The organism is Tamlana sp. 2_MG-2023 (assembly GCF_030548465.1).
Lineage (GTDB): Bacteria > Bacteroidota > Bacteroidia > Flavobacteriales > Flavobacteriaceae > Pseudotamlana.
Window position 1 is genome coordinate 230,686 of sequence record NZ_JAUOSF010000002.1, and the last position, 57,671, is coordinate 288,356.

At 32.2% G+C, this 57,671-nt stretch carries 55 protein-coding genes (2 of these 55 only partly in view); 28 read left to right on the forward strand and 27 right to left on the reverse strand.

From position 1 onward, the window contains the following. On the forward strand, positions 1-876 hold the 3' portion of the coding sequence (gene ettA / locus Q4566_RS04070) for an energy-dependent translational throttle protein EttA (protein WP_303418558.1). It extends 816 nt beyond the left edge of the window; only the last 876 of its 1,692 coding nucleotides appear in the window; the start codon falls outside the window, past its left edge; it ends in the stop codon at positions 874-876. 179 nt (positions 877-1,055) lie between these two features. Here ettA and Q4566_RS04075 read toward each other — a convergent pair whose 3' ends face one another. Continuing rightward, positions 1,056-1,331 (reverse strand): hypothetical protein, encoded by a 276-nt coding sequence (locus Q4566_RS04075; RefSeq protein WP_303418561.1) that lies wholly within the window; start codon positions 1,329-1,331, stop codon positions 1,056-1,058. 208 nt (positions 1,332-1,539) lie between these two features. Between Q4566_RS04075 and Q4566_RS04080 the strand changes: the two genes are divergently transcribed. Both Q4566_RS04080 and Q4566_RS04085 read left to right on the forward strand, forming a co-directional pair. Continuing rightward, complete coding sequence (locus Q4566_RS04080; RefSeq protein WP_303418563.1) at positions 1,540-2,124, forward strand: NUDIX domain-containing protein; 585 nt, start codon at positions 1,540-1,542, stop codon at positions 2,122-2,124. Positions 2,125-2,145: 21 nt separating this feature from the next. Continuing rightward, a complete protein-coding gene (locus tag Q4566_RS04085) occupies positions 2,146-2,700 on the forward strand; it encodes a GNAT family N-acetyltransferase (RefSeq protein ID WP_303418566.1) in 555 nt (184 codons plus the stop codon). Positions 2,701-2,711: 11 nt separating this feature from the next. Here Q4566_RS04085 and Q4566_RS04090 read toward each other — a convergent pair whose 3' ends face one another. Continuing rightward, on the reverse strand, positions 2,712-3,731 hold the full coding sequence (locus Q4566_RS04090) for a formimidoylglutamase (protein WP_303418568.1): 1,020 nt from the start codon (positions 3,729-3,731) through the stop codon (positions 2,712-2,714). A 107-nt stretch (positions 3,732-3,838) separates the two neighbouring features. Between Q4566_RS04090 and Q4566_RS04095 the strand changes: the two genes are divergently transcribed. Continuing rightward, positions 3,839-4,723, forward strand: a complete 885-nt coding sequence (locus Q4566_RS04095) for a chromosome partitioning protein ParA (protein ID WP_303418571.1) — start codon at positions 3,839-3,841, stop codon at positions 4,721-4,723. A gap of 196 nt (positions 4,724-4,919) precedes the next feature. After that, positions 4,920-5,501, forward strand: a complete 582-nt coding sequence (locus tag Q4566_RS04100) for a Crp/Fnr family transcriptional regulator (protein WP_303418573.1) — start codon at positions 4,920-4,922, stop codon at positions 5,499-5,501. 226 nt (positions 5,502-5,727) lie between these two features. Here Q4566_RS04100 and fumC read toward each other — a convergent pair whose 3' ends face one another. Beyond that, on the reverse strand, positions 5,728-7,125 hold the full coding sequence (gene fumC, locus Q4566_RS04105; protein WP_303418574.1) for a class II fumarate hydratase: 1,398 nt from the start codon (positions 7,123-7,125) through the stop codon (positions 5,728-5,730). Positions 7,126-7,325: 200 nt separating this feature from the next. Between fumC and Q4566_RS04110 the strand changes: the two genes are divergently transcribed. Both Q4566_RS04110 and Q4566_RS04115 read left to right on the forward strand, forming a co-directional pair. Then, positions 7,326-7,967, forward strand: a complete 642-nt coding sequence (locus Q4566_RS04110) for a peroxiredoxin (RefSeq protein ID WP_303418577.1) — start codon at positions 7,326-7,328, stop codon at positions 7,965-7,967. 94 nt (positions 7,968-8,061) lie between these two features. After that, positions 8,062-8,235 (forward strand): hypothetical protein, encoded by a 174-nt coding sequence (locus Q4566_RS04115; protein ID WP_303418579.1) that lies wholly within the window; start codon positions 8,062-8,064, stop codon positions 8,233-8,235. A gap of 73 nt (positions 8,236-8,308) precedes the next feature. Here the strand turns inward: Q4566_RS04115 and Q4566_RS04120 are convergent, their stop codons facing one another. From Q4566_RS04120 to prfB, 4 genes are all read right to left on the reverse strand, one after another. Continuing rightward, positions 8,309-10,846, reverse strand: a complete 2,538-nt coding sequence (locus tag Q4566_RS04120; RefSeq protein WP_303418582.1) for an outer membrane beta-barrel protein — start codon at positions 10,844-10,846, stop codon at positions 8,309-8,311. Positions 10,847-10,933: 87 nt separating this feature from the next. After that, positions 10,934-11,275: an arsenate reductase (glutaredoxin) gene (arsC, locus tag Q4566_RS04125; protein ID WP_303418585.1), complete on the reverse strand. Its 342-nt coding sequence runs from the start codon at positions 11,273-11,275 to the stop codon at positions 10,934-10,936. Further along, positions 11,272-11,892, reverse strand: coding sequence for an HAD family phosphatase (locus Q4566_RS04130; protein ID WP_303418587.1), 621 nt, complete (start codon positions 11,890-11,892; stop codon positions 11,272-11,274). The genes arsC and Q4566_RS04130 overlap by 4 nt, the downstream gene beginning before the upstream one ends. Next, positions 11,889-12,999, reverse strand: a protein-coding gene (prfB, locus tag Q4566_RS04135; protein WP_303418590.1) for a peptide chain release factor 2 whose coding sequence is annotated in 2 segments (ribosomal slippage) — positions 11,889-12,935 and positions 12,937-12,999 — 1,110 coding nt in all. Because the reading frame shifts where the segments join, the coding sequence is not laid out codon by codon here. The genes Q4566_RS04130 and prfB overlap by 4 nt, the downstream gene beginning before the upstream one ends. Positions 13,000-13,133: 134 nt before the next feature. On the opposite strand from prfB, the gene Q4566_RS04140 reads away from it, so the two are divergent. Together Q4566_RS04140 and Q4566_RS04145 are read left to right on the forward strand one after the other, a co-directional pair. Continuing rightward, complete coding sequence (locus tag Q4566_RS04140; protein WP_303418593.1) at positions 13,134-14,168, forward strand: glycosyltransferase; 1,035 nt, start codon at positions 13,134-13,136, stop codon at positions 14,166-14,168. A gap of 73 nt (positions 14,169-14,241) precedes the next feature. Continuing rightward, positions 14,242-15,264 carry a low specificity L-threonine aldolase gene (locus Q4566_RS04145; protein WP_303418594.1) on the forward strand — a complete coding sequence of 341 codons (1,023 nt, stop codon included), beginning with the start codon at positions 14,242-14,244 and terminating at the stop codon, positions 15,262-15,264. An 18-nt stretch (positions 15,265-15,282) separates the two neighbouring features. Here the strand turns inward: Q4566_RS04145 and Q4566_RS04150 are convergent, their stop codons facing one another. Together Q4566_RS04150 and Q4566_RS04155 are read right to left on the reverse strand one after the other, a co-directional pair. Continuing rightward, positions 15,283-15,612 (reverse strand): YegP family protein, encoded by a 330-nt coding sequence (locus Q4566_RS04150; RefSeq protein ID WP_303418597.1) that lies wholly within the window; start codon positions 15,610-15,612, stop codon positions 15,283-15,285. A 97-nt stretch (positions 15,613-15,709) separates the two neighbouring features. Then, complete coding sequence (locus tag Q4566_RS04155) at positions 15,710-16,033, reverse strand: YbaB/EbfC family nucleoid-associated protein (RefSeq protein ID WP_303418600.1); 324 nt, start codon at positions 16,031-16,033, stop codon at positions 15,710-15,712. Between the two features lie 71 nt (positions 16,034-16,104). Between Q4566_RS04155 and Q4566_RS04160 the strand changes: the two genes are divergently transcribed. The 3 genes from Q4566_RS04160 (at position 16,105) to Q4566_RS04170 (ending at position 20,896) form a co-directional block, all read left to right on the forward strand. Next, entirely contained in the window at positions 16,105-18,246 is a 2,142-nt protein-coding gene (locus tag Q4566_RS04160) for a S9 family peptidase (RefSeq protein WP_303418602.1), read from the forward strand. Positions 18,247-18,320: 74 nt separating this feature from the next. Beyond that, positions 18,321-19,361 carry a PLP-dependent cysteine synthase family protein gene (locus Q4566_RS04165; protein ID WP_303418605.1) on the forward strand — a complete coding sequence of 347 codons (1,041 nt, stop codon included), beginning with the start codon at positions 18,321-18,323 and terminating at the stop codon, positions 19,359-19,361. Positions 19,362-19,636: 275 nt separating this feature from the next. Continuing rightward, positions 19,637-20,896, forward strand: a complete 1,260-nt coding sequence (locus Q4566_RS04170; RefSeq protein ID WP_303418607.1) for an aminotransferase class I/II-fold pyridoxal phosphate-dependent enzyme — start codon at positions 19,637-19,639, stop codon at positions 20,894-20,896. Between the two features lie 112 nt (positions 20,897-21,008). Here Q4566_RS04170 and Q4566_RS04175 read toward each other — a convergent pair whose 3' ends face one another. Further along, positions 21,009-22,130 carry a GTP cyclohydrolase gene (locus Q4566_RS04175; protein ID WP_303418610.1) on the reverse strand — a complete coding sequence of 374 codons (1,122 nt, stop codon included), beginning with the start codon at positions 22,128-22,130 and terminating at the stop codon, positions 21,009-21,011. 31 nt (positions 22,131-22,161) lie between these two features. Beyond that, positions 22,162-23,172, reverse strand: a complete 1,011-nt coding sequence (locus Q4566_RS04180; RefSeq protein ID WP_303418613.1) for a transporter — start codon at positions 23,170-23,172, stop codon at positions 22,162-22,164. 145 nt (positions 23,173-23,317) lie between these two features. Between Q4566_RS04180 and Q4566_RS04185 the strand changes: the two genes are divergently transcribed. From Q4566_RS04185 to Q4566_RS04200, 4 genes are read left to right on the forward strand one after another with little or no spacing between them, the layout of a single operon-like run. Beyond that, on the forward strand, positions 23,318-23,581 hold the full coding sequence (locus Q4566_RS04185; RefSeq protein ID WP_303418616.1) for a DUF4834 family protein: 264 nt from the start codon (positions 23,318-23,320) through the stop codon (positions 23,579-23,581). A gap of 31 nt (positions 23,582-23,612) precedes the next feature. Further along, positions 23,613-26,057, forward strand: a complete 2,445-nt coding sequence (locus Q4566_RS04190; RefSeq protein ID WP_303418619.1) for a YfhO family protein — start codon at positions 23,613-23,615, stop codon at positions 26,055-26,057. A gap of 39 nt (positions 26,058-26,096) precedes the next feature. Further along, complete coding sequence (locus Q4566_RS04195) at positions 26,097-27,377, forward strand: glycosyltransferase (RefSeq protein WP_303418621.1); 1,281 nt, start codon at positions 26,097-26,099, stop codon at positions 27,375-27,377. Further along, positions 27,378-28,835, forward strand: coding sequence for a lipopolysaccharide biosynthesis protein (locus Q4566_RS04200; RefSeq protein ID WP_303418624.1), 1,458 nt, complete (start codon positions 27,378-27,380; stop codon positions 28,833-28,835). Positions 28,836-28,918: 83 nt separating this feature from the next. On the opposite strand, the gene Q4566_RS04205 is transcribed toward Q4566_RS04200, so the two are convergent. Next, on the reverse strand, positions 28,919-30,037 hold the full coding sequence (locus Q4566_RS04205; protein ID WP_303418631.1) for a hypothetical protein: 1,119 nt from the start codon (positions 30,035-30,037) through the stop codon (positions 28,919-28,921). Positions 30,038-30,236: 199 nt separating this feature from the next. Here Q4566_RS04205 and Q4566_RS04210 point away from each other — a divergent pair, with 199 nt between their 5' ends. Beyond that, entirely contained in the window at positions 30,237-31,337 is a 1,101-nt protein-coding gene (locus Q4566_RS04210) for a DUF3667 domain-containing protein (protein ID WP_303418634.1), read from the forward strand. A gap of 293 nt (positions 31,338-31,630) precedes the next feature. Continuing rightward, a complete protein-coding gene (locus tag Q4566_RS04215; protein WP_303418637.1) occupies positions 31,631-32,362 on the forward strand; it encodes a T9SS type A sorting domain-containing protein in 732 nt (243 codons plus the stop codon). 92 nt (positions 32,363-32,454) lie between these two features. Here the strand turns inward: Q4566_RS04215 and uvrA are convergent, their stop codons facing one another. Beyond that, on the reverse strand, positions 32,455-35,238 hold the full coding sequence (gene uvrA, locus Q4566_RS04220) for an excinuclease ABC subunit UvrA (RefSeq protein WP_303418640.1): 2,784 nt from the start codon (positions 35,236-35,238) through the stop codon (positions 32,455-32,457). A gap of 242 nt (positions 35,239-35,480) precedes the next feature. Here uvrA and Q4566_RS04225 point away from each other — a divergent pair, with 242 nt between their 5' ends. Beyond that, positions 35,481-36,065, forward strand: coding sequence for an RNA polymerase sigma factor (locus tag Q4566_RS04225; protein ID WP_303418643.1), 585 nt, complete (start codon positions 35,481-35,483; stop codon positions 36,063-36,065). A gap of 53 nt (positions 36,066-36,118) precedes the next feature. Further along, positions 36,119-36,265: a hypothetical protein gene (locus Q4566_RS04230; protein WP_303418645.1), complete on the forward strand. Its 147-nt coding sequence runs from the start codon at positions 36,119-36,121 to the stop codon at positions 36,263-36,265. A 27-nt stretch (positions 36,266-36,292) separates the two neighbouring features. On the opposite strand, the gene nth is transcribed toward Q4566_RS04230, so the two are convergent. Next, entirely contained in the window at positions 36,293-36,952 is a 660-nt protein-coding gene (gene nth, locus Q4566_RS04235) for an endonuclease III (protein ID WP_303418647.1), read from the reverse strand. Positions 36,953-36,987: 35 nt separating this feature from the next. Here nth and bcp point away from each other — a divergent pair, with 35 nt between their 5' ends. Next, entirely contained in the window at positions 36,988-37,440 is a 453-nt protein-coding gene (gene bcp, locus Q4566_RS04240; RefSeq protein ID WP_303418650.1) for a thioredoxin-dependent thiol peroxidase, read from the forward strand. A 60-nt stretch (positions 37,441-37,500) separates the two neighbouring features. Here bcp and Q4566_RS04245 read toward each other — a convergent pair whose 3' ends face one another. Beyond that, the gene (locus Q4566_RS04245; RefSeq protein WP_303418652.1) at positions 37,501-38,964 is read right to left on the reverse strand and encodes a TonB-dependent receptor; all 1,464 of its coding nucleotides are present in this window, start codon (positions 38,962-38,964) and stop codon (positions 37,501-37,503) included. Between the two features lie 92 nt (positions 38,965-39,056). Here Q4566_RS04245 and Q4566_RS04250 point away from each other — a divergent pair, with 92 nt between their 5' ends. Both Q4566_RS04250 and Q4566_RS04255 read left to right on the forward strand, forming a co-directional pair. Next, complete coding sequence (locus Q4566_RS04250) at positions 39,057-39,818, forward strand: MBL fold metallo-hydrolase (RefSeq protein WP_303418655.1); 762 nt, start codon at positions 39,057-39,059, stop codon at positions 39,816-39,818. A gap of 10 nt (positions 39,819-39,828) precedes the next feature. Continuing rightward, positions 39,829-40,329 (forward strand): hydrolase, encoded by a 501-nt coding sequence (locus Q4566_RS04255; RefSeq protein ID WP_303418657.1) that lies wholly within the window; start codon positions 39,829-39,831, stop codon positions 40,327-40,329. Positions 40,330-40,331: 2 nt separating this feature from the next. Here the strand turns inward: Q4566_RS04255 and Q4566_RS04260 are convergent, their stop codons facing one another. Both Q4566_RS04260 and Q4566_RS04265 read right to left on the reverse strand, forming a co-directional pair. Continuing rightward, on the reverse strand, positions 40,332-40,700 hold the full coding sequence (locus Q4566_RS04260) for a DNA topoisomerase IV (RefSeq protein WP_303418659.1): 369 nt from the start codon (positions 40,698-40,700) through the stop codon (positions 40,332-40,334). A gap of 35 nt (positions 40,701-40,735) precedes the next feature. Next, positions 40,736-41,134 (reverse strand): helix-turn-helix domain-containing protein, encoded by a 399-nt coding sequence (locus tag Q4566_RS04265; RefSeq protein WP_303418661.1) that lies wholly within the window; start codon positions 41,132-41,134, stop codon positions 40,736-40,738. A gap of 290 nt (positions 41,135-41,424) precedes the next feature. Between Q4566_RS04265 and Q4566_RS04270 the strand changes: the two genes are divergently transcribed. The 4 genes from Q4566_RS04270 to Q4566_RS04285 all read left to right on the forward strand — a co-directional run bounded on the left by Q4566_RS04270 (position 41,425) and on the right by Q4566_RS04285 (position 44,913). Next, complete coding sequence (locus Q4566_RS04270; protein WP_303418664.1) at positions 41,425-42,570, forward strand: M14 family zinc carboxypeptidase; 1,146 nt, start codon at positions 41,425-41,427, stop codon at positions 42,568-42,570. Between the two features lie 70 nt (positions 42,571-42,640). Next, positions 42,641-43,120, forward strand: a complete 480-nt coding sequence (locus Q4566_RS04275) for an Lrp/AsnC family transcriptional regulator (RefSeq protein WP_067148328.1) — start codon at positions 42,641-42,643, stop codon at positions 43,118-43,120. A gap of 154 nt (positions 43,121-43,274) precedes the next feature. Further along, positions 43,275-44,240 carry an ATP-grasp domain-containing protein gene (locus Q4566_RS04280; RefSeq protein ID WP_303418689.1) on the forward strand — a complete coding sequence of 322 codons (966 nt, stop codon included), beginning with the start codon at positions 43,275-43,277 and terminating at the stop codon, positions 44,238-44,240. Next, a complete protein-coding gene (locus tag Q4566_RS04285; protein ID WP_303418692.1) occupies positions 44,233-44,913 on the forward strand; it encodes an HAD family hydrolase in 681 nt (226 codons plus the stop codon). The genes Q4566_RS04280 and Q4566_RS04285 overlap by 8 nt, the downstream gene beginning before the upstream one ends. On the opposite strand, the gene Q4566_RS04290 is transcribed toward Q4566_RS04285, so the two are convergent. Both Q4566_RS04290 and Q4566_RS04295 read right to left on the reverse strand, forming a co-directional pair. Continuing rightward, positions 44,910-45,527, reverse strand: coding sequence for a sugar transferase (locus Q4566_RS04290; RefSeq protein WP_303418694.1), 618 nt, complete (start codon positions 45,525-45,527; stop codon positions 44,910-44,912). The genes Q4566_RS04285 and Q4566_RS04290 overlap by 4 nt on opposite strands. Positions 45,528-45,568: 41 nt before the next feature. After that, positions 45,569-46,714 carry a glycosyltransferase family 4 protein gene (locus tag Q4566_RS04295; protein ID WP_303418697.1) on the reverse strand — a complete coding sequence of 382 codons (1,146 nt, stop codon included), beginning with the start codon at positions 46,712-46,714 and terminating at the stop codon, positions 45,569-45,571. Between the two features lie 506 nt (positions 46,715-47,220). Between Q4566_RS04295 and Q4566_RS04300 the strand changes: the two genes are divergently transcribed. Further along, complete coding sequence (locus Q4566_RS04300) at positions 47,221-49,014, forward strand: hypothetical protein (protein ID WP_303418701.1); 1,794 nt, start codon at positions 47,221-47,223, stop codon at positions 49,012-49,014. Positions 49,015-49,129: 115 nt separating this feature from the next. Here the strand turns inward: Q4566_RS04300 and Q4566_RS04305 are convergent, their stop codons facing one another. The 8 genes from Q4566_RS04305 to Q4566_RS04340 all read right to left on the reverse strand — a co-directional run. Continuing rightward, a complete protein-coding gene (locus tag Q4566_RS04305; RefSeq protein ID WP_303418703.1) occupies positions 49,130-50,122 on the reverse strand; it encodes a glycosyltransferase family 2 protein in 993 nt (330 codons plus the stop codon). Positions 50,123-50,131: 9 nt separating this feature from the next. Beyond that, a complete protein-coding gene (locus Q4566_RS04310) occupies positions 50,132-51,217 on the reverse strand; it encodes an EpsG family protein (RefSeq protein ID WP_303418706.1) in 1,086 nt (361 codons plus the stop codon). 19 nt (positions 51,218-51,236) lie between these two features. Beyond that, a complete protein-coding gene (locus tag Q4566_RS04315) occupies positions 51,237-52,361 on the reverse strand; it encodes a glycosyltransferase family 4 protein (RefSeq protein WP_303418709.1) in 1,125 nt (374 codons plus the stop codon). 44 nt (positions 52,362-52,405) lie between these two features. Beyond that, on the reverse strand, positions 52,406-53,515 hold the full coding sequence (locus Q4566_RS04320; protein ID WP_303418713.1) for a glycosyltransferase family 4 protein: 1,110 nt from the start codon (positions 53,513-53,515) through the stop codon (positions 52,406-52,408). A gap of 116 nt (positions 53,516-53,631) precedes the next feature. Further along, positions 53,632-54,756 (reverse strand): polysaccharide pyruvyl transferase family protein, encoded by a 1,125-nt coding sequence (locus Q4566_RS04325; protein WP_303418715.1) that lies wholly within the window; start codon positions 54,754-54,756, stop codon positions 53,632-53,634. Positions 54,757-54,759: 3 nt separating this feature from the next. Continuing rightward, positions 54,760-55,905, reverse strand: coding sequence for a glycosyltransferase (locus tag Q4566_RS04330; protein WP_303418718.1), 1,146 nt, complete (start codon positions 55,903-55,905; stop codon positions 54,760-54,762). A 12-nt stretch (positions 55,906-55,917) separates the two neighbouring features. Further along, positions 55,918-56,556, reverse strand: a complete 639-nt coding sequence (locus tag Q4566_RS04335; protein ID WP_303418721.1) for a CatB-related O-acetyltransferase — start codon at positions 56,554-56,556, stop codon at positions 55,918-55,920. 235 nt (positions 56,557-56,791) lie between these two features. Next, positions 56,792-57,671 carry the 3' portion of a lipopolysaccharide biosynthesis protein gene (locus tag Q4566_RS04340; protein ID WP_303418724.1) on the reverse strand. 647 nt of this gene lie beyond the right edge of the window, so 880 of the gene's 1,527 nt are visible here — the last part of the coding sequence; its start codon lies beyond the right edge, outside the window — the gene reads right to left on this strand; it ends in the stop codon at positions 56,792-56,794.

The window sequence follows — 57,671 nt, forward strand, 5'->3', positions numbered from 1 at the left end:
AAACGTCAGAAAACTTTAGAGCGTGAGTTGGAATGGGTTAAACAAGGTGCTAAAGGCCGTCAAACCAAACAGAAGGCTCGTTTAAAGAATTATGATAAGTTGATGAGTCAAGATCAAAAACAGCTTGATGAAAAACTTGAAATATACATTCCTAACGGACCACGTTTAGGAACAAATGTAATTGAAGCTAAGGGCGTTGCGAAAGGTTATGATGACAAACTGTTATATGATAATTTAAACTTCAACTTACCACAGGCAGGAATCGTTGGTATTATTGGTCCTAATGGTGCTGGTAAAACAACTATTTTTAGAATGATTATGGGGGAGGAAACTCCAGATAAAGGTGAATTTACTGTTGGAGAAACAGCTAAAATCGCTTATGTAGATCAAAGTCATTCCAATATAAATCCAGATAAAACCATTTGGCAAAATTTTAGCGACGAGCAAGAACTTATTTTAATGGGTGGTAAAGAAGTAAATTCTAGAGCCTATTTAAGTCGTTTTAATTTCTCAGGTGGTGAACAAAATAAAAAAGTGAGTTTGTTGTCGGGTGGTGAACGTAACCGTTTACATTTAGCCATGACCTTAAAGGAAGAAGGAAACGTGTTGCTTTTAGATGAGCCTACCAATGATTTGGATGTAAATACACTAAGAGCCTTAGAAGAAGGTTTAGAGAATTTTGCTGGATGTGCCGTAGTTATTTCTCACGACAGATGGTTCTTAGATAGAATTTGTACGCACATTCTAGCTTTTGAAGGCGATTCTCAAGTTTATTTCTTTGAAGGTTCTTTCTCTGAGTATGAAGAGAATAAGAAAAGTAGACTTGGTGGCGATTTAATGCCAAAACGTATAAAATATAGAAAGTTAGTAAGATAACATATTTAAAACGCTCACTGAAAAGTGGGCGTTTTTTATTGATACAACTTCTTGTTTAAAATTACTGCAAAAGAAAATGATGATTTTCTGGTTTATAGGAAGCAGAAAAATATTGTATAGCCCATGGTACGATTTCCTTTTATGTTGAACTAGAAAGCAAAAAAGGCTATTTATTACGGTTATTTTATATGAGAAGAAGAATTGCTATCACCGTAGATATGGCCTTCAGTAAAATCTTGATATGGTTTTTTATCATCATCCTCATTTTCTTTATTCATCTTATCATTTAAGGCTTCTAAACGTTCGTTTTCTTTTTTAAGCTGAAAGGATTTCCGAAGGCCTATAAATAATAATATTCCAAAGAAAATAAATATAATAATTAATATATTTATGATATCTAACTGTTTAGCAAAGAAAAGTGATACGGTTTTGGTAGATAGTTGAATAAGTAGCATCAAATATGCAAATTAGGATGATTATCACGTCAAATATAGAGTAATTTATTAAGTCAAAGCTTAGTAGTTAACGTAGTTTTAAGACTAAGAGAATGAGATATCAGTTTTTTAATTTTTATAGTTTTAATATAATTATCATGAAAAATATAGATGCTTTTTTAAGAATTGTATTTGAGAGGAGTTAATCAACATATAAAAATTGACATAAGTGGCAAACAAGAATATAAGTAACATAAAAAGTACATTACTTTCAGACAATTATTACATACTCAAAAAATTTAGTTTTGATTATTTAATGTCGAATGGTGAGTGGGTCACTCAAATGCGAGAGGTTTACGATCGTGGTGATGGCGCAGGTATTCTTTTGTATAATAAAATCAAGAAAACGGTGATTTTAACCAAGCAATTTAGAATGCCAACTTATTTGAATGATAATAAAGATGGGTTGTTGGTTGAAATTTGTGCAGGTATGTTAGATAAAGACAATCCTGAAAAGTGTGTAATAAGAGAAACTGAAGAAGAAGTTGGTTACCGTTTAAAAGAAGTTAAAAAAGTTTTTGAGGCCTATTCTTCTCCTGGAGTTATGACCGAAAAAATGCACTTTTTTATTGGTGAATATACCGATGATATGAAAGTAAGTGAAGGTGGTGGAGTAGAAGATGAACATGAAGATATTGAAGTGTTAGAAATGCTTTTTACTGATGCCGTGAACATGTTGAACAGTGGAGAAATTAATGATACCAGAACAATTGTACTTTTACAATATGCGCAGATTCATAAGTTATTAGAGTAGTAAATAAAACCTTGGAGAGCATTGAAATCCAATAATAAATATATTTTTAAATCTGTGAGACTTGGTTTTCGTAATTGGGATAAAAGTGATTTGGAAGCGTTTTCAAAATTAAATGCAGATCCAGAGGTTATGGCATATTTTCCAAAAACTTTAACTAGTAAAGAAACTGCTGATTTCATTGAACGACTTCAAAATCATTATATAAAAAACGGTTATAATTATTTTGCCACTGAAATTTTAGAAACAGGAGAGTTTATAGGCTTCATAGGATTGGCTCATCAGAATTATGAAAGCGATTTCACACCAGCAACAGACATTGGGTGGCGATTAAAACAGAGTGCATGGAGACAAGGTTATGCCACTGAAGGCGCAAAAAAATGTCTTGAGTTTGCTTTTGAAACTTTGAAACTAAATAAGATCATAGCCACTTGTACGGTCCAGAATTTTAAATCGGAGTTGGTTATGAAAAAGTTAGGCATGAAGAAATTAACCGTTTTTAATCACCCAAACTTAAAGGAATACCCCGAATTTCAAAAATGCATTTGTTATGAAATTTCCAAAACCGACTATATATAAAGTGTTAAAAATTAGGCTTTTACAGCCTTAATAAAATCTGTTATTAAATAAGTAAGGAGTTTTCCAACTTGATTGGCTTTCTTTTTTGTTGGGAGGGCTTCACATAAATGTAAATAGGTCACTTTTTTTTGTTTCGAAAAGTGGTTTAAAAATTGTCTAGTTTGTTTAACACTAAATCCGCTAGGGGTCATGGCGCTACTTTGGATACCTTCAATAGCATCACAGTCAATTTCAATTCCAAAAGGGGCTTCGCAAATAAATTCGCTAGCACGGTTAAGTTCTTTTTTAAACTTTAACTCATTTCTTACCTCTAAAGCTTCAAATGTGTTGTATTTCGTTTGTTTTGAAGTTTCCAATATTTTAAAAATACCATCTGAGGTATAATTTTCATGTAAACCAAAAACAAAGTAATGATCGAGAAAACCTTCCGCGAAAGCGTAGCTAAATCCATTTCCGCTATGACGCCCTTCTTCAGTTCTAAAATCGGAATGGGCATCAAAATTAATAACATTCATAGTGTGACCTAAAGCTAAACTAGCACCTTTTATGTTTCCGTAAGCATTATTGTGTCCGCCGCCAATAACAATCGGTTTCTTACCAGCCAAAATAATTTGATAAATAACATGTGAGACGTAACTATCTATTTTGTCAACGAGGTTCCTTGCTTTTAGAATATCTTTCTTTTTAGAGGAGTTGAGTTTTTCTAAGGTTTTAAGTTCTGAAGAAAAATCTAAGTGTCCTAGAATTAAAACTTGATCTGCATGCGTAAAATCGTTACTCTGAATGTTTAATAGTGTTTTTAAAGTCGTTTCCCAAGTTTTTGAAGTTCCAGTATTTCCATGATTTGCAAAAACACCTACGTCTTCAGGCAGTCCTATGATTACAAATTCGACATCCAGATTTAAAAGTTGCTCGTATATATTATTGATGTTGGACAGCATTTTTACGTGTTGGCCAAACTTGGATTCTCCCAAGCGTTTGTTTAATAAGTTGTTACGTGTAGCATTGTTAAATAAAACTAGTTTATCCATGAAATTAGAGTTTATGTATTAAAAATACATGTTAATTATTTTATAACCTTAATAAACCAAATATTAAAAATTACGTTTAACTTTATCGAAATTAAAACAACAAAATTATGGAAAATAACAAAACAAGTTCTGGATTAAAAATTGCTTTAGGTATAGCAATTGTTTTATTTTTAGGAACAGCATTTTATACTATGAACCTTTATAAGCAGTCTAACGACGACAAAAAAGAGTTGGTAGAACAAAAGCAATTAGTAATGAATGATTTAAACGCTATGGCTAAGCAGTATGATGATGCGATTAACGAAAGCGAAATTACTAACAACAATTTAATTGAAGCCAGAGGACGTATTCAAGGTTTAATAGATTCTTTAAAAATTTCTGAAACGAACGTAAAAAGTTTATGGAGATATAAGCAAAAGTATGTTTCATTACAGAAAGAAATGGACGCTATCCTGGCTCAGAATGATTCTTTAAGAATTGAAAATTCATACTTAGCGACTTCATTAGATAGTACGCGAGTTCGTTTAGAGGAGCGTACCGTGTTTACTGATTCTTTATTAGTTCAAAACAATGCGCTAGCTGAAGTTGTAGAAAATGCTTCAATATTAAATACTTTAGATTTAAAAGGATCTGGAGTTATTGAAAGAACTTCCGGTAAAGTTATCCCTACTGAACGTGCTAGAAGAGCAGATAAAATTCGTGTTTGCTTTACAGTAGCTAAAAACGCTTTAGTTCAAGCAGGAGATCAAGAATTATATGTTCAAGTTATTGATCCAAAAAATAATACTTTAGGTCTTAACGAACAAGTAGAATTTGAAGATAAAATTTTAAACTATAGTATTATTAGTAAATTCAATTATGAAAATGCAAATTTAAATATTTGTGAATTCGTAGCTTTAAAAGGCGATGCTGATTTTGAAAAAGGACGTTACATTGTTAATGTTTTTAATCAAAAAGATTTAGTTTCAACTTCAGAGTTTACATTAAAATAGTATTACGCAATACACTTAAAGCCAAAACCTCAAATGTTAGTTTGAGGTTTTTTTTTGTCTTTTTTTATTTATGTCTTAGATTGCTAAATGTTACTAATTGTGATATTTTGTATATATTTAGATGAAATTTACACTTTATTATTTTGGTATGATCTCCCTCCCAATACCATATAAATAATTTTCAACTGATTACATTATGGATTCCAATTTTGTTTTTTTAAACACTTTTTTAGATGTCTCTGAAAAGACTTATAAACAGTTATTGAGTATATCTACTTTAAAGGAGCTTAAAGCGGGAACTCAAGTCTCTAAAACGGGAGAGGTGCCTACAAAAATTTACATGCTCGTTTCAGGAATGATGCGTGCTTATTTAAGTTCTGAAGAAGGGAAGGAGTACACTAAAAGCTTTTTTACACCATTTAGTTTTGTGGGGGCTTTTACAGGTTTAATTCAAAAAACACCGTCTAAATTAGTTTATGAAACTTTAACAGACAGTAAAGTGTATGAATTAAATTTTATAGATTTTATGACGCTGTGTAAAAATGATATTAATGTGAGTATATTATATAACAGGGTCTTAGAACATATTTTTATAAAGTATGAAGAGCGCCAATTGGAATTGATTTCACTGGATGCCACTGAGCGCTATTTAAAATTATGTAAAGAAATGCCTGATTTGGAAAGGCTAATACCGCAGTATCAGATCGCAACTTATTTAAGCATCACACCCGTGCAATTAAGTAGAATCCGAAAAAAGTTAAAAAACATTAAAAAGTAGGTTTTTAACTACTTTGTTATGTAGGTGTGCGTAGGGAAATGTTAAAATTTAAGGTTTTCTTAACATTATTAACAAATGTTAACACAAAGTTAACTTGTTAATTCTATATTTGAATAGTTCATTAAAAGGAAAACTTTTGATGGAATACCAACTAACTAATTAACCAACCATAAAAAAAGCAGGTAATTTTAATTACCTGCTTTTTTATTTATAAATTCTGAAATTATTATTTCAAACTTCCAACCATATCTTCTGGTTTTACCCAGGCATCATAATCTTCTGCAGAAACGTATCCTAATCTAACCGCTTCTTCTTTCAGCGTTGTTCCATTAGCATGAGCTGTATTAGCAATTTCAGCAGCCTTATAATAACCAATTTTAGGATTTAAAGCTGTTACAAGCATTAAAGAATTGTTCAATAAAGTATTAATAACCTCTTGATTTGGTTCAATACCTACGGCACAGTTTTCTTCAAAACTAACACAAACATCTCCAATCAATTGTGCTGACTGTAATACGTTAGCTGCCATAACAGGTTTAAACACGTTTAATTCATAATGACCTTGCAATCCACCAACAGACACAGCAACATCGTTGCCCATAACTTGTGCGCAAACCATTGTCATGGCTTCACATTGTGTAGGATTTACTTTTCCTGGCATAATAGAACTCCCTGGTTCGTTAGCAGGAATAATGATTTCTCCAATTCCTGAACGTGGGCCAGAGGCCATCATTCTAATATCGTTAGCAATTTTATTTAAAGAAACCGCTAGTTGTTTTAATGCTCCATGTGTTTCAACAAGGGCGTCGTGAGCGGCTAAAGCTTCAAATTTATTCGGAGCTGTTATAAATGGTAAACCTGTAAAGTCAGCAATAAAATCAGCAACCATTTCACTATAACCTGCAGGCGTATTTAATCCTGTTCCTACAGCTGTTCCACCTAAAGCTAATTCACTTAAATGTGGTAATGTGTTTTCTAAAGCACGTAGACCATGGTCTAACTGTGCCACATATCCAGAAATTTCCTGACCTAGGGTAATAGGTGTCGCATCCATTAAATGGGTTCTGCCAATTTTAACAACATTACTAAACGCTTTAGATTTATCGTTTAAAGTGTTTCTTAACTGTTTTACTCCAGGAATCGTTGTTTCTACGATTTTCTTGTAAGCAGCGATGTGCATACCTGTAGGAAAGGTGTCGTTTGATGATTGTGATTTATTAACATCATCATTAGGCTGAATTGTTTTTTCGCCTTCACCAATAACTTTTCCTGCTAATTGATGCGCTCTATTAGCAATCACTTCGTTTAAGTTCATGTTACTTTGAGTACCAGAACCTGTTTGCCAAATCACCAATGGAAACTGATCATCATGCTTACCTTCTAAAATTTCATCACATACTTGAGAAATTAAATCACGCTTCTCAGCATCCATAACACCTAATTTGCAGTTTGTGTGAGCAGCTGCTTTTTTCAAGTAAGCAAACCCGTATACAACCTCTAAGGGCATAGAAGCCGCAGGCCCAATTTTAAAGTTGTTTCTAGAGCGTTCTGTTTGTGCACCCCAAAGTTTATCGGCAGGTACTCGTACCTCGCCCATAGTGTCTTTTTCTATTCTATAACTCATTTTGAAAGTATTAAATTCTGTGTTGTAAAGTTACGGTTTTTACCAGTTTTTAAGAACAGTATTCATGTAAATTTTGGATTACTTTTTTAACATTTATATAACGATTTTGAACCCATTAAAAAATATAAAATAAGTAACTTAGCTTACATGAGTCACTTAGGTGGTTCGAGTGAATTAAAATAAACTAAATAGATAATATTATGGCAACAATTAGATTAGGAGATGAAGCTCCAAATTTTACGGCTGAATCTACAGAAGGCACTATTAATTTTCATGAATGGCTAGGGGATAGATGGGGTGTCTTATTTTCGCACCCAGCTGATTATACACCTGTTTGTACAACGGAATTGGGTACCGTAGCTAAATACAAAGCTGCATTTGATAAAAGGAATGTGAAAGTGGTTGCATTAAGCGTAGATGGTGTAGGTTCACATCATGGTTGGATTAAAGATATTAATGAAACACAGGAAACAACAGTTAATTTTCCAATTATAGCTGATGAAGATCGAAAGGTTTCAGAATTATATGATATGATTCATCCTAACGCAGATAGTAATCTTACAGTACGTTCAGTATTTGTTATCGGTGCCGATAAAAAAGTAAAATTGATGATTACATATCCGGCATCTACAGGAAGAAATTTCGAAGAACTTTTACGAGTTATAGATTCCCTGCAATTAACGGCTTATCACAAAGTAGCAACTCCAGCGAATTGGAGAAATGGTGAAGATTGTGTTATTGTTCCTTCTGTTGCTACGGCAGATATACCGAGTATATTCCCTAAAGGGTTTGAAGAAATTAAGCCTTACCTGAGAACAACACCGCAACCCAACTTAAATTAGTTGAAAACTCTGTTAATAAATTTTATATTGATTTTGTATAACAAAGGTCTTTACATTATATTTGCGACAGATTTTATAACCGACACTTTACATTATGTTTGATTTTGATCAATATTTAGGCTTTTTAGCATTTCTAACCATTTTAACTTTAGGTTTTTGGTTACTGATTTTTTTATTAACTTTTGTAGTACCTTACTGGATTGGAGGGTCTTTAATTGAAAAATTTAAAGAAATGAAAGAGGAAAAGAAAGCTAAGCGCAACGCTTAATAACATAATTTGATATAAAAAAAGAGCTTAATTTTAAATTAAGCTCTTTTTTTATGCGTTGGTTTTTCTGGAATTAACCTTCGAAATCATCATCGCCACCACCATGATCCATGTTATTTCTTCTTTTTTCGTGACTTTGTTTTTTCTGGTTGAACCTATAAATGATAGAAAGATTGACTTGACGTTGCCTCCATTGCAATTCGCTCTCACTTTCAAAAAAATCAGTTTCTGTTAGTGAGATATATTTTCTTGAGTTAAAAACGTCACGAACGTTTAGGGACGCTGTAACATGATCACCAATCTCCTTACTAAATGCCAAATCCATAGAGAAAACACCTTCTGTTGTGCTTTGTGCATTTGAATTCGGACCTCTATAATTCATATTTGTTTGCCAATCTATTTCCCCTGGTAATGTAACTTTACTGCTAAATCTAGCAAACCAACTATTGTCACTGTTGCCATAATCAACGCCATTAAACTCACCATCTTTTTTAAACTGAAAGTAATTAAAGCTAGTGTTTAACCTAAGCCATTTATAGGGGTTATAGAGTACACCTACTTCGGCACCTGTTCTATCATTAGATGATAAATTAATAGGAATAGTTCTAATGATATCAATTCCGTCAGACGTTTGTTGTCCAGTTTCTTCTTGTACACGTTCAAAAGATCCGGTTTCATGTTGATAATATATCGAAGTTGTTAGAGTCAAGTTATCCCATCGTTTTAAGTAACCAATATCGAAAGCACTGGAAAAAGCTGGTGCAAGATTTGGGTTCCCCTGAAACACATTCGTTCTACTAGATCGTGACGGGAAAGGGTTGATGTAATATCCTCTCGGCCTGTTTATTCTTCTATTATAACCAAATGTGATGCTTTCTTCTTTATTATCATCTTTTTTAGCCAGGTTATAAATAAGGTTTACGGTAGGGAATAGACCAAGATAATTATTGTTAAAATCTAGATCTATAGGAAAACCAAAAGCATCTTCCAATTCTTGATCTGTTAAGTGAGAATCAATAACACCTTTTAATTGCGTATTTTCTAGTCGAAGTCCTAAAAGAAATGAAAAATCGCCAAATTTTGTACCATACTGGGTATAAACTGCAGCAATATTTTCGGAGTAATCAAAAATGTTAGAAATGGTATCATTTATAAAAAAATCACCTGTACTAAGATCTTCTTGTCTTAGCGTATAATCTGTGATTTCATTTTGGAAGTTTCCTCTAAAACCAGCTTCAAACCTAGAGTCTTCACCAATGGGTAATACATAATCAGCTTGAATTAAATATTCTTTTTCTTTTTCAGTTTGGTTAATTTTTTCTTCTTGAAAAGGTTCAGGGTTCGTTTGATTTGTGACTATATAATTTTCATTAATATCAGAAAATTGTTCTTCATCTTTATTTTCAAATTGAAAATCGGCTGTCAATTCATGCCCTTCATCATTGAATTTAGTGACATAGTTTAATGCAAATTGTAAATTATTACCCGCTTCACTTTCTTTTTCTTTTCTAAGCGTTTCCTCTTCGAGAATATTCGAATTATATCTTTCACTATAGTTTAGAGACTCATCGTTATCTTCACCGTTTCTATAAAAAACACTTCCGGTAACTGTAGTTTTATCGGTAAGGAAATATTCCATACCCAAACTCGCGTTGTAATTACGATTTAAACGTGTAACTTTTTGATCTTCACTAATGTCCTCAAATTCTGGTGCAACTGTTTGTCCGTTCTCAATTTTATCAAAATAATGTGTGTTACTATTACTGTTTCTAGGTGCATCATAATAGCGAAATCCTAAGTTTGAGAATAGGTTGAATTTTTCAGTTCTATAGTTCAAATTACTAGATATTCCTGCGTAATCAGGATTTCCCCCAGAAAGTGTTACCGAGCCATTAAAACCAAGGGTTTCCTTTTGTCTTAGAATAATATTTAGAATTCCAGCGGTTCCTTCAGCATCATATCTAGCAGAAGGAGAGGTAATAACCTCAACACGTTCAATAGCTTCAGCTGGTAATTGGGCAAGTATATTAGAATCTCCAAAACCAGCCATTGTTGAAGGTTTACCGTTAATTAAAATTCTAACGTTTTCATTTCCTCTTAAACTGATAGCGCCTTCAACATCAACAGAAACAGAAGGGACGTTGTTTAAGGCATCGCTAACGGTTCCGCCTGCAGCGGTTAAATCTTTACCAATATTATATATTTTTTTGTCTAATTTAATTTGAACTGTGGTCGTTTCGGCAATAACTTCAACCGCATCTAAAGCCTCCATGTTGATAGCTAAGCTAATAGATCCTAAATCTAAATCGGTAGATAATTCTTTATTTGTTAGAGTAATTGTTGTGTATGAAATATATTCAATAGAAACGTCGTAAATACCCTTAGAAATAGGAATACTGAATTCACCATTTTCATTGGTGATGCCGCCTTCAACGATTTTATTTTCAGCAGTGCTAAAAAACGAAACCGTAGCATATTCCAGAGGTTGCTTGGTTTCTTCATCGATAACTATTCCTGTGATGGTTAACTCTTTCCCTTTAATAGATTTTTGAGAATAGCTAAAATTTGAAAAAAGTAAAAATGTAAAAAGTAATGGTATAAATTTATGCATTAATCGTGGTTTGTTTAGTAAGACCACAAATTTATACCATGGTTTAAAGAAGGATGGTTAATGTTATGTTAATAAAACGACCTGAGATTAGATGATTTTGCTAATGTTTTCAGGTGGTCTACCTATAACAGCCTTATCGCCATTAATGACTATCGGACGCTCAATTAACTTAGGGTTTTCAGCCATGGCTGTGATTATTTGAGCATCACTCAAATCTTTATTTTTGAATTCACTTTTCCAAATGGCTTCATTTTTTCTAACCAATTGAATAGGTTTAATGTCTAAGAGCTTGATAATGTTTTTTAACTCTTCTTCAGTAGGTATATTTTCTAAATATTTAACAACTTCAAAATCTTTTCCTGAATCTTCAAGAATTTGTAATCCGCAACGAGATTTGCTGCATCGGTTATTGTGATATATTTTAATCATTCGAGTATAATATTATAGTTTTCTAGTTGTGTTAAAAGTTTTTCGGAGGACGTAAAATGAATTCCGTGTATATCTAATTTATTAGCGGCTTCAATGTTTCTTAAATTGTCATCAATAAAAATGGCGTTTTCAGCTTTAATGTTGAATCGGTTTAAGGTAAGCTCGTAAATTTCCTTAAAAGGTTTTCGAGTATTTTCTTCTCCTGAAACCAAAATAGCTTCAAACCATTTTAAAAATTCAAATTTTTCTTGAGCAATAGGGAAGGTTTCAGCGCTCCAATTGGTTAAAGCAACCACTCTATACTTCTTAGAATCTATGAGTTTTTTAAGAATGTCAACTGTACCCTGGATCGCACCACCTAGCATCTTTTCCCAATGGCCATAAAACAAACGAATTTCTTTTTCGTATTCAGGAAAAAGTACTACACGATCTTCTGTGGCTTGATCTAAGGGATAGCCTGCATCTTGGTTTTCATTCCAATCGCTTGTGCAAATATTATCTAAAAACCAACGTGTTTTTTCTTGATCTCCATTGAAAAGGTCTAAGAAAACATATTCTGGATTCCAGTCGATAAGCACGCCTCCAAGGTCGAATATAATAGTGTCTATTTTACTCATAATTGATTATCATCTTCAACTTTTTGTCCCATAGTCATAAGATAAGATTTTAGAAACTCTTGAATATTCCCATCCATTACAGCATCTACATTCCCTGTTTCATGACCGGTTCGAACATCTTTAACTAATTTATAAGGATGCATGACATAGTTTCTAATTTGACTTCCCCATTCAATTTTCATTTTACCAGCTTCAATATCTTCACGTTGTGCTAGCTGTTTTTGAAGCTCAATTTCATACAATTGTGACTTTAACATCTGCATAGCTCTCGATCTATTATCGTGCTGAGAACGTGTTTCAGAACATTGTATTTGAATGCCCGTAGGTTTGTGTAAAAGTTGTACTTTGGTTTCTACTTTATTTACATTTTGCCCACCAGCTCCACTAGAACGTGCCGTAGTAATTTCAATATCAGCAGGGTTGATCTCTATTTCAATAGTGTCATCAACAAGCGGATAAACATAAACGGAAGCAAAACTTGTATGACGCTTAGCGTTACTATCAAATGGAGAAATACGAACCAAGCGGTGTACGCCATTTTCACCTTTAAGCCAGCCAAAAGCAAAATCGCCTTCAAGTTCTAATGTAACTGTTTTTATACCAGCAACATCGCCTTCTTGAAAGTTAAGCTCCTTTATTTTAAAACCACTTTTTTCAGCATACATTAAATACATGCGCATGAGCATACTGGCCCAATCACAACTTTCTGTACCACCAGCTCCAGCGGTAATTTGAAGCACAGCACTTAAACTATCACCTTCTTCTGAAAGCATGTTTTTGAATTCAATATCTTCTAAAAGAACGGCTGTTTTATCGTAGTGTTCCTGAACTTCTTCAGCGGTGTATTCACCTTCTTTATGAAACTCATAAAGTAAATCAAGTTCTTCTATAAGAGATTTAGCGGTATTATAATCTTCAACCCATTTTTTCTTGACGCGAAGGGTTTTCATAATGACTTCAGCGGCTTTTGGGTCGTTCCAGAAGTTTGGATCGAAGGTTTGTTCTTCCTCGTTTTGTATTTCTATAAGTTTGGCATCTATGTCAAAGATAGTGCCTAAGTTTGTCGAGGCGGGTATTAAGATCTTTTATTTGATCGGATGTTATCATGTAAATTTACTTTTGAACAAAAATAGGATTTATACTTTTAGTTGAAAGTAAAACAGGTGTTATTTGAGTAGTTTATCGAATTAATTAATACTGATATTCTTTTTTTAATTACTTTTTTCGAAAAATTAATATTTATGAAGTTAAGTATTTTGATTCCTATGTATAATGCAATGGAGTTTATAGGTAATACTTTAGAAAGTTTGTTGCATCAGGATTTAGATGCGTCTGATTATGAAATCGTAATAATGGACGATGGTTCGACAGATGATTGCACTGCAATTGTAAAGGAGTATATGAAAACACATAAAAACATAGTGTTACATACACAAAAGAATGCAGGAGTAGTACCAACTAGAAAACGGTTACATAAACTAGCAAAAGGGGATTTTATATATAATATTGATGCCGATGACTACCTAATTTATGATGCGCTAGGTAAAATATTACATATTGCAATAGAAAAGGATTTAGATATAATTGGTTTTGATATTTTAACAACGGAAGAAAAAAAACTGTTTACTTCCGATAAAACATTTCCAACCTCATATAATGTTACTACAGGAGTTGAACATTTTGCTACACATAACAATGTTCTTCAAGGAACTGGTTGGTATTTGATTAGTAGACGTTTTATGCTTGAAAATAAGTTAGATTTTGGAGATGGTGTGTATGTAATGGATATTTTATTTACTTATAGTTCTTTACTTAAGGCAAAGCGAGTGGTGTATTTAGATATAGATATACAACGCTATTTACAGTCTCCACAATCTATGCAACGTAACCCAAATCATGAACATACTAGAAAATTAGCTACAGAATATTGTAGTGTAATTGGAAAGTTAAATGTGTTAATTGAAAAAACCAAAAGTAATCCAGAGATTTTATACCAAAAGGCCGCAATAACCTTAAAGTCTATGACAAGCCATATGATATTTTTAATGTTTGCGTTAATTATCAAATCTGATATGAAAGTAAAGGAAATAGATACTTTATTATCAAGCTTAAAGCGAATAAATATTTATCCAATGAAAGGTTTGACGGAAGGAACCAATTATAGTTTAAAGTTTAAATCGGCCGTCTTTTTATACAACCGAAGGTATTTATTTTATCCTTTATTGTTTCCATTGCGAAAAGCGTATAAGAAGAGTTTGGTTAAACTGCCGATTTAGATTAAAATGTTAAAAGTGGAATAAACTATCAAAAGTTTAGCAATATTTGTTGAAATTTTTATTTTAAATTATTGTGATAATAGACTTAAGAAGCGATACGGTAACAAAACCTACAAAAGAAATGTTAGAAGCCATGATGCAGGCTTCTGTTGGTGACGATGTGTTTAGAGAAGATCCTACTGTTAATCTTTTGGAGGAAAAAATAGCCGGTTTATTTGGTAAAGAATCTGCGTTGTTCTTTCCTAGTGGTACGATGGCAAATCAAACAGCTATTAAACTGCATACCAACCCAGGAGAACAGGTTATTTGTGATAAATATGCACACATTTATAATTATGAATCGGGAGGAGCATCCTTTAATAGTGGTGTGTCGTGTAAGTTGATAGATGGAAATAGGGGAATGTTTACCGCCGAGCAAGTTTTAGAAGCTATTAATCCAGAAGATTATTATTATAGTAAAACCAGCTTAGTTGAAGTTGAAAACACCACAAACAAAGGAGGAGGGGCTTGTTGGGATTTTAATGAAATTTTAAAAATAAGACAAGTTTGTGCTGAAAATGGATTAGGTTTTCATTTAGATGGCGCACGATTATGGAATGCCATTGTTGAAACAAACGATTCGCTCTTGCAGTATGGTAAAGTTTTCGATACGATTTCGGTGTGTTTAAGCAAAGGTTTAGGCTGTCCAATAGGATCTGTTTTGGTGGGAAATGCCGAAATTATGAAAGATGCTTTGCGTATTCGTAAAATATTTGGTGGTAACATGAGGCAAGCTGGCTATTTAGCCGCTGCTGGAAATTACGCTTTGGATTATAACATTGAAAGACTAAAAGAAGATCATAAAAAAGCTAAAGAAATAGGTGAGGCGCTTACACAATTATCTAAAGTAAAGAGTGTTGAAGCCGTTGAAACGAATATTGTGATTTTTGAACTACATGATGACGCAGACGATAAAGCATTTGTTCAAAAATTAGCAGAACAAAATATTTTTATAATAGGAATGGGTAATAAAAAATTACGCATGGTAACACATTTAAATTATAGTGATACCATGCATAATAAGTTTTTAGAAATTTTGAAATCTAACAGTTTTTAAGAGACTGCTCAATAAAAATTAAGCTTCTTTTTCTACAACTTCCGCAGATGGAGCGTTGGTTTTAATAGATGCGATACCGTTTTCCATACCATCAGTCCCTGCGTACATTTGGCTTGTACCTATAATTTGTCCGTTAGCAGCTTTTATATTAAAATGAAACTTTCCGTTAGCAGCAGTTTTACGTTCAAATTTCGAGTCGTCTGCACAGTTTGTTTTTACAGATTCAATACCGTTTTTAGCACCAGATTTATCAGCATAACCCTGACTTGCTAAGATAATTTGACCATTTTTTGCTTTCAGATGAAAATAAAATTTTTCGTTGTTTTCACTTTGAAATAATTCGAACATAATTTTTGAAATTTAAGATTAGAAACTAAAAATAAGAGATTTATATTTATTTTACTATTCTCAGGAGTCAAAAAAATGTTAATAACACTGTTTTTAATTATTTAAACATATCCATTCCTGGGATATTCGGCATACCTTCCTTCGCAACAGCAGCTAATTCAGCCTCGTTTACACTAGTTGCTTTTTCAATGGCTTTGTTTAAAGTAAGAATTAGATAATCTTCTAATTGTTCTTTGTCTTCTAACAATTCGTCATCTATTTCAATAGATTTTATCGTTCTATTGGCTGTTAATGTGATTTTTAACTTGCCATCATTGCTAGATTCATCAACTAAAACGGTGTCTAAACGTTTTTTAGTTTCTTCTACTTTTTGTTGGGTTTCTTTAAGTTTTCCCATCATACCCATCATATCTCCAAACATATTTTTTTCTTTTTTTTTGATTGATACAAAATTATTAAAAATAGACTAAATTTAGTGTTAATTAATATAAAATGAAAAATCAACTCTTTATTCTATCCTTAAGCGTTATTTTTGCCCACTCTTGTAAAGAAAATGATAAGATGATAGAACAAAAAACTCAGGTACAGCCACCAGTTGCTAAGAAAATAGCTCACAAACTAAGCATTCATAATGATGATAGAACCGATAATTATTATTGGTTGAATAATAGAGAAAACCCTGAAGTTATTGATTATCTCAATAAAGAAAACGAATATACCAAAGCGATGATGGCGCATACTGAAGATTTTCAGAAAACGCTGTTTGAGGAAATGAAGGCCAGAATTAAGGAGGATGATACTACCGTGCCTTATAAATTGAATGGTTATTGGTACATCACAAAATATGAAACAGGAAAAGATTACCCGGTTTACGTTAGAAAAAAAGGAACTTTAGACGCGGAAGAAGAAATTTTATTCGATTGTAACGAAATGGCTAAAGATCAGGCCTATTTTAGTTTAGGTGGTTTGTCTATTAGCCCAGATAATACTATGGCTGCTTTTTCTACCGATTTGGTAAGTAGAAGACAGTATACCATCCAGATAAAAAACTTGGTTACAGGTGAAATTTATTCAGATGAAATAAAAAATACCACAGGAAGTGCCACGTGGGCGAATGATAATAAGACGCTTTTTTATACGATGAAGGATGAAGTAACCCTGCGTTCAGAAAAAGTATTTAAGCATAAATTACATACCGAAAGTTCAGAAGATACGGTGGTTTTTCACGAAGAAGATGAAACATTCAACACCTTTGTTTATAAGACAAAATCGAAGAAATATATTGTTATTGGTTCTTCAAGTACTTTGTCTGCTGAATACCGTTTTTTAAACGCCGATACGCCTGATGGTGAATTCAAAATTTTTCAAGAACGTACGGAAGATTTAGAATATAGTATTGCGCATTACGAAGATTATTTCTATATCATTTCTAATACTGATGGCGCTACAAATTTTAAAATCTCTAAGACTCATGAAAATAGTACGCCTTTAGAGAATTGGAAAGATGTTATTCCACATAGAGATGATGTACTTATAGAGGATCTTGAGATCTTTAAAGATTATTTAGTTGTTAATGAACGTGAAAACGGACTCAATAATTTAAGAATTATGAGCTGGAATGGCAAGGAAGATTATTATTTACCATTCAATAGTGAAACATATACAGCATACCTAGGTAATAATCCAGATTTTGATAGTGAAACGATGCGTTATGGTTATAATGCTTTAACATCGCCAAGTTCAGTGATAGATTACAACTTTAAAACCAAGCAAAGTGATATTAAGAAGGAGCAAGAGGTTTTAGGCGGAAACTTCAAAAAAGAGAATTACGAATCGAAACGAATTTGGGCTACAGCAAGAGATGGTGTGAAAATACCAATGTCTATGGTGTACAAGAAAGGCGTGAAGTTTGATGGTTCTGCACCTTTATTGCAGTATGCCTATGGTTCGTATGGGTCAACTATAGACCCTTCATTTTCAACAGTGCGTTTAAGTTTACTAGACAGAGGGTTTATATATGTTATAGCGCATATTAGAGGTGGTGAATATTTAGGTCGCGAATGGTATGAAAAAGGGAAGTTATTAACTAAAAGAAACACCTTTACAGATTATATAGATTGTTCGAAATATTTAATTGAAGAAAAATATACATCGAATAAACATTTGTATGCCTACGGTGGTTCTGCAGGAGGCTTATTAATGGGAGCTATAATCAATATGAAACCAGAATTATATCATGGTATTTTAGCAGCTGTTCCTTTTGTGGATGTGGTTACCACGATGTTGGATGATACGATTCCTTTAACAACAGGAGAGTACGACGAATGGGGAAATCCTAATGAAGCAGAGTATTATCAATATATGAAGACGTATTCACCATATGATAATGTAGAAGCTAAAGCGTACCCAAACATGTTAGTAACCACAGGATTACATGATTCTCAAGTGCAATATTGGGAGCCAGCGAAATGGGTTGCAAAATTAAGAGAATTAAAAACAGACTCAAATAGATTATTACTTTACACAGACATGGATTCAGGTCATGGTGGGGCTTCAGGACGTTTTGAAAGCTTAAAAGAAGTGGCTTTAGAGTATGCCTTTTTATTAGATTTAGAAGGAATGCATGGTCAGTAGAAAAAAATGTTTTATTTTTGTACGGTTTTAAGCTGTTTTGCTTTCAAATGGTAAGCAGTTACTAAAAAGGATTTATGGAACAAAGAAATCACGTTTATAACAACGTATTAGATTTGGTAGGTAATACACCACTTGTCAAACTTAATCGAATTACTTCTAAGTTTAATGGTGACTTTTACGCAAAAGTAGAAGCTTTTAATCCAGGACAATCTTCAAAAGACAGAATTGCGCTTTATATAATCGAGGAAGCCGAAAGAAAAGGCATTCTTTCTCCAGGCGATACCATTATTGAAACAACCTCTGGTAATACGGGTTTTAGTATTGCTATGGTAAGTATCATTAAAGGTTACGATTGTGTTTTAGCTGTAAGTTCTAAATCTTCACCAGATAAGATTGATATGCTGAAGACGATGGGAGCGAAGGTATATGTGTGTCCAGCACATGTTAGCGCCGACGACCCACGTTCTTATTATGAAGTTGCAAAGCGTTTACATAATGAAATGAAAGGTTCTGTGTATATAAATCAGTATTTCAACCAATTGAATATTGATGCACATTACCACTCTACAGGGCCAGAAATTTGGAAACAAACTGAAGGCAAGATCACCCACTTAGTGGCTTGTAGTGGTACCGGAGGAACTATTTCTGGAACCGCTAAATATTTAAAAGAACAAAATCCGAATATTAAAGTTATTGGTGTTGATGCCTTTGGTTCTGTGATTAAAAAATATCACGAAACAAGAGAATTCGACGAAAAAGAAATTTATCCATACAGAATAGAAGGTCTAGGAAAGAATTTAATTCCTGGAGCTACAGATTTTGATGTTATTGATAAATTTGTGAAAGTAACTGATGAGGAAAGTGCACATACAGCAAGAGAATTAGCAAGAACCGAAGGGATTTTTGCTGGTTACACCTCTGGAGCAGCAATGCAAGCCATTAAGCAATTAGGTGAAGATGGTACCTTTGGAAAAGATGATAAAGTCGTTATTATATTTCCAGATCATGGAGCAAGATACATGAGTAAGGTTTATAGTGATAAGTGGATGAGCGATCAAGGCTTCTTTGATAGTGTTAATGAAGCTGCCGCAGAAAGCATTCAATACATAAAATAACTTCAATTGGAAGTTTATGAAAGAGATGGTCTTTTGCTTTTTAAGTAGAAAACGATCTCTTTTTTTATTTTATAATAATTGAACGTATTTTATTTTATAATAATTGAACGTAAAAAATTATGTTCAAAGCTAATAAATAATTAATTTTGCATCAATTAACTTCAGACTAAAACTTACTTCTTTTTCTACTATAAATAGCTTTAATATGCTGTTGGTGAAAAGTGCTAGAGTTTAAAGTTATGTCTTAATTTTAATCGCAACAAGATTTATAATAAATGAGAGATTTATTTGATAAAATTTACAAGGATAAAGGACCATTAGGAAAATGGGCGTCTCAAGCTGAAGGATACTTTGTGTTTCCTAAACTAGAAGGAGAAATTTCTAACCGTATGAAATTTCAAGGGAAAGACGTTATCACTTGGAGTATTAATGATTATTTAGGTTTAGCAAATCACCCAGAAGTAAGAAAAGTAGATGCTGAAGCAGCTGCCGAGTATGGTTCTGCTTACCCAATGGGAGCAAGAATGATGTCTGGTCACACAGATTTACACGAAAAACTTCAAAATGAATTGGCATCTTTTGTTAAAAAAGAAGCCGCTTATCTTTTAAATTTTGGTTACCAAGGTATGGTTTCTACCATTGATGCTTTGGTTTCAAAGGATGATATTATCGTTTACGATGTAGATGCTCACGCTTGTATTATTGATGGTGTGCGTTTACACATGGGAAAACGTTTTACTTATAAGCACAATGATGTTGAGAGTTTAGAGAAAAACTTAGAGCGTGCTACTAAAATGGCAGAACAAACAGGCGGAGGGATTTTAGTAATTTCTGAAGGTGTTTTTGGTATGCGAGGAGAGCAAGGACGTTTAAAAGAGATTGTTGAACTTAAGAAAAAATTTAATTTCAGATTATTTGTTGATGATGCGCATGGTTTTGGAACTTTAGGAGCAACTGGAGCAGGAGCAGGTGAGGAGCAAGGTGTGCAAGCTGATATTGATGTGTATTTTGCAACATTCGCAAAATCTTTAGCTAGTACAGGAGCGTTTATCGCAGGTGATCAGGAAATTATTGATTACTTAAAATATAATTTACGTTCTCAAATGTTTGCGAAATCTTTGCAAATGCAATTAGTTGTTGGAGCACTTAAGCGTTTAGAAATGCTTAAAACAATGCCAGAGCTAAAAAATAAATTATGGGAGAATGTTAATGCATTACAGTCAGGTTTAAAAGAACGTGGTTTTGATATTGGAACAACACAAAGTTGTGTAACACCAGTATACTTAAAAGGTAGTATTCCAGAAGCCATGGCTTTAGTTCGTGATTTACGTGAAAACTACGGAATATTCTGTTCTATAGTGGTTTACCCTGTGATACCTAAAGGTTTAATTTTACTAAGATTAATCCCTACAGCAACACATACTTTACAAGATGTATCAGAAACTTTAGATGCTTTTGATGCGATTCGTGAGCGTTTAGAAAACGGAACTTACAAGCGTTTATCTGCAGCTGTAATGGCAGCAATGGGTGAGTAGTTTTATAGAAAAAACATATAAAGCATAAAAAATCCGATTCAATTTTGAATCGGATTTTTTTATGAATTTATTTAACTGTTTTCATTATATAAAAAATAAGGTACACTTCAAATTAAGAAAGTTCTTTTCTGAAGGTTTTTCTGCGTTTTAAAACTTTAGGGTCAAAATGCTTCCATATTTTCTTTATAGCTTCATTATCTTCTAATTCTGGTGTGCGATAACAGGTTTCAATACCACGTTTTTTAAAAGTTTCATAGTATTCATTAAAAATAACGGCATGAACCCCTTTATTTTGATACTCCGGATGAACCCCAATTAAATAGAAATCAGCTGTTTTACTATTTTTCTTTGCATCTAATATGTATTTAAAACCGAAGGGAAATAAGCGTCCTTTCGCTTTTTGTAAAGCTTCCGAAAAAGAAGGCATAACGATAGCAAAGGCGACTAATTCATCTTGTTCATCAACGACAAACTTGATGAATTCTGGGTTTATAAAACTAATAAATTTCTTCTTGAAATAAGCCTTTTGAATATCGTTAATAGCAACAAAGGAAGATAACGATGCGTATGTTTTATTGAATAAATCAAACATCTGATCCACATAAGGCATGACATCATCCGTTTTTGTAAAATTAAGCGCTCTTAAATTATAACGTCTCTTAATTATTTCTTGTGCTTTATAGAAGAATTCTGGCTTCACGTTTTCAAAAGGAAAAATACTTTCTATATATGTTTTTTCAACTTTAAAACCAGCGGCTTCGTAGTGTTTAATATAGTAGGGATGGTTGTACCATGTTACCATACATGAAATAGAGTCGAAACCTTCTGTTAAAACGCCAACCTTATCAAGGTTTGAGAAGCCTACAGGGCCTTCAGTGTATTCTAACTGATGTTCATTTCCTATTTCTGTTACTTTTTCTAAAAGAATTTTCGAAACTTCTAAATCATCAATAAAATCGAACCAGCCAAAACGCATTTTCTTTTGATTCTGACCATTAATTTCAAGCCAGTTAACGATGGCTGCTACTCTTCCAACTATTTCGTTGTCCTTGTAGGCTAGAAATAGACGCGCTTCAGCATCATTAAAAACAGGGTTTTCCTTTTTGTTAAATGATTTAATTTCCTGACTTATAATTGGAGGTGTCCAATATTTAGAGCCTTTATATAGTTTAAATGGAAACTTGACAAATGCCTTGAGTTCCTTTTTTGTTTTAACTTCCTTAAGTTTTATCATACTTTAATAACGCGTTTTACAGCGTGTTGAATCAATCAAAATCGATATCTTCTTTTTTTCTTTTTTCAATAGGTTCTGGCTCAGTGTCTTTTTTCTTTTTACCCGTATTGCCTAAATTATTAGGAGTGCCATTTTCTAAATCTTCAACATCATTACTCACGTTAGGTCTTTTGTCCTTATGGAAGTCCAATCTGTAAGATGCTCCGAAATTAACACTAAATACCGCAGGTGTATCTTTAGTATTGAAGGTTATGGCGCTATCAAGCTGAAGGTTTTTGTTCCATAAATAAGCCGCACCAAGCCTAAATAGATTGTCCGCGTAAAAATCACTCTTAATCCCTTGAGTCTCTCCAAAGATAACCCATTTGGTAGTTACGGCATGCGTTAAGGTTAAAATGTATTGAAAATCTGATTGATCAGTACCAATTCTATCTTTAATAAAGTTCATTACAAATACCCAACCACTAGCAAAGTTGTTTTGAGTGGCAATCATAACTTTCGGACTAAAACCTTCAATCCCTGTTGCTGTAAACGGATTGTCTGCCGAATCAATATTCCCTCCAACATAAACAGAAACTGCTGGAATTAATGACTTCCATTTAAAGGCTCGGTTTGCTTTCCAGCTGTATAAGTTGGGTTTTTCTTCCGGTTTATTTTTAAGAGGATCGAAAACTAAATATTTGGCACCAATGGTAAAATATTTAAAGTTAGATCTTTTGTAGTCGCTGTCGTAATCTGATACAAATTTCTGAGTGTCATTTTGGTAGGTGCCTTCTAAGCTAATTTCTAAAGGTTCCCAAAGTAAACCATATCGCGCAGCGAAATCTACACCAAAGCCAGTGGCTTCATAGGCAGCTGCAGGAGTTCGCTCTTCTTTATTAAAATAAGGGCCAACTTCAAATTGAACGACGTTGGTTCCTACAGAAAAAGCACTTCTAGACACTCCAGGTCTATTAGAATTAATCACTTCTGTGTATTGGCAAAAACCTTGGGTTGAGGCTAAACAAAATAAGATAATCAGCGTAGATTTTAGTAGGTTCATAGGCAGTGGTTCAAAAATTGTTTAATTGTCAAGTTATTAAACGCTGCCCAAATATAGATATTTTATACTTTTTTTATCATTTTTCGGCTTTTTTTCAGAAGATAGAATTGTATTTTTGCTATCAATTACAAATAATAGTTAAAAAATGGGGTTATTAAGAACCATACTTATAATTGCGTTAGTTTATTACGGTCTGAAAATACTTTCAAGAATTTTCGCGCCTTTTTTAATGAAATATGTTTCTAAAAAAGCTGAAGAACGTTTTGGAGGGCAATTTGGTCAGTTTCAAAGAGAACCCAAAAAAGAAGCTTCTAAAAAAGAAGGTGAAGTAACTATAGATAAAATTCCACAAACAAAAACTTCAAATAAAAAGGTAGGCGATTATGTTGATTTCGAAGAAATAGATTAATTTTCGCAATCATTAGAATTAAAACCAATTTATGCCATTTTCAATAAAAAAGTTTTTACCACACATATTAATACTTCTAGGTTTTGTTATTATTTCGCTAGCTTATTTTAGCCCTGTTTTAAAAGGAAAGGCGATTTATCAGAATGATATCGTTCAATTTATCGGGATGAGTAAGCAACAAACCGATTTTAAAGCTGAAACCGGCGAAGAAACGTATTGGACAAATAGTGCTTTTGGTGGTATGCCTACCTATCAGTTAGGTGCAAAATACCCACACAATTACATAAAAAAGTTAGATTTAGCACTTCGTTTCTTGCCTAGACCTGCTGATTATCTTTTTCTTTATTTACTTAGCTTTTATATCTTTCTGCTTAGCTTAAAGGTAGATTTTAAATTAGCTGCACTTGGTGCATTGGCCTTTGGTTTTTCTACGTATTTAATTATAATACTTGGTGTTGGGCACAATAGTAAGGCTCATGCCATAGCTTATATGCCATTAGTTCTAAGCGGAATTGTTCTAGTTTTTAGGAAGAAATACATTTGGGGGTTTTTGTTAACTGTTGTAGCGATGGGTTTAGAATTGGTGTCTAACCATTTTCAAATGACCTATTATTTAATGTTCTTGGTTATTGTGTTGGGGATCGCCTATTTGGTTGATGCTTATAAAAAGAATACACTGCCACATTATTTTAAATCTGTTGGTATTTTGGTTGGAGCAGTAGTGCTTTCAATTGCTTTGAACGCCACAAATATTCTAGCAACTCAAGAATATGTTAAGGAAAGTAAACGTAGTAAAAGTGAATTAACGATTAATCCAGATGGTTCACCAAAAATGGTGACTAATGGTTTAGATAGAGATTATATTACTCAGTTTAGTTACGGGATTGTTGAGAGTTTAAATTTATTCATTCCAAGATTTGTTGGTGGCGGTAATTATGAGGATGTAGGGAAAGATTCTGCTACATATGAAGCTTATCGTAAACTAGGGGCATCTACAACCCAAGCCTTACAAGAATCGAAACGCGCCCCTTTATATTGGGGAGATCAGCCAATTGTTGAAGCGCCAGCTTATATTGGAGCTGTTGTATTGTTCTTATTTGTTTTCGCCTTGTTTATAGTGCGTGGACGTTTAAAATGGTGGCTTGTAGGCGGAACGGTATTATCTCTGTTACTTTCTTATGGAAAGAATTTAGGGTTTTTAACCGATTTCTTTATTGATTTTGTGCCTCTTTACAATAAATTTAGAGCCGTTAGTTCTATCCAAGTTATTTTAGAATTGTGTGTACCAGCCTTAGCTATTTTTGGTTTGGTAAAGCTGTTTAATAATTCAATAGAAAAAGAAGAAAAATTAAATGCTTTAAAATATACAACGATAATCACTGGTGGACTGACTTTAGTTTTTCTATTGTTTAAATCGTCGCTATTTGATTTTGTAGGTATTAATGACGGACTCTATCGTCAGAATTACGGTCAAGAATTTATTGATGCTATAAAATCTGATAGAAGATCTGTGTTCACAAAGGATAGTTTAAGGACTTTGTTGTTTGTATTGCTTTCCGCTGGTGCTATTTTTATGTTTTTAAAAGATAAACTGAAAGAAAAATGGGTGATAACTGCTTTTTGTGTCCTTATTTTATTCGATTTAGTTGGTGTGGATAGGCGTTATGTGAATAATGATGATTTTGTTTCAGGTGTAAAAATGAGCAAACCGTTCCAAGCTTCAGAAGTTGATAAATACATCTTACAGGACACCACCAATTATCGTGTTTACGATTTGGTTTCTGGGCCTTCAAAACCTTCGTATTTCCATAATTCATTAAACGGTTATAATGCTGCCGAATTAAGACGCTATCGTGAGGTTTTCGATTTCTACATCGCTAAAAACAACATCAATGTGCTTAGTATGCTGAATACAAAGTATATTGTAGCTCCAGATGAAGAAGATAATGCGTATCCTTACGAAAATAACGATGCTAATGGAAATGCATGGTTTATTGATAATTTAAAAGCTGTTGATTCTGCTAATGAAGAAATTTTAGAATTAGATAGTTTAAACACGAAAACTACAGCTGTTTATTCGCCACACCAGGCTAGTCAGCACATCGAAATAAATAAGAAAAGTTTTAAAAATGATTCTACTTCAATTATTGATTTAGTGGATTTTAAACCTAATTATTTAAAGTATAAGTCTGATAGTAGAAATGATGGCTTTGTGGTCTTTTCGGAAATTTATTACGGCAATGGATGGAAGGTTTTTGTTGACGGAGAACCGGCTAATTTTATGCGCGTAAACTATATTCTAAGAGGTATGCCTTTGTCTGCCGGTAGTCATGTTATAGAGTTTAAGTTTGATCCAGATGTTGTTAAAACCGGTAGTAAAATTACACTTGCAAGTTCGGTTTTACTGGCTATTTTATTATTGGGTGCGCTGTTTTATGAATTCAGACGTAAGCCTGAGAATTCATTCAAAGCGTAAATCTGTGTTTTTTTACTTTTATTCAACCTGCATATTTAAATGAAGCAAAAAAAAGTGCTTATTATAACCTATTATTGGCCACCTGCGGGAGGTCCAGGAGTGCAGCGTTGGTTGAAATTCGTAAAATATTTACCTGAGTTTGACGTAGAGCCTATTGTTTACGTTCCCGAAAACGCTAACTATCCTTTAACTGACGAGAGTTTAAATTCGGAAGTTTCTAGCGCGTTAACAGTTATAAAACAACCTATTAAAGAGCCCTATAAATTAGCAGGTATTTTATCTAAAAAATCTTCTAAAACAATTAGTAAAGGAATTATTTCTGAAGAAAAAAAACAATCAGTATTAGAAAAACTTATGCTTTTTGTGCGAGGTAACTTCTTTATACCAGACGCGCGAGTAGGTTGGGTGAGGCCTTCTGTAGCTTACCTTTCTGATTATATTAAAAAGGAAGCGATTACAACTGTGATTACGACAGGGCCGCCCCATAGCATACATCTGATAGGTTTACAGCTTAAGGAGAAACTAAGAGTAAACTGGTTAGCCGATTTTAGAGATCCTTGGACCACCATTGGATATCATAAGCAGTTAAAATTAACTGCGACTTCAGAAAAAAAGCATAAATCCTTTGAAAAGCAGGTGTTAAACACAGCTGATCAAATAATAGTTACAAGCTTTACAACAAAGGCGGAATTTCAAAATATCACAAACAAACCTATAGAAGTTATCACGAATGGGTATGATGATGAAGGTTCAGTGTCTTTTGAGATGGATTCAAAGTTCACTTTGGCGCATATTGGCTCCTTATTATCAAAGAGGAATCCTGAAATCTTATGGCGTGCTTTAAGTGAATTGATTAATGAAAACATAGATTTTTCTGAAGATTTTCAACTAAATTTTATTGGAGAGGTAAGCGAAAATGTGGCTAATTCTATTAAAGATCATAATTTAAGTAATTATGTAAATGATGTAGGTTATGTTTCACATAAAGAATCTATTACATTTCAAAAAAAATCACAAATATTACTGTTAATTGAAATTGATTCCGAAGAAACCAAATGTATTATTCCGGGGAAGTTATTTGAATACATGGTTTCTAATAGACCTATAGTTGCTATTGGCCCGAAGGGTTGGGATGTTGAGAAAATCATAAAAGAAACCAATACCGGAAATTGTTTTAATTATAATGATTTTGACCATTTAAAAAACACTATTTTAGAGCATTATTATGCTTTCAAAAAAGGGAAGTTGCAAACACATCCGATAGGATTGCAAAAATATCACAGAAAAGCATTAACTAAATCTTTGTCAAAAATGCTTTAAATGGGAGTCGTTGCTATACAGTCTTTTAAAAATATCATTTCTACCTACCTGGGGTTCTTTGTTGGAGCTATAAATACATTATTTCTATACACCGAATTTTTAAGTGATGAGTATTATGGCATGGTTAGTTATATGTTATCACTAGCTTATGTAATAATGCCTGTTATGGCCTTAGGGATGCATAATACTTTGGTGAAATTTTATTCCTCATTCAAAACAAGGGTTTCGTTGAATAGTTTTTTAACATTGATGCTATTTTTACCTATGTCAGTTATTATTCCTGTGGTTATAATAACTTATTTCGGTTACGATGCTATTGCAGCCTTACTTTCCAAAAAGAACACAATTATTGAAGGTTATTTATGGCATACGGTATTTATAGCGATTGCTTTAGCTTATTTTGAGGTGTTTTTTGCTTGGGCTAAAGTGCAAATGCAAACTGTTGTTGGTAACTTTATGAAAGAGGTTTTTCATCGCGTAGGCACAATGGTATTGCTGTTTTTGCTCTATTTTAAAGTGGTTGATTTGGAGCAGTTTATGATTGGAATTGTTGTAGTTTATATGTTAAGGATGTTGGTTATGAAGATTTACGCTTTTAGTGTTAAATTCCCTGTAGTCACGTTTAAGCGATTAAAGAACATCGAAAGTATTTTAAAATATTCTTTTCTAATCATCATAGCGGGATCAATTGCTACCATTTTATTAGATGTTGATAAGGTTATGTTGGGGTCTTATGTTGACATAAAAGAAATTGCCTATTATAGCGTAGCAATTTTTATAGCGGCTGTTATTGCGGTACCACAGCGTTCGATGCATCAAATATTGATGCCGTTATCAGCTAAGTATCTTAACGATAGAGATTTTGAGTCGTTAGAGGATTTGTATAAGCGCAGTTCTTTAAACCTACTTGTGGTAGGTGGTTTTATCTTTTTGCTAATAGTTTTAAACATTAATGAGTTATACTATATTATACCAGAAGAGTTTAGTGGTGGTCTGTTTGTGGTGTTTATAATAAGTATTTCGAAGCTTTACGACACAGCTTTAGGAAGCAATAATGCTATTTTGTTTAATAGTGATTATTACAGGGTTGTATTAGTCTTAGGGGTTGTGTTAGTGATACTTATGATTGTATTAAATATGCTTTTAATTCCTGTATTAGGTATCAATGGTGCTGGTTTAGCAACATTTATAGCTATTTTTTTATATAATTCAGTTAAGTTATATTTTGTTTATAGGAAGTTTAAGATGTTTCCTTTTACAATTGATTCATTAAAGATAAGCGGTTTGATTTTAGTAAGTGTGTTGCTGTTTTATTTTTGGGAATTCCCTTTTCATCCTGTAGTAAATATTGCGTTGAAATCAACTTTAGTTGCTATTCTTTACGGGGGAGTGGTGTATCGTTATAATTTTTCAGAAGATATATCATCACTTATTAATCGTTTCTTGAAATTAAAATAAGATAACTTTTATGGAAAAAGAAAACCCCACAATGTTAAAGAAACATCTGCGGGGATTTCAATACTAACCAACCAAAAAAATCTTTAAGATCGTACTCTTGATGTTGTCGATCTTGTATTGTTGTTAGAACTACTGGTTCTATTTTGAGCAGTTCTTTGTGTTTTATTTTCTCTAGATTTAGTAACACTAGGTGTTTTCACCTTTCTCTGACTACTTTTAGCCAGCTGACTATTTCTAGTATTATTTACTGTTCTATTAGATATACGCGCATTTGTGTTATTTGGATTTTTTACTGTGTTTTTATTTTTGTTAATCTTAGTTTTTGAGTCTCGACTATTGATGGTTTTAGGTTTATGACTTCTCTGAGCTACTGTATTATTACGGCTCTTGTAGTTTTTATTAAGAGTACTCTTCCTGTTTTTTTCGACTCTATTCGTTGTTGTAATATTTCTGGAGCTTCTGTAAGCGGTCGCGTAACCTCGGTTCTTGTTTATGGTGTGTCCTCGTCTTGTTGCAATAGCAGTTCTAGGTCTGCTGTTGTTAATAAAAGGTCTAACATAACGATATCTAACAGGACGATAATGTGTTCTGTATGGTTTATTGTAAACAACACAGTAGTTTGGTCTAGGCGCTCGGTAGTACCTGTGCCATGGTCTGTAAATATATCCTCTGTTATAGATGTTTATGTATCCGACAGTGTATGAAAAATAATTATTAGCATTATAATAGACGTTTAAATTCCCTACTCGAGAAATGTTTCCAAAATTGTTATAAAAAATATTAATATTTCCTGCTTGTATAACACGTCCGTAGGCATCATAAAAGATTGGGGTATTCTCAACTTGTATAATGGCCCCATACTCATCGTATTGCACATAACTATTGTAATTGTATCCAGAATTAAAACTAATACTTGTGTTGCCTGCATTTATGGATACATTAACCGTGTTATTGTTTCTAAGAATATTGAAGTCAAACTGCCCATCAGGGAAAATTGAAAATTCAATATTGTTTTCTACAAAAATGAAAGATTTCCCATAGCCTCTGTTGTAATTGTTTATGGCTTCCGAATTGTCCTCATAAGCATGTGCTGCGTTATTTGTAAATAATGAAAGACATAAGCAAAGAAGTAAAAAAGACATGTTGCTTTTTAAACCGTTTAGTTTTGATTTTCTACTTTGGGGTTTTTGTAAGTTTTTCATAGTTGTAAATTTTAAGGTTAACAGTTAGAGTTAAACAAACAGCGTGCCATAAAATAGCTTGATGCTGTATTGTGTTGTTTTTTAGGATCTTACGTGTTTTGCGTTGTTGGTTTTAGAGAGGTTCGATAATCGAATTAGGGTGGTTTTAAATATTTATTTTGTGAAAAAAGCGTATTTTTAAACTTTCCAATGCTGTTAAATGAAAAACAAAGAAGTTTGTAAAAATTGCGAAAAGAAGTTCAAGGAATCTTATAGGTTTTGTCCGTATTGTGGACAACAAGCTAAGGATGAGTTAACTGTAAAAGTGTTGTTTTATAACACTATAAATAATTACTTTGCCTTTGATGCACGTTTTTACAAGAGTTTTTTTCCTTTGTTGTTTAAACCAGGTTATTTAGCAACCAAATTTATAGAAGGTAAGCGTTTAATGTATTTACATCCTGCGCAGATGTATTTATTTGTTTCTATTATTTTTTACTTTTTGTTTTCCTTTGTTCAAAGTGAGCAGGTTAGGAATTTAGATGTCGAGCTTAAAAGGAGCAGCCCGCTTAAAGTTTCTACTGATTATAACAAATCTGAAAAAATCATCGACTCATTAGAAGCTCAGTTTATTGATAATACGTTTGTAGCGGATTCCACTGAAGAAAGTTCTAGCCGTAATGATGTGATTAAAAACCATAATGTTATTGCTAATTTTTCTGAAAAACGGTTATCTACAATGTTGGATTCTGAAAGGGGTGAGCATCATGGGGTTTTGAGTTTTGATTTTAATATAAAACTTCTAGATTCTTTAATTGTGTCTAGAGCTCCTAAAGAAGATATCTTAACGCATATGGGGATGAGTGACAACCCTGGTTATTTTGAAAAACGCTTTTATACGCAAGCCTTAAGGTTTTATGAAACGAGAAGAGGAGGGAGTGTATTGCAAACTTTTTATGATGCGATTCCTATTGCCATGTTTTTTTTACTACCCGTTTTCGCGTTCATTTTGAAGTCATTTTATTTTAAACGTGGCTTATATGCGGAATATTTGGTTTTTAGTTTCTATTATTTCTCGTTTATCTTTACAGTGTTAGGCTTAATGTTATTGATTTACTTCATGTTTGATGTACCTAGTTGGGTGGATCAATTTTGTTATTTAACACTATTTGTTTACTTATTAATTGCTATAAAAAACTTCTATAAACAACGGTGGTTAACGACACTCTTGAAGACGTTTGCGGTAACCTTTATTTTTCTTTCAATCGTAATCCCTATAACAGTGGTTATTCTAAGTGTTTTTGCTTTTTTGTTTTATTAATCTTTAAATTCTTAATGTTTTGAAGGATTATGCATAAAATAAGGTTTTGAATACTTGTGTTTTTTTTAGTTTGCTAGTTTACTTGGTAAAACTCTGTTTTTTAATACTTTGAGTGTCTGTCTATAGTTTCAAAGTCTATGAATTATAAGGGTTGTAGGCGATTTGTCTAGTTTAAATCTAGTTTTAATTCTATTAATAATATTGTTGATGAGTTTGTATCTAGTTGTGAATTTGATAAGATATCACAACGAAAATTATATTTGGTAACACAATTTAACTAAATATTTAAGATTATGAAAAAAATTACTTTATTATTGATGGTGTTAGGTGTAATGGTCTATACCACAAATTTGACTGCTCAAACGAGCTATTCGGTGAGTATGAATGGTGGTACAACTTACGCTTCTAATCCTGGGGTTTTTGCAGATTATGATTGGAGTGGTGTTGGGAATTTTGTATTTGATAATACAAATAGTAGTGCCATAACTTTTAAAATTACTGATTATGATGCTTCTAACCCTGAAGTTGGGCCAGAGTTGTATATTAAACTATTGAGAAGTGGCATGGGGAACGGTCAGCTTGCTTGGGGTTCTGACAACACAACTAATTTGATGACTATTCCTTCTGCAGATTTCACAAATGGTGAAGCTACAGTTACGGTAAGTTTGCCTAATGGTACACTTCCTATAGAACAGACGGCTGACTATGAAAGCGGTTATCAGTGGCTTTTACAAGTATCGGGAGCTAATGGTGGCGGTGCTACATATATAAACTATGTATCTAAAATAGAAGAAGAAATTTTGAGTTCAAAAGATTTCAACAAAAACAAATTAGGAGCATTTTATAATGCTAAGCTTGATGCTGTTGTTGTTGATGATGCTCTAAGTGGAGACTATGCTATTTATGATTTAACAGGAAGACAAGTTGTAAAAGGTGCTATTTCTTCTGAAATTAGTACGTCTTCTTTAAAAAGAGGTATTTATATCTTATCAACGAAAAATGGTGCGTTGAAGTTTGCAAAATAAAACGTTGCGATTATGTGTCGAAAAGGAGCTCAAATTTGAGCTCCTTTTTTTTGCTTAATATTTTTTTTAGCTTAGGTGTCAGGGGTTGTAAACTATAGTTTGTCTAATAAGTATTTGGCGATTTTAGATTTTTTGTTTTTAACAATATCTTCTGGAGTGCCAGAGGTCACAAGGTTTCCGCCTTTTTCTCCGCCACTAGGGCCTAAGTCAATAATAAAATCGGCACATTTTATTAAATCAATATTATGTTCTACAACAATAATGGAATGTCCTTTTTCAATTAATGCATTGAAAGATTTTAAAAGCTTCTGTATATCATGAAAATGGAGTCCTGTGGTAGGTTCGTCGAAAATAAATAAGGCTTTCTCTTTGTTGTTTCCTTTTCCTAGAAATGAGGCTAGTTTTATACGTTGTGCTTCACCGCCAGAGAGGGTTGAAGAGCTTTGTCCTAAAGTCACATAACCTAAACCAACGTCTTGTAGCGGCTGTAATTTGTTTTTAATTTTAGATTGTTCATTTGCATCGAAGAACGCGATGGCATCATCGATGGTTAAATTTAAAATATCATCAATATTTTTTCCTCCGAAAGTAACTTCTAAAACTTCTTTTTTGAAGCGTTTGCCTTTACATGTTTCACATTCTAAATGCACATCGGCCATAAACTGCATTTCAATGGTTACTTCACCTTCACCTTTGCAAGTTTCACAGCGTCCGCCATCTACATTAAATGAAAAATGTTTTGCTTGATAGTTTCGAATGTTACTTAATTTCTGCTTTGAATATAATGCACGAATATCGTCGTAAGCCTTAATATAGGTTACAGGGTTAGATCTGGAGGATCTTCCTATTGGGTTTTGATCGACAAATTCAATGTGATTTATATTACTAAAATTACCTTCAAGCGATGAAAACTGTCCAGCTTTATCGCTAAAATCTGTTAGTTTTTTTTGTAACGCAGGGAATAGTATCTTTTTAACTAATGTGCTTTTTCCACTTCCTGAGACCCCTGTAATAACTGTAAGCATTCCAAGTGGAAAACGTACATCGATATTCTTTAAATTGTTCTCTCGAGCTCCAAGAATATCTACGTAATATTTAGAAGTTCTTCTTGTTTTTGGAATTTCAATATTTAAATCACCATTTAAGTATTTAGCAGTGAGAGACTGCGATTTTAAAATAGCTTTAAAATCGCCTTCAGCAACAACTTCACCTCCTAAAGTTCCAGCTTCGGGGCCTATATCAATAATGGTGTCTGAGGCTTTCATAATATCCTCATCGTGCTCAACTACAATTACAGTGTTCCCTAGGTCTCTTAATGCTTTTAGTACCACTATAAGCTTTTCGGTGTCTTTAGGGTGTAAACCAATACTTGGTTCGTCTAAGATATACATGGAGCCAACTAAGCTGCTTCCTAGGGATGTGGCAAGGTTTATTCGCTGACTTTCTCCTCCTGATAATGTGTTCGATTTTCTGTTCAAGGTTAAATAATCGAGTCCAACATTCGAAAGAAAAGCTAATCTGTTGTTTATTTCTTTTAGAAGTCTATTCGCTATTTTTAAATCGTATGCGTTTAATTCCAATTGATTAAAGAAAGCAGCTAGTTTGTCTAGCGGCATTTCAACTAAATCTGAAATCGTTGCGCCTGAAATTTTCACATAATTAGCTTCAGGTCGTAATCGCTTCCCGTCACAGGCTTTACATTTTGTTTTTCCGCGGTAACGCGAAAGCATGACACGGTTTTGAATTTTATAAGCCTTAGATTCTAACTCAGCAAAAAAAGAATTTAAACCTTCGAAATACTGATTTCCTGTCCAAATAAGTTGTTTTTGGGCTGCTGATAGCTCAAAATAGGGTTTGTGAATCGGGAAGTCAAATTTATGTGAATGGTTTACTAACTGGTCTTTATACCAGCTCATACTATCTCCTCGCCATGGAAAAATTGCGCTTTCGTAAACAGAAAGTCCAGTGTTAGGAATTACTAAATCTTCGTCTATACCAATTATATCACCGTAGCCTTCACATTTTGGACAGGCGCCATAAGGGTTATTGAAACTGAATAAATGGACGTTAGGTTCTAAAAAAGAAATACCGTCTAATTCAAATTTATTACTAAACGACCTTTGTTTATTATCGCTTAATGTTTCTACGAAGCAGGATCCCTTTCCTTCGAAAAAAGCAGTTTGAATCGCGTCTGCTAAACGGTTATAGAAATCTTCTTCGTCTTTTTTAATAACACGATCTACGACTAAAAGGATGTTGTCTTTTTTCGAGATTTTTTCAACTTCATCAATTCTTAAAACCGAATCATTAACCTTAATACGAGCATAACCTTGCTGATTTAGCGTTTTTAGTTTGTCTTCTATCGTTCTACCTTCTTCTAAGGTGATAGGAGCGAGCAGGAGTAGTTTTTCGCCTTCAGAGAATGCTTTTATGTAATTTATAACATCTGTAACGGTGTCTTTCTTTACTTCTAAACCAGAGACGGGTGAGTAGGTTTTTCCAATTCGAGCAAATAAAAGTTTTAAATAATCAAAAATTTCTGTGGTTGTACCTACTGTAGACCTTGGATTAGTTGAATTTACTTTTTGCTCGATTGCTATAGCGGGTGCGATTCCTTTTATATATTCTACCTTTGGTTTATTTAAACGCCCTAAAAACTGACGTGCGTAACTGGATAAGCTTTCTACATAGCGTCTTTGTCCTTCAGCATAAAGCGTATCGAAAGCCAAACTGGATTTTCCAGACCCAGACAAACCTGTGATAACAACTAATTTATTTCGAGGGATGACAACATCGATATTCTTTAAGTTATGCAATTGTGCACCTTTAATTATAATATTTTCTTTAGGGTTTACGTTGTCGATAGTAGATTTCATATGCTTTTTAAGGAGATAATCGTGCAAAGATACTATAAGTAATTGTACCTGAAAAGTGTATTGCATTTCCATGAATTAATAAAAAAAGCTATAAAATATTTTTATATTCGAGTTGAATGTTGTTATATTTGGTGATATTAATCATCATTTTAACAAGTTAAGCCTATAGCATAAAATTACTTACTAAACATTTTAACCTGAAACAACGAAGTTTACTTCGGTGTGTGAAAAAAGTAATTGATATGCAAAACGAACTTGTTACCGACGCTACCTTGGTGAGCAGTTATATAAAAGGAGATGAAAAAGCCTTAGAAACTCTTATAGTAAGGCACAAACAAAAAATCTATAGTTTTATTTATTCTAAAGTTTACGACAGAGATGTTGCTGAAGATATTTTTCAGGACACTTTTATCAAAGTTATTCGTACACTTAAGCGCGGGGCTTATAACGAAGAAGGTAAGTTTTTACCGTGGGTTATGCGTATTTCCCATAATTTAGTCATTGACTTTTTTAGAAAAAGTAACCGAATGCCAAAATTTGATAATTCTGGCGAGTTTAGTATTTTTTCTGTTTTAAGCGATACGAGTTTAAATGCGGAGAAAACTATTATAAAGGAACAAGTTGAAAATGACGTAAGACGTTTGGTTGATAAGTTGCCTGAAGATCAAAGAGAAGTACTGCTTCTGCGTATTTATAATGATATGAGTTTTAAGGAGATATCGGATAAAACTGGCGTAAGTATTAATACAGCTTTAGGTAGAATGCGTTATGCGTTAATTAATTTACGTAAAATAATAGATAAGCATAATATTGTTTTGACGAACTAGACAATAATTTAGTTTTTAAGCCGTTATCTTATAAAATCCCTTAAACATAAGACATGGCGAAAATTTACTCTGAAAATTCTATTAACAAGATGAATAATCTTGAACCGAAAGAAGAAACGGTTAATTTTCTTCTAAGTTACTCCAAGGCTTTAAGTGTTATTGATTGTAATAAAATGAAGTTTGAAGCGCTTCTAAATTAAGTTTTCGAAAGTCCTGAAATTTTAATTTCAGGACTTTTTTTGTTTATAGTAGTCACTTAAAACGGTTTGTCTACCTATTGTTTTGGTGATGATGTCTTTTTCTAAATCCCAGCCTCTTGCGGGTGAATATTCTCTACCGTACCATATAATTTGAAGATGTAAATCGTTCCAAATTTCTCTAGGAAATAGCCTTTTGGCGTCTTTCTCTGTTTGCACAACGTTTTTTCCGTTGGTTAAATTCCAGCGATACATGAGTCTATGTATGTGAGTATCTACAGGGAAGGCAGGTACTCCAAAGGCTTGTGAAATTACTACGCTCGCTGTTTTGTGTCCTACTGCAGGTAATTCTTCAAGCGCCTCTAAATCATTCGGAACTTCTCCGTTATGTTTATCGATTAGGATTTGTGACAGGCCGTGTATCCCTTTGCTTTTCATTGGAGACAAACCTACCGGTTTAATAATCTCTCTAATTTCTTCAACTGAAAGCTTAACCATGTCGTAAGGATTATCAGCTTCTTTAAATAAAAGTGGTGTAATTTGATTAACACGAACATCTGTACTTTGTGCAGACATTAATACTGCGATTAACAGCGTGTAAGGGTCTTTATGATCTAAAGGAATGGGAATTTCGGGGTAAAGATCGTTTAAGGTTTTTATAACAAATTCAACCTTTTCTTGTTTAGTCATAAATCGTATTTTTGTTAAAAATCAAAGTTAAGATTATGAAAACATTAAAACAAGGTGAAACCGTTCCAGATTTCACATCAAAAGACGAACAAGGGAATACGATTTCACTAAGTGATTATAAAGGAAAAAAGCTTATCGTTTTTTTCTATCCTAAGGCGAGCACACCAGGGTGCACAAATGAAGCTTGTAATTTAAGAGATAATTACGAAGCATTACAAGCCCAAGGCTATGAATTGCTAGGGGTTAGTGCTGATTCTGAAAAGAGACAAACAAATTTTAAGACCAAATATAAATTTCCGTTTCCTTTGTTAGCAGATGAAGATAAAACGGTAATCAATGCTTTTGGAGTTTGGGGCCCAAAAAAGTTTATGGGAAGAGAATACGATGGTATTCACAGAAAAACTTTTTTAATTGATGCAAATGGCGTTGTGGAACGCGTCATTGATAAGGTGAAAACAAAAGATCATGCTGCTCAAATACTAGAGTAAATCAAAAAATCCCGTAAAATTTCTGTTTTACGGGATTTTTTAAAATAGGGTACTATGTGTTTATTTTCTTTTTCTACTTAAAGTTAAAGGTTTTCTAGTGTAACCAAATAAACGGTAATCTTTAATGAGTTCTGCAGTGCCTTCAGGAACCATGTCTTCCCAGCCACGCTCTCCGTTGTTAATCATTTGTAATATTTCTCTAGAGAAAATGTTCATGATTTTAGGATCGTAATCTGTAATGTCAATTACTTTACCGTTATATTTAAAGAATTTATATAATTCTTTCATTCTTGGATAAACCTTCAAGTTCTCGCTTGTAATTAATTCCCCGGTTTTAGGGTCAAGCATTGGATATAAGTAAACTTTTAAATCTTTAAAGAATAATTTTCCGAAGGCTTCTAAAATTCCACCACTGATATGTCGGTAATATTTTTCATCGAAAATATCGACTAAATTACTAACGCCCATAGCTAATCCCATTCTCGCTTTTGTGTAGTTTGAGAAGTACTCAACCACCTTAAAGTATTCCTGGAAGTTAGATATCATAACTGAATGACCTATAGAGCACAGTAGATCTGCGCGATCTATAAAATCTTGTTCGTCAATTTCGCCTTCAGCACGTAAATTCGAGAGCGTAATTTCAAAAACGACAACCGTTTTATTAACATCAACCTTGTTTTCTTTAATAAACATGTCGTATGATTTCTCATACATAGCCATGTTCACTTTAGTTACCGGTCTAAAACTTCCGCGTAGCGCTAAAATATTTTTTTTGTAGAACACTTTTGCTGGTAAAACATTTGTGCCGTCTGGTCCAAACATTACGGCATCGGTCATACCATTTTTTACTAACTGTAAACTCATTAATCGGTTATCCACATTATTAAATACAGGTCCCGAAAAGTTAATAGTATCAATTTCTAAGCGGTCTTTATCTAAGTGATCATAAAGATAGCGCAGTAATTTTTTAGGCTCGTTATATTTATAAAACGCACCATAAATTAAATTTGTTCCAAGAATCCCTAATGTTTCTTGTTGCAGTCTGGCATCGGTTTCTTTGAAGCGTAGGTGTAAAATAATTTCATTGTATTCTGCTCCAGCTTCAACTTGATATTTAATTCCTACCCAACCATGACCTTTAAATTGCTTAGCAAAGTCAATTGTAGCTACAGTATTAGCATATGTGAAGAAAATTTTATTCGGATTTTTTTCACGGGTTAACCTGTTTTCCATCAGGCTCATTTCGTGAGCAAGCATTTTACGCAAACGGGCTTCGGTTACATAACGTCCGTCGTCTTCAGCGCCATAAATGGCATCACTAAAATCTTTATCGTAAGCAGACATCGCTTTTGCAATAGTTCCAGATGCACCACCTGCTCTAAAGAAATGTCGACAAGTTTCTTGTCCAGCTCCAATTTCGGCAAAAGTTCCGTAAATATTTTCGTTTAAATTGATGCGAAGTGCTTTAGATTTTAATGAAGGAATATCATCAAACTCTTTATCTCCTGTAATGGTAATTTCCATATGAAAACAAGTTATATCGTGTGATACAAAGGTATCAAATAAGTATAGCAAACAAAAAAATAACCTTATTTTTGGCTAAAAATTATCAAATTTTGAAAATAACGTTTCTCGGTACAGGTACTTCGCAAGGAATCCCCATCATAGGGAGCAACCATCCTGTTTGTAAAAGTGCAAACCCGAAAGATAAGCGTTTACGAGTGTCTGTTTTGATCGAATGGAACGACTATAATTATGTAATTGATTGTGGTCCAGATTTCAGGTATCAAATGCTACGTGCTGAGTGTTATAGAATAGATGCGATAATTTTCACGCATGAGCATTCAGATCATGTCATGGGATTGGATGATATTCGTCCGTTTTATTTCAAACAAGGTAACATTTCCATCTATGCGCACAAGCGTGTATTAAAAGCTTTAAAGAAGCGATTTGATTACATTTTTGCTACAAAAAATAAATATCCAGGTGCGCCGTCGTTAAATGTGCACCGTATAAAGAACAAATCGTTTCAATTAAATGAGGGGGTTGTTGTACCAATAAAAGGGATGCATGCCGATTTGGAGGTTTTTGGTTATCGGTTTAATGAGTTTGCATATTTAACTGATATGAAAACAGTTTCAGAAAAAGAAATAGAAAAATTAAAAGGAGTGAAGGTGCTGGTGGTTAATGCTTTGCGAATTGATGCACATCATTCACATTTTAATTTAGAAGAAGCTTTAAGTTTTATTGAAAAGGTAAACCCGGAAAAAGCTTACTTAACACATATTAGTCATTTGTTAGGATTTCATGATGACGTTGAAAAAGCGTTGCCAGATCATGTGTCTTTAGCTTATGATGGTTTAGAAATAACAATTTAAAATTTATAAAATGAAGCAAAAAATTTTCATGTATTTATTCGTCTTTGCGAGTTTACTCGTATTATTTCAGTATGTAAATGCTAAGAACGTATTTGAAGATATTGACAACAAACTGGTTAGTGCAAGAACGCAGTTAAAAAAATATAAAGATTCGGTAGCTGTTTTAAATAATGAAATGTTGAAAGTATCTCATTTTAATCTAGATAGAAATGAAGATGCGATTACTTACTTTGAAAATGAAGGTTATAAAATAGATGAGCTCATTCCCTTTATTAAAGATGAACTTTATAAGCTAAATGAAGTAAAAGGGGAACACCCACTTATACCGTATGCTTCCAGCGAAGGCAGAAAAATGATGCTGAATACCATTAAGTTGTTAAATCACAAATGGATTATTGCAGATTTTTCAGATGGTGAATTTTGGGGTGAATTGCTTTTAACTTATGAAATTACAGAAGACAGGGAATTAAAGTTCAATCTCGTTGAACATTTTCTTTACCCGCTTCAATAAACTTATTTCGTTTTATAAGCAGTGCCTTGCTGTTTTTTAGTTTCGCCTACATATGAGTATTCGTAAGTATAGGACGAATCGGTTGTGGTTAATATTTTTAAATGAATATCCTTGCGCTCGGCCATGTTTTTGGGGTTTATGGTTTTAAAAACGACTTCACAGTCATTTATCCAGCGTAGCTTAGAGGAATCAATTTTATTATCATAGGTCTCTACTTGAATGTTTTTATCTCGTTTAAAGGTAGATTTAAACACAACACCATCTATAGTAACTTCACTGTAAAATTCGCCAATTTGATATGGTTTGCAGTCTCTAGCTTTCTCATAGCAGCTACACAAAACGAAAAGTAAAATAAGGGGCAGGAATCGCATAAAATTGTTTTTAGCAAAATTAATAAAGAATATGCTTAATTCATGTAGTTTTTAAAAGTTCCGTCGGAATAAAAAATAACAATGCGATCAATGGTTTTATCTTCAGTAGGAAGGCTGTGTGTTTTGTGTACTGTAATTTCTTCAAAATTAAAATTTGTTTGCGGATTTTGAGATTTACGATTCTCAGGCTTCGGAAGTTTTTCTTCGCTCTGAGGAAATTCGCCTTTACCATTTAACAGCCAATATAAATTCACTTCAGGAAAAGCTGAAAGTATTTTAAGAACAAAATCTAAACTGGGTTTATTTCTTCCCGATAGGATATGAGAAATACTTGATCGCTGTACATCTATCTTTTCAGCAAAAGAAGAAGCGGACTCGCCATAATAATCCATGACTTTTTGAAGTCGTTTAATGAAATCTTCGTTGTTTACCATTGTAAATTGTTTTTTAATAAAACCCTGTTACAAATGTAATGATTTATATGGAATTATAGTTTAATAATGTAAATTAAGGTGTTGAAACGTGTAATTAATAGTTTAAATAAGAGTATTTAACTTACTGAAAAATAAATAAATAAACGTATTTAAGGATGTTTGTTTATAATTCTAAATTACCTCTGTTAAAACACTTTAAAAACCGTTTATAAATGTAAACTCATCGCTTGATTTGATTGTTTACATTTGTAATAAACTAAATGTTTACATTTGTAACCTAAATAAAAAGCATGAAAATAGAAGATATAAAATCCTTGTTTTTAAAATACAAAGCGGCAGACTTACATGGTCGATATATAACTAATCAACATATAGAACCATTACTATCTAAATTACCAAAAGAAGCTACTGTAAATATTATAGGACGTTCTGTTCAGGATAAACCTATATATAGTATAAAAATTGGTCAAGGGAAAAAGCGTTTATTATTATGGTCACAAATGCACGGAAACGAGTCTACAACGACTAAAGCACTTTTTGATCTATTAAACACTCTTTTAGATAATCAAGCAGCTCTTAAATACCTTTTTGAGGCTTGTACATTATATATTATTCCTATTTTAAACCCTGACGGTGCAGCGGCTTATACACGCATAAATGCTAATGCCGTTGATTTAAATAGGGACGCGCAGAACTTAACACAACCTGAAAGTCGCGTGTTACGTACTGTTTTTAATGAATTTAAACCTCATTTTTGCTATAATTTACATGGCCAACGTACTATTTTTAGTGCAGGAAATATAAATAAGTCGGCAACAGTGTCTTTTTTAACCCCTGCAGAAGATGAAGCTTGTACTATTACACAGCAACGAAAGGTTTCTATGGAGGTTATTGCAGTTATGAATGCTGCTTTACAAGAAGTGATACCAGATCAAGTTGGTGTGTACGACGATGCTTTTAATATCAATTGTGTAGGGGATACATTCCAGAGCGAAAATGTACCAACCATATTATTTGAATCAGGACACTATCATGAAGATTACGATCGTGAGAAAACACGAGAGCTTATTTATATAGCTTACCTAACATCTCTAAATTACATCGCTAAAAACGATGTTACAGGTGCTTATTATAAGCCTTATTTAGACATCCCTGAAAACGAGAAACTCTTTTTTGATATTATTATTCGAAATGCCAAGGTAAATGGAGTAGTAGTTGACTTAGGAATCCAGTACCAAGAGTCGTTAAACGGTAAAATATTAGAATTTATACCTAAAATTCTAAAAATAGAAAAACTTGAAAGGTTTTATGGGCACAAAGAAATAGAAGCTCATGGTAATGAAGTACTTAATGAAAGCGGGGAGCAGTTAGAAATTGATAGCGAAAACGTTTTAGTTCAAATAAATGGTGAAAAAGTGTTGTTGAAAACAAAATAAATCACACATTTTATATATTATCTTTAAAGAAAATGTATTAATTTTGCTTTATATTTAAGAATAGTTAATTATGGGTAAAATAAAATTAGACGAAATAGATCATCAAATTCTTGACATGTTAATAGATAACACAAGAATTCCATTTACAGACATAGCGAAAAAATTATTAATTTCTGCAGGAACGGTTCATGTACGTGTAAAAAAGATGGAGGAATCGGGAATTATTAAAGGTTCGTCATTAATGTTAGACTACAAAAAATTAGGGTATTCTTTTATAGCCTATGTTGGAGTTTATTTAAACAACACCTCTCAAACAAAGTTTGTTTTAGAGCGTATTAATGAGATTGCTTATGTAACAGTAGCACATATTACTACAGGAAAATTTAATATCTTCTGTAAAATTAGAGCTAGAAGTACAGAGCACGCTAAAGAAGTAATCTTTTTATTAGATGATATAGAAGGTGTTTATAGAACAGAAACAATGATATCGTTAGAAGAAAGTATTAACGATAAAAAACGTTTAATGCATTCTATTTTTAATGAAATGTAAGTTGTAAAACATTTAGAATTTATATAAAAGCCCTTTTTAAGGGCTTTTTTTATGTTCTTAATAGAGTAAATTGGTCACTCATCTAATCTAATATTAACGTAATATAAATTCATGTACATTTGGTTGTAATGTTAAAAAGACACCCAATTTATCTATGAATATATTAGTTACCTCTGCAGGAAAAAGAGTTTCCTTAGTTAGAGCTTTTCAGAAGGAATTAAAAGCATTAACCCCAATAGGAAAGGTTTTTGCCGCAGACTGCAACATACAGCTTTCTGCAGCTTGCCATGTTGCAGACGAGGCTTTTCGACTTCCTCGTGTGGATGAAAAAACTTTTTTAAATGAATTATTAAAAGTTTGTTTAAGTAATAATGTCAAGCTTATTATCCCCACAATTGATACCGAATTAAAGATATTAGCCGAACATAGCGAACTTTTAGCTGAAAATGGTATTATAACCATAGTGTCTTCTATTGATTTTATTAAAATTTGTAGAGATAAGCGTAAAATGAGTGCTTTTTTCACGACTCACGGCATTGATATTGCGAAGGAATATTCAAAAACAGATTATGAACTACCATTATTTATTAAGCCATTAAATGGGAGTAGGAGTGTTGACACTTTTGTAATCTTAAAGGAAGAAGATCTTACCGATTATCATTTTAATAAAGAAAACTTAATGTTTTTAGAGTATTTAGACCACTCTGAATACGAGGAGTTTACCTGTGATCTTTATTATAACAAAAATAGTACCTTAAAATGTGTAGTTCCGCGAAAGCGTATAGAAGTTAGAGATGGAGAGGTTAATAAGGGGATTACAGATAAAAATGTACTGGTTGAATATATTAAAACACATTTGAATACAATAGAAGGTGTAAAGGGCTGTTTAACAGCTCAGTTTTTCAAACATAAAAAAACTCATAAAATTTATGGCATTGAAATTAATGCTAGGTTTGGTGGTGGATTCCCGTTATCCTACCTCGCCGGTGCGAATTATGCTAAATGGATTATTGAAGAGTATTTATTTAATAAACCAGTTGAAAATTATGATGGATGGGAAGATAAATTGTTGATGCTTCGATATGATAATGAAGTTTTAGTTCGTAATTATAATGAATAAAACGGTTTTAGTGTTCGATCTGGACGACACATTATATAAAGAAATAGACTTTTTAAAATCTGCCTATAAAGAGATTTCAAATTTGATAGCTTCTGTAACTCCTGTGAGCTCATCAATTATTTATAATCAAATGTTTAGTTTTTATGAAAATGATTTAAATGCTTTTGAGGAAATTTTAAAATATTATAAACTTGAGAAGTTTTCAGCTTTAGACTTAGTTCAAATATACAGGAATCATGAACCCTCAATTTCTCTAACTAAAGATATTCAGGAGTTATTGACTAGGTTAAAAAAACATACATATAAAATTGGCTTAATTACCGATGGAAGAAGTGTGCAACAACGCAGTAAATTAAAGGCTTTAAATCTTTTAGACTATTTTGATGATATAATAATTTCTGAAGAATTTGGATCTGAAAAACCGAGCTCATTGAACTTTGAATATTATGTAAACAAGTATGGTGCTGATTTTAAATACTTTTACGTGGGTGATAATACTAAAAAAGATTTCATTGCACCAAACCAGTTAGGCTGGACGAGTGTATGTTTGAAGGATGTTGGGCAAAATATTCATAACCAGGATTTTGATATTTCAGAAGAACAAAAACCAAAACATCTTATAGAAAGTCTTGAATCAGTTGAGACACTTGTGCTTTATGGTTCGTTAAGTTAAATGTTTTTATCTCTTACAATGTGAAGCGGGGCTTGTATTTCATTTAAATCTACAGACACATCACTTGAAGAAAGTACTCTATTTGCGGTTTTAAGTAAAATTTTAAAATCTAATTGCCAAGTTAGGTTTTCCACATAATAAACATCATATTCTAGTTTTTTGTCCCATTCAAGGTAGTTTCTACCATTTACTTGTGCATAACCTGTAATTCCTGGTCTTACCTGATGTCTCTTCTTTTCAGTTTTAGTGTAATAGGGTAGGTATATGGGCAAAAAAGGCCTGGGACCTACCAGAGACATGTCTCCTTTCAATACGTTTATGAGTTGAGGGATTTCATCTAAAGACGTTTTTCTTATAAAGTTTCCAAATTTAGTAACACGTTCGGTATCTGGTAATAAATTTCCTTCTGCATCCTTTTTATCTGTCATGGATTTAAACTTAATGATTCTAAAAATATGTTCATTTAAACCAGGACGTTTTTGATAGAAAAAGGGATTCGACTTATTTGTAATGAGAAGAATGAGGTAAACAGTTATGAAAACGGGTGATAAAACTATTAGGCCAAAAAAGGCACTTGAAAAATCAAAAATTCGCTTAATAAATAGTTGGTACATTTTTTATTGGATGAATGGTTGGTAATATAGTGATAGAAAACTCACTTTAGTGACTGGTATTCTTTGAGTAATGATTTCCAAATCACTTTTCTTTCGAAATTGTCAATTATAAATTGTCTTGATTTTATTCCCATGGCTTTAGCTTTTTTAGGGTTGTCTAAAACAGTTTGCATGGCTTCCTGAAGTGCTTCAGTATTTTTAACAGGAATAATGAAACCGGAAATGTTTTCTTTAATAATTTCATTACAACCATTGATATTTGTTACTATTCCAGGCAATTCCATGGCTCCTGCTTGAAGTACAACATTTGGAAACCCTTCCCGGTAACTTGGGAATACTAAGCAATCAGAAATTAATAAATAAGGTCTTACATCATTTTTCCAACCCGGGTTAATAATGTTTTTATTTGTTGTAATTGCTTGTAAAGTTTCTGGTTTTAGAGGATCTAAATCACTTTCAAAACTTCCAACAAGGAGTAATTTGATGTTTTTTTGTTTTTTTGATAGCTCCAAAAAGGATGCGACTAACTCATTTATACCTTTGTCGGTAACCAGTCGTCCTACAAAAACAAAAACAAAATCGCTTTCCTGAATATTTAGGTCTTTTCTTAGATTTTTTAAGTTATTATTGAAAGCTGGCGAAAAATAACTAGTGTCAATGCCGTTTGAACTTCCATTTCCTATAACTTTTAATTTATCTTTTGATGTGAATTTTTGATCTAAAATAATATCAAATAACCCGTTGGAATTAGGATATACCTTTGTAGCACAATGATATGTTAGTTTTTCAACCGTATTTAAAACAAGTCGTTTAAAACCTTTCGCTTCTAATAAAGGCATGCCAGCAACGGTATGCAAGCGGTGAGGTACACCAGCTAATTTAGCGGCCAACATAGAAACGGTTCCAGCTTTGGGGGTGTGAGAATGGATTATGTATGGCTTTTCCTTTTTTAAAACTGAATATAACTTCCAAACACTTTTTAAATCTTTTATAGGGGTAATTTGCCTAGTGAGCTCTATAGGAATCATAGGGATGCCTTCCAATTTTGAAACCGCATCTATGTCATTTTTATTTGAAGAAGAAATGCCTGTAACCTCAAAGTGATTAGACATAAATTGAGATTGACCAGACAGCAATATGTTTAAAGAGTAAGGCACTGTAGTTACTCTAAACAATTTTTTTTTCATGTTTTTTTGTGCTGAAATTCAGAGCCTGAAAGTATAAAACATAATTAATATTTAAAAGTAAATTAAGGTTTCATTTATAGATGTAAAGTAGGCTGATTTTATTTTGCTGAAATAAAGTGTATTGTAGTTTGTCGATTATTTCATTGTTTTTTCTAAGTATTGAAAATCAGTCTATTATTTGGGGGACGAATGAAGGTTATTGGATGCTGGTACAGATTGTTTTTAAAATATTTTTAATTTATAAATACATTAAAATCAGTGTATTAAAGTTTTTTTTTGTTCCTTTTTTAAAATAATATAATCCAAATTGTTGATTAGGCCGTAGCTCTAAGAGTGAATAGTATTAAAAAAAGATGTTTTTTATCTATAAAAAAATACATTTAATCGATTTTTTGATTAAAAAAATGTATTTTGCCGATAATAAATAGTCTTTTAACGATATTTTAAAAAAGATTTTTAATCAAACTTAGACATTATTAATTGCATTGCCACAAATCATTATCTTTATGAAAACAACCTTTAACCTTATGATGCTTACTGTTTTACTATTATTAGTCACGACATCATGTAACAATGAAGACCTTTTTGTTGATACGAACTCCGAGGAAATCGAAGTAATTATAACCGAAGAAAAAGAAGAAGGAATAGAGCTGAATGAAAATGAGTTTACATTTATTCCTGAACGTTGGGGGATTGTAGAAGGTAAAGTTAGTGATGATGTAGCTAGAAGCAACCGAGATATTCTAGAAGCGATGATGATAAAAGCAAAATCTAATGGTATTACGACTTTTAAGATAGATAAAATGGATGCCTATTTTAAAGTTGATGGACCTTTAAATGAAGGAACACCAGAAATACATGCTATTAATATTCCTTCTGACTTTAAATTAAAAATGACTAATGATACGCATTTAAGGATGCAGCCTAATGGACATTTTAGGCCGACTTTATTGGGTATTTCTAATGAAAATAATATTACTATTCAAGGTGGTGTTTTACATGGCGATCGAGAGGAACATAATTATAACTCTGGTTATGTAGATTCTGATGGAGCGACAGGAGGATCTCACGAGTGGGGGCATACTATGAGAATAAAGGGTGGTAAAAATATTGTAATTGATGGCGTTGTATTTCAAGATGCTACTGGTGATGGTTTAAATATCTCTAGTATATATCATTATTTTGATTCGAGACATATTAGAGCAGAGAATATTACAATAAAAAACAGTAAATTTTTAAGAGCGAGAAGAATTAATTTGTCATTAACCAACTGTGAAAATATTGTTATCCAAGATAATGAATTTATCGATGGAGGAGTTGATATGGCAAAATCGAAAGGTACATCTCCGTCTTGTCAATTTAATATTGAGCCTGTTAGAGAAAGAGATGCTAATAATAACCTTATAGAGTATGAAAGGGTTAATAATATATTTGTTAGTGGAAATAAAGGTATTATTTCAGGAAATTACTCAGGTGGAGGAGGTTTCTTTGTCTCTCACGGTAACGGACCTATAATTTTTGAAAAAAACGATTTAGATTCTGGAATTGGGTTTGCGACTGCAGATGGTGTTATTATAAGAAATAACATTGCTAGAGGGAGTATATCGGCAGGTAAAACAGATAATTATAATCGTGTTGATTTTGTTTTTGGTAATGAAGTTTATGAAAACACCGTTTATAATGGAGTGTATGTAGGAGGAAATGGCGTCTTATTAAGAGATAACTATATTGAAGGTGAAACAGGTATTTATCTAGGTGCAGGTGGTAAAAATAGTAGTGTTGGAGTGTCAAATTCTGTAATTAAAAATAATACAATAAAAGCCTCAGATAGAGGAATTATATCTATAAATACTACAACTAACACCATAATTGAAGGAAATAAATTGGAGATGCTTTCAGGTAGTAGTTTTGCGCTTAATCTTAATAATGCATGGACAGGGAGTGGTAAATCTAATTATGTCGTAAATAACAATGAAATTACTGGTACCAGAGGAAATGACTCAGGAGCTCATGCGAGCATAATAGGTGCTAATTCAATAGAAGTAACGAATAATAAATTAGGATGTGTTATTATGAATCAAAGTCAAAACATTCTTTTCAAAGGTAATACGATTGATGCAGAAATCAATAAAAACGGGTTATTGTTTAATTATGATTGTCAAAATTCTACTTTTGAAGAAAATAAAATTATAATCTATACCTCAAAAACGCCACTTAATATTAAGGCCATTGAAGTAAAGAATGGCGTTAACTTGTCTTCAAGTGTTTTAATTAATAAAAATGATACTATAGAGCGATAATATCTATGATGAAAGATAGTTATTTTTAAATGGTCTTAGAGTTAAAATTAAATGCATTAAAAAGGGTGTTACAGTAACAAAACTGGACAATATGTTGAGGGTTAGAAATACAGAGCTATTTTTTGATTAAATTTCTAAATGTTTGAGTTGCTCGGAAAAGTAGAAAATGTTTTAAAAAAATTTTTCGAAATAGGTTTTTTTGTTTGTGACTTACCGGGTAATTAACACTAAACAAGTTGTCCTTTTTTAATTTTGATTTATAGTCATCTATTCTTTTGTATGAATATTTGTTCTTAAACATCATATAAAAGGCATTGATATTAACTAGTGTTAAGCGTTCATTAAAAAAGGCCTCTGTTAATGGATCTGTTGCTTTTGATTGTAAGGCTTGAAATGATTTAATGCTTGATAAAATAACATGAAAATCATTTAAATACTTGTTTTTCATCGTAGCACTATTATTTCTTGTAATTGAATTTGATGATTGTAAAAAGGCAGTACAGATATTATTTACGGCTTGCATTCTTTTAGCATAAAAAAAAGCTCTGGTGTTAAATTCGAAATCTTCACCGTATATTTTATCTAAAAAAAATAATTTGTTCTCTTTTAAAAATTCAATTGAATATAGTTTGTTACAAGCGGATCCACCGTATTTAATCTTACTATAGTATGTTATGCCTGTGTATATTTCTCCATGGCTAGACATCGATAGAGAATTAATTATTTCATTATTTTCTGAAACAATATTAGCACCAAACTCTAGAATTTCTAAGTTGTTTTTATTAGCTAACTGTAAGAGTTTGGAGATGGTGCTGGGTAATAACCAATCATCTGCATCTAAAAACAAGATAAATTTGCCTACAGCGTGACGAATACCAGTGTTTCTGGCCCCTCCTAAGCCTTTGTTTTTTTGAGAAATAATTTTAATATAAGGATATTGAGACGCTAATTTTTTTGCTTTTTCTAAACTGTTATCTGGTGATTCATCATCAACCATAATAACTTCAAAAGTGTTATCGGCTAAATTTTGTGAGCTAATGGAGTTTAAGCATTTTTCTAAGTATTGCTCAACATTATACATTGGGATAACAAAAGTGATATCTTTCATAGTCTATAATTATTCAGTATAATATAAGGAAAACATTAAATAAGTAAAGCCAAAATAAGCGAGAACGATTTGACCTATTACTAAATGTTGATATTTATGATGCCTTTCTTTTAAAAGTGGATAAATTATAAGTACTGCCATTAAAAACCAAGATAAGTAAGCAAATCTATTTGAAAAGGCTGCACGAATAACTAAAATCCAAAATGCATTAGAAATAAGGTATGTGTTTAATAGTTGATTATATAGTTTATCATCAAACCCTTTTTTTAATATATAATAAAACCCAGCAATTATTGGGAATGAACTATAAAATAGAAAGTCAAATCTAAACTTTGAACTGCCATCTCCATTACTTAAATAACCGCCTAACCGATCGTCTGCAAAACCTAAGGTAGCAAACAGGTTTTCCCAAAAACCTCCTAAGGCAATAGAGCAAGGGATAGCTAAAATCCAAAACATTAGATAGATTTTTGGATTGTTGTATAAAAAAGTAATAGAAAAGGCAAGCACGGGGAGAAGCATGGTTTTGTGAAACATTGTAGATAGCACTAAAAGCGCTATCATGACAATTTTGTTTTTATAAAAAGAAACTGCAAGTAAAAAAATAGAAGTAGCTATTCCATTTCTTATTCCGTTAACGCCATAAGCCCAGAAAGAAAAAGAAACGACTAATAATAAGAAGCTGTAAAACCAATATTCCTTAAAAAAAATCTTTGATACACGAAACATTGGGTAAATGTATAAGGTAGCACAAAAGAGAAAGAAAATATTAATAGTCATGATTGAGGAGCAAAACTTAGTGAATAGTTCGAAAAACACATCTTTGTCTGTTTTTAATTCGCCGCCTACTTTGTAATAATTAAAAGTTTTAGCATAAGTTGCCATATCACTAAAATGAATGCCACTAATAGGTCTTAAACCAATATATAAGGTCAAAATGATTAAAATTGTGTACCCTAGACTATTTATGTAAACAATGTTTTTAGGGTTATCAATTTCTAATAACCAGGAATGTATTAGAGTAAATAATACGATGGCTAATGATATATTTATATAATATAGGTAATACTCATCTAAAGGAATAAATTCTATCATGAACTCCGCGTGTTTTATGTTATTTTACAATTTTACTATTAAAAAGATCTAACCACTTTTTCATTACAATTTCATTCGTATAATCTAGGACCGTTATAGATGACTGTGCTCCAAGTTGTTTTCTTTTAGCTTCATCTTTTATTAAAAGAATTAAAGCTTGCGCCAGTTTCTTGTTATTTAAATATTCGACTAATAGGCCGTTTTCTTGATCTTTTATAATGTTTCTTGGCCCATTAGGGCAATCAAAGCTTACAATTGGCAATCCTACGCACATGGCCTCAAGAAGTACCATTGGGTAACATTCAGTTAAAGAGGACATGACATAAATGGAAGACTCTGTCATTTTTTGATTTATGTTGTTGGTGCTACCTTTCAATAAAATAGAATCATTTAAATTTAAGATATTAATTTGATTCTGTAATTCTTGCGTGTAGACAGGGTCACCTTCGCCATAAATTTCTAATTTCCAGCCTTTACAAATTGGTGCAACATCTTTCCATGCAGATATTAGATGTTCAAATCCCTTCACGGGAGCAATACGTCCTGCACTAATTATTTTTTTATTTGTTAATTGAGATTTTTCAGTATATGTTACATCTTGCCCGTTTGGGATTACCGTTATATTTTTAGAGGTATAATATTGTGTTTCATCTGGTGTTAGTACAACTAATTTATCATACTTAGACTCGAAATAATCAGTAATTCTATATTGTATTTTTTTTAATATATTTTTATTTTTATTTCGAGCTAAAAAATCAAAATGTTTTGAAGAATGGAATTCTTTAATTTTTAAAGCTTTTCCTGCAATTAGTGGAATAAAATAAAATCCAAATTCATAATTACAAACTACAATAACATCAGGATTAATTTTTTGAATAGTTCGCTTTAGCCGTGTATAATGTTTGAAAAATAATTTAGAATTTTTAGGGTTTAAATAGCTTATGTTTCTATTGTATCTAATATCTAAATCATGTAATGTAACATTTTCTGGAATTTCATAACAAGCCGGATTATTTCCTTGTTGAAAAGTAATGATGTGTAAATCATAGTTAGTGTGAGTACTGAAATATTTGAGTTTATTAGAAAGCACACGCTCTAAACCCCCATGTAAATAAATTTGATCTGTATAATAAATAATTTTCATTTTTCTTTACGAGTTTTTTAAGTTTTTTAACTTAAAAATAGTTTTTACGATGCTTTCTTAATTAGATCTTGAAACAATAAATCCCACTGAGGTACTATTTTATCTGGAAAATACAAACCAGCTTTTTGTCTTGCATTAATACCCATTTCGTGACGTAAATCTTCATCTTGGATTAGCTTTTCAATTTGAGCAGCAAAACTTTTGGTGTCTCCATTGTTTACTAAAAAACCATCCTTATTATTAGTAATAATTTCCTTTGGACCACAAGGGCAATTAAATGAAACACAGGGTACGCCATAAGCCATAGCTTCAATTAACACCATGCCAAAACCCTCAAAGCGAGAAGGCATGACATAAATGGAAGCATTTTGATAAACTTCTCCAATGTTTTTTACAGGCTTAAAAAAAGAAACGCTAGAATCGACACGTAATTCTTTAGCTAGTTTATGGTATTTATTTTCTTTATCGAAAGCACCATAAATTTCTAGTTGCCAATCAGGGTGTCGTTTTGTAACAATTTTCCAGCTTTCTAAAAGTCGGTCGTAACCTTTTTGATAACATTGTCTACCAACAGCTAAAACCGTTTTATTGTTTAAGTTAGAGATCTCTTTGGGATAAAAAGAAAGAGGGTTATTGATTACTTGTATGTTATCGAGGTTCCATTCGGATAAATTATCTTTGGTAAGAACAATAAATTTATCAAATTTTTTTGCTCCTAAAAGCATGAAATTCTCGGTTAATTTTTGCTTATAGATACTTAAAAGTGAAGTTTTTTCAGCATTTAAATTTATAACCTTAGAAACATGTCTTTCGTATATTATAGGGCAACTATTCTTGAGAACAAATGGCAAGGTAAATGCTTTTAATCCATCATCACACACAGAAATTATATCTGGATTTATTTTATTTACGACAGTTTTAAGTTTTGTAATATACTGGTAGATATACTGGAATGGATTTCCTTTAAGTTCAAGGTCATGATATATTATGTTTTCATGAAATTGGTAAAATAAATCAGTTTCCTTTTGATTTAAGGTAATTATATGTATTTCGTAATTAAAAACATCTATTAAATAACTGGTTTTAATAGATAAAACACGTTCCAGTCCTGCGGCACCACAAACTTGATTGGTTATGTATAAGAGTTTTTTCAATTTTATAAATATATATTATTAAATATTATGGTGTCTTAAAAGCTTGTTTTTAAAATACATTTGAACTTAATTTTCAGTATGAGTTATTTGTTTATCAATTGTATTTCTTTATTCAATTATAGAACGTTATTATTAATTTTTAGCGCTGTGGTTAAAAAGTTTTTTGAAGCAGAAATTAATTCATTTAAAGATGTTTCATTGTAATCATAATTCATGTTCTCGAAGTTATGTAATTCAATTTCTGTTTTGTTATCTATTAATAAATTTTCTAAATGAATTGATTTTAATAAGTCCTGCATGCGAGTGTTAATTTTGTCGAATCTATTAAATACGACAAATTTCTTTTGAAAAATTATAGAAAAGCAAACAGCATGAAATGAATTTGTAATAACATAATTTGCATTGTAAATCAAGTTTAAAAATTTATCAGGCCCTTCCATATGGTAGTTCTTATCGGCGTAACTTATATTTTTGTTTATTGTAACTATATTCCAATTATTTTGTTTTTTTAAACTTTTAGCCAACTTCATGATTGAAGCGTTTGAATCAAAGTCATATATAAAGATATAGGGCTTAGATATTTTTTTTATAGTCATTAAATCTAACCATGAACTTTTGTCAATGAGAAAAACGGGATCCAAAACATGTTTAACATTGGTTATATCTAAATCATTTAAAATTTTTACAGCAGAGGTTTCCCTTACTGAAACAGCGTTTATCTTTGAAACTTTCTCTTTAACAAATGGTTTAATTGATTCCTCTAATTGATCAATGGCAAAACTAGCAGCGTAGGAGACTTTTAATTTTTCTTTAGGAACAAAATCTAAATAAAATGCTGGGTCTTTTCCGTTTTCAAAAAAAGAATTCCAAATTTGATCACTACCACATATGTAAGCATCTGCAAAAGGTAAATCAGACTTTAATTCGTCATTGTTTATGTAAATTTTATCTGTGCTCTTAATATGTTTTTTCGAAAATTTATCAAAGTTTTTTTTACGTTTCAATGATATTATTCTGGAAGGAGTTTTTAGTGTAAGGTATATTGTTTTAAGTATCTTGTTTTTATTGAAATAAGCATTACTTATTCTAAATATATTAGAGTGACTACTTAAGTAGCTCGGTTTGTAATTAATTGTTTCAGCTTCATGACCAAGAATTTCCAAGTACTTAAGCAGAGCAAATTCCTGCAATGTTGCTCCGTAATTATAAACCTCATGACAAGTTATGGTTTTAATCTTCATTTTTCAGGTGTTTAGTATTTTGTTAATTTTTTTCAGGGATGTTTTTGTGCTTTCATTTTTTCTGATAGAAAGATTATATGTGGTTTTTTTTACGAAATCAGAGTTAGTTATAAAGTATGCGATACTCTTAGCGATTTCTGCAGGAACCATTTCACAAATTAAACCAGTTTCTTTATGCTCTATAATGGTTGAAGCAGTTTCAAAATTAGTGGTCACTATTGGTTTATTTAGAATTGTTGCTTCTATTACCGATAAACCCAGTCCTTCGAAAATTGAGGTTTGTGCATAGATATCACAGGATTTTAAGTATGGATATGGATTTTCTTTGTAACCTAATAAAATAAAATGATCTTGTAAATTTTTCCGTTCAATGTGTTTTTCTAACTTTTTTCGTTCAGGCCCTTCTCCAATGACATACCATTTTATATTATGGTTTGATTTTAAGAGAAGCGAACAAGCTTCAATCGCTAAATGTAGGCCTTTAGCAGAAGCAAGTCTTCCTATGGTTAAAATGTTTTTAACTCCTTCGGTATTTTGAAATGGAGTAGATAGTAAGCTTTGTTTTTGGATAATTCCTTCGTCAGATATATCCTGAATAATATTAATTGGGAGTGACTGGTCTATAGTCTGTAATGCAAGCTCTAACGATTTTTTATTTTCATTAGAAACACAAACCACCTCATCAAAATTATTATAAAATTTGAAATCAAAATTAATGTTATATCCCGCTTTATTATAATCTGTATTCATCCAAGCAATTTTTTTATTTGCTTTAATATTTTCTGAAACAAAATATGTCGAAAAGCCTTGGTTATAGGCTATCGCTATGTCATATGTTTTATCAATTTTTTTATAATTATGTCGATGAAATTTCCAGAAAAACTGAGCTGGATGATACTTTTTGTTTAAAAATCGAGAAACTCTGTATTTTAGTCGTTTTGTTAAATTTTGATCATTAGGATTGTTTGCGGTCTTGATTTTTTTTATATTAATTTCCTTTGGAACAAATTTTTGAAATTCTCCCCCTTCAATTACTAAAAATAAATCTAAGTTATAATTTTTGTAATCTATATTTTGCAATAGAGTCACAAGGCTTTTTTCTGCTCCTCCGCAATGTAATGACTCAATAACAAAAACGATATTTTTCATTTATTTATACGCTTAGTTAACTTTGTATTTCTCTATAAATGCATTTTCATCCGAATAAAAATCGTTAATCCGTTCTTTTATAGTAGTTTCCTCCCAGTTCCACCATGAAATTTTATTTAAACTATCAATTTGACTTTTTGAATATTTGTATTTAATAAGTTTAGCAGGTGATCCCGCTACAACAGCATAATCAGGAACATTTTTGGTGACCACAGAGTTTGCCCCAATTGTAACTCCGTTCCCTATTTTAACACCTGGCATAATGTAGGATCCCATTCCAATCCAGACATCATTACCTACATAGATTCCTTTTTTTTGTTTAACGTCTTGTAAAACGGAATGCAGTTTGTTTTTTTTGTCTAACAGCTCATTTTTGAATAAATTATTTATTAACGGGAAATTAGTAATAGTTGAGGCTGTATGGTAACCTTCGTCAATTATAAATCTTACATTATTTGCTATGCTACAATAATTCCCTATAATTAGTTCGCTGTTTGTCCATCGCCACACTAGAGCTCCATTATCATAAGTTTTATTTCCAATTTTCGAGTGTTTATCATTTTTTAAAAAGATGAAATCGTGAATATTTAGAGCTTGATTATAATCTATTCCTAAAAGTCTCCACAAAATGATTCTAATTTTGTGTTTCATTTCGTTCCTTTTTTTAAATTTAAATTAATATATCTAGTAAATCTTGTTCTGGAGTTAATTCTTGTTATGTAAATAAATAGGGGAAGGGAAATAAATGTGATTAGAAATATTTTAAAGCTAAATTGATTTAGAATTAACGGGGAATATGTAATCAAGTAGATTAAAATAAAATGTAATAAGTCGCAAATATTATTTTTGTTATTTTCTATAGACCATATGTTATTAATTTTCAACATTAAAATTTCAGTTTTTTCAAAATAGGATTTAATGATTCCTTAAATAGCTCCTTTTCAAACGGTATCATTCCTAAATTATAAATTAGAAAGGCGTATGTTACTGTATAGCAAATTGCTTTTGCTAAAAAATTAAACCATCCATTTCCTGGAATATATCTAACGGCTACGCCAATAATGGAAATTAAAGCTAATGTTAATATTGTTTTACTTAAGAGTTCTTTGAAAAATCTAATAATATTTAGGCCAATAACATTGTTGTAATAGAAGTTCATTATATTTTGGGCAATAATCCAGCCTGATAACGACCCTGAGATTAGACCTAGTGCTCCGTATGGTTTAGCTAAAAATGCTCCTAAAGTAGCACCAAGAACAAGGAAAGTTAAAGATATAATTGCCTTAAAGGCGAGTTTACCTTTAGCTTCTAAAATTGACGTTCCAAAACCTTGTATTAAAGGTAAAGTATAAGCCACCATAATCAACAGGGCAATAAGCCAGACTTCGTGGCTACCTTCTGGGCCAAGTTCATTTCCAACCCATAATTCTACAAACTGATATCCGAATAAAGCAAAAGCTCCAAAAATATACATTAGAACGATAAAAGAGATTCGTGCTATTTTAATCATCATAGATGTTAACTCCTCTCCGGAGGCATTGTCTACCGTCATTTTTGTTGCACGAGGAAGGAAAACACTAGATATTGCTGAAGAAAAGGCTCCGTAGTATGATCCTAACATTATTCCAATACCATATATTGTTAGAACTTCAGGTACTGAGATACGTCCTAAAATCCAATGACCAACTTTCCACTGGATAATTGCCACAAAAGAAAAAATAAAAATCCAAATTGAATAACTAAATATTTCTTTTAAGTACTTAATA

Bases quoted from the DNA above. Each gene is read 5' to 3' on its own strand.
- Q4566_RS04190 (WP_303418619.1), top strand. From the start codon at position 23,613: ATGCCATTTTCAATAAAAAAGTTTTTACCACACATATTAATACTTCTA.
- Q4566_RS04200 (WP_303418624.1), top strand. From the start codon at position 27,378: ATGGGAGTCGTTGCTATACAGTCTTTTAAAAATATCATTTCTACCTAC.
- Q4566_RS04245 (WP_303418652.1), bottom strand. From the start codon at position 38,964: ATGGAAATTACCATTACAGGAGATAAAGAGTTTGATGATATTCCTTCA.
- Q4566_RS04120 (WP_303418582.1), bottom strand. From the start codon at position 10,846: ATGCATAAATTTATACCATTACTTTTTACATTTTTACTTTTTTCAAAT.
- Q4566_RS04110 (WP_303418577.1), top strand. From the start codon at position 7,326: ATGGCAACAATTAGATTAGGAGATGAAGCTCCAAATTTTACGGCTGAA.
- Q4566_RS04260 (WP_303418659.1), bottom strand. From the start codon at position 40,700: ATGCGATTCCTGCCCCTTATTTTACTTTTCGTTTTGTGTAGCTGCTAT.
- Q4566_RS04170 (WP_303418607.1), top strand. From the start codon at position 19,637: ATGAGAGATTTATTTGATAAAATTTACAAGGATAAAGGACCATTAGGA.
- Q4566_RS04100 (WP_303418573.1), top strand. From the start codon at position 4,920: ATGGATTCCAATTTTGTTTTTTTAAACACTTTTTTAGATGTCTCTGAA.
- Q4566_RS04285 (WP_303418692.1), top strand. From the start codon at position 44,233: ATGAATAAAACGGTTTTAGTGTTCGATCTGGACGACACATTATATAAA.
- Q4566_RS04295 (WP_303418697.1), bottom strand. From the start codon at position 46,714: ATGAAAAAAAAATTGTTTAGAGTAACTACAGTGCCTTACTCTTTAAAC.
- Q4566_RS04095 (WP_303418571.1), top strand. From the start codon at position 3,839: ATGGAAAATAACAAAACAAGTTCTGGATTAAAAATTGCTTTAGGTATA.
- Q4566_RS04265 (WP_303418661.1), bottom strand. From the start codon at position 41,134: ATGGTAAACAACGAAGATTTCATTAAACGACTTCAAAAAGTCATGGAT.
- arsC (WP_303418585.1), bottom strand. From the start codon at position 11,275: ATGATTAAAATATATCACAATAACCGATGCAGCAAATCTCGTTGCGGA.
- fumC (WP_303418574.1), bottom strand. From the start codon at position 7,125: ATGAGTTATAGAATAGAAAAAGACACTATGGGCGAGGTACGAGTACCT.
- Q4566_RS04140 (WP_303418593.1), top strand. From the start codon at position 13,134: ATGAAGTTAAGTATTTTGATTCCTATGTATAATGCAATGGAGTTTATA.
- Q4566_RS04280 (WP_303418689.1), top strand. From the start codon at position 43,275: ATGAATATATTAGTTACCTCTGCAGGAAAAAGAGTTTCCTTAGTTAGA.
- Q4566_RS04185 (WP_303418616.1), top strand. From the start codon at position 23,318: ATGGGGTTATTAAGAACCATACTTATAATTGCGTTAGTTTATTACGGT.
- Q4566_RS04225 (WP_303418643.1), top strand. From the start codon at position 35,481: ATGCAAAACGAACTTGTTACCGACGCTACCTTGGTGAGCAGTTATATA.
- Q4566_RS04330 (WP_303418718.1), bottom strand. From the start codon at position 55,905: ATGAAAAATATCGTTTTTGTTATTGAGTCATTACATTGCGGAGGAGCA.
- Q4566_RS04115 (WP_303418579.1), top strand. From the start codon at position 8,062: ATGTTTGATTTTGATCAATATTTAGGCTTTTTAGCATTTCTAACCATT.
- Q4566_RS04175 (WP_303418610.1), bottom strand. From the start codon at position 22,130: ATGATAAAACTTAAGGAAGTTAAAACAAAAAAGGAACTCAAGGCATTT.
- Q4566_RS04305 (WP_303418703.1), bottom strand. From the start codon at position 50,122: ATGAAAGATATCACTTTTGTTATCCCAATGTATAATGTTGAGCAATAC.
- Q4566_RS04180 (WP_303418613.1), bottom strand. From the start codon at position 23,172: ATGAACCTACTAAAATCTACGCTGATTATCTTATTTTGTTTAGCCTCA.
- Q4566_RS04275 (WP_067148328.1), top strand. From the start codon at position 42,641: ATGGGTAAAATAAAATTAGACGAAATAGATCATCAAATTCTTGACATG.
- Q4566_RS04255 (WP_303418657.1), top strand. From the start codon at position 39,829: ATGAAGCAAAAAATTTTCATGTATTTATTCGTCTTTGCGAGTTTACTC.
- Q4566_RS04165 (WP_303418605.1), top strand. From the start codon at position 18,321: ATGGAACAAAGAAATCACGTTTATAACAACGTATTAGATTTGGTAGGT.
- Q4566_RS04215 (WP_303418637.1), top strand. From the start codon at position 31,631: ATGAAAAAAATTACTTTATTATTGATGGTGTTAGGTGTAATGGTCTAT.
- Q4566_RS04270 (WP_303418664.1), top strand. From the start codon at position 41,425: ATGAAAATAGAAGATATAAAATCCTTGTTTTTAAAATACAAAGCGGCA.
- Q4566_RS04230 (WP_303418645.1), top strand. From the start codon at position 36,119: ATGGCGAAAATTTACTCTGAAAATTCTATTAACAAGATGAATAATCTT.
- Q4566_RS04315 (WP_303418709.1), bottom strand. From the start codon at position 52,361: ATGAAAATTATTTATTATACAGATCAAATTTATTTACATGGGGGTTTA.
- bcp (WP_303418650.1), top strand. From the start codon at position 36,988: ATGAAAACATTAAAACAAGGTGAAACCGTTCCAGATTTCACATCAAAA.
- Q4566_RS04090 (WP_303418568.1), bottom strand. From the start codon at position 3,731: ATGGATAAACTAGTTTTATTTAACAATGCTACACGTAACAACTTATTA.
- Q4566_RS04325 (WP_303418715.1), bottom strand. From the start codon at position 54,756: ATGAAGATTAAAACCATAACTTGTCATGAGGTTTATAATTACGGAGCA.
- Q4566_RS04300 (WP_303418701.1), top strand. From the start codon at position 47,221: ATGAAAACAACCTTTAACCTTATGATGCTTACTGTTTTACTATTATTA.
- uvrA (WP_303418640.1), bottom strand. From the start codon at position 35,238: ATGAAATCTACTATCGACAACGTAAACCCTAAAGAAAATATTATAATT.
- Q4566_RS04210 (WP_303418634.1), top strand. From the start codon at position 30,237: ATGAAAAACAAAGAAGTTTGTAAAAATTGCGAAAAGAAGTTCAAGGAA.
- Q4566_RS04290 (WP_303418694.1), bottom strand. From the start codon at position 45,527: ATGTACCAACTATTTATTAAGCGAATTTTTGATTTTTCAAGTGCCTTT.
- Q4566_RS04335 (WP_303418721.1), bottom strand. From the start codon at position 56,556: ATGAAACACAAAATTAGAATCATTTTGTGGAGACTTTTAGGAATAGAT.
- Q4566_RS04160 (WP_303418602.1), top strand. From the start codon at position 16,105: ATGAAAAATCAACTCTTTATTCTATCCTTAAGCGTTATTTTTGCCCAC.
- Q4566_RS04195 (WP_303418621.1), top strand. From the start codon at position 26,097: ATGAAGCAAAAAAAAGTGCTTATTATAACCTATTATTGGCCACCTGCG.
- nth (WP_303418647.1), bottom strand. From the start codon at position 36,952: ATGACTAAACAAGAAAAGGTTGAATTTGTTATAAAAACCTTAAACGAT.
- Q4566_RS04205 (WP_303418631.1), bottom strand. From the start codon at position 30,037: ATGAAAAACTTACAAAAACCCCAAAGTAGAAAATCAAAACTAAACGGT.
- Q4566_RS04155 (WP_303418600.1), bottom strand. From the start codon at position 16,033: ATGTTTGGAGATATGATGGGTATGATGGGAAAACTTAAAGAAACCCAA.
- Q4566_RS04150 (WP_303418597.1), bottom strand. From the start codon at position 15,612: ATGTTCGAATTATTTCAAAGTGAAAACAACGAAAAATTTTATTTTCAT.
- Q4566_RS04310 (WP_303418706.1), bottom strand. From the start codon at position 51,217: ATGATAGAATTTATTCCTTTAGATGAGTATTACCTATATTATATAAAT.
- Q4566_RS04075 (WP_303418561.1), bottom strand. From the start codon at position 1,331: ATGCTACTTATTCAACTATCTACCAAAACCGTATCACTTTTCTTTGCT.
- Q4566_RS04130 (WP_303418587.1), bottom strand. From the start codon at position 11,892: ATGAGTAAAATAGACACTATTATATTCGACCTTGGAGGCGTGCTTATC.